This window comes from Streptomyces sp. NPDC002809 (assembly GCF_040295435.1).
Classification (GTDB): domain Bacteria; phylum Actinomycetota; class Actinomycetes; order Streptomycetales; family Streptomycetaceae; genus Streptomyces.
Genome location: NZ_JBEOVJ010000004.1, coordinates 55,465 through 113,135, shown reverse-complemented (window position 1 = coordinate 113,135; position 57,671 = coordinate 55,465). Strand labels below are relative to the sequence as shown.

The following is a 57,671-nucleotide window of genomic DNA, read 5'->3' as shown; positions in this document are numbered from 1 at the left end:
CTGGTTCACCCGGTATGCGCAGGAGCCCCAGTACATCGAGCTGGTGCCGCTGCCGCCGCTGCCCGGAGTGCGCGAGTCCCGCCGGACGCCGGCCGTGGTCACGGAGTTCCCCACGGCCGCCCCGGTCCGCACCGAGGCCCCCGCCCTCGTCTGAGGCGCAGCACGGACAAGCCCCACGCACCTTCCCGGCACACAGCCCTCTCCGGCGCGGATCGCATGCACACGCATGCATGGTCCGCGCCGGTCGGGTATGCGGATGGCGGGGCCCGCGTTGCGCAGCCGCGTGCGGCGCGGCACGGTCGAAGTACCGATGCAAGGAGGCCACAGCCATGCCCATCGCGACGGTCAACCCCGCGAACGGCGAGACGCTCAGGACGTTCGACGCACTGGGAGCGGACGAGATCGAGCGGCGGCTCGCCGCTGCGGACGCCGCCTTCCGGGAGTACCGCACCACCGGATTCGGTGAACGGTCGCGGCTGCTGAACCGGGCCGCCGACCTCCTCGACGAGGACCAGCAGGACATCGCCCGCACCATGACCCTGGAGATGGGCAAGCCCGTCAAGGCATCCCGTGCCGAGGCCGCGAAGTGCGCCAAGGCCATGCGCTGGTACGCGGCCCACGCCGAGGAGCTCCTCGGCGACGAGCACCCCTCACCCGCCGACGTGGAGGACTCCGGTGCGTCCCGCGCCTACGTCCACTACCGGCCGCTCGGCACCGTGCTCGCCGTGATGCCGTGGAACTTCCCGCTCTGGCAGGTCGTGCGGTTCGCGGCCCCCGCGCTCATGGCCGGCAACACCGGTCTGCTGAAACACGCATCGAACGTGCCGCAGACCGCGCTGTACCTGGGCGACCTGTTCCACCGGGCCGGCTTCCCGGCCGGCTGTTTCCAGACGCTGCTGGTGGGCTCCGGAGCCGTCGAGGCGATCCTGCGCGACCGCCGGGTGGCCGCGGCCACCCTGACCGGCAGCGAACCGGCCGGCCGCGCCGTCGCAGCCGTCGCGGGCGACGAGGTCAAGCACACCGTCCTGGAACTCGGCGGCAGTGACCCGTACCTCGTGCTGCCGTCGGCCGACGTCGCCAAGGCGGCGCGCACCGCAGTCACCGCCCGCGTCCAGAACAACGGGCAGTCCTGTATCGCCGCCAAACGGTTCATCGTGCACACGGAGGTGTACGAGGAGTTCGCCGAACGCTTCACCGTGGGCATGCGCGACCTGACCGTCGGCGATCCCCTGGAGGAGTCCACCGACATCGGCCCGCTCGCCAGCGAACAGGGGCGCACCGATCTGGAGGAGCTCGTCGACGACGCCGTGCGCCGGGGTGCGAACGCCCTGTGCGGCGGCAGCCGGCCGGAGGGCCTGACCGGTGGACTGGAGCGGGGCTGGTTCTACGCTCCCACCGTCCTCGCCGGGATCACTCCCGCCATGCGCATCCACCACGAGGAGACCTTCGGTCCCGTCGCCACGCTCTACCGGGCAGACAGCCTCGACGAGGCCGTGGAGCTGGCCAACGACACGCCCTTCGGGCTCAGTTCCAACGTATGGACCCGCGACGCCGAGGAAAGCCGCCGCTGCATCCGCGATCTGGAGGCGGGCGGCGTCTTCTTCAACGGCATGACGGCCTCGCACCCCGCGCTGCCGTTCGGCGGGGTGAAGCGCTCCGGATACGGACGTGAGCTCGCCGGTCACGGCATCCGCGAGTTCTGCAACGCCACCACCGTCTGGTACGGCCCCGAGCCGCGGTAGCCGGCCACCGGACAAGCCCCCCGGGAACGGACCACCGCACACGCCCGCCGGGAACGGCTCACCGCACACGCCCCCGGGAACGGATCACCGCACACGCCCGCCCGGAACGGACCACCGAACAAGCCCGCAGAGAGGTGACCATGAGCGACGCCCCGCCCTCCTCATCCACGACCGGCCCGACCGATGAGGAGATCGCCGCGCTCGACGCACACTGGCGGGCCGCCAACTACCTGGCCGTCGGACAGATCTACCTGATGTCCAATCCGCTGCTGACCCGCCCGCTCGTCCCCGAGGACATCAAGCCACGGCTCCTCGGCCACTGGGGCACATCGCCGGGGCTCAACCTCGTGTACACGCACCTCAACCGCGTCATCAAGTCGCGCGGCACCCCCGCGCTGTGCGTCTGGGGTCCCGGACACGGAGGCCCTGCCGTCCTCGCCAACTCCTGGCTGGAGGGCAGCTACTCGCAGACGTACCCCGACGTCAGCCGGGACGCAGCGGGCATGGGCCTGCTGTTCAAGCAGTTCTCCTTCCCCGGCGGCGTCCCCAGCCACGTCGCGCCGGAGACGCCCGGTTCCATCCACGAGGGCGGTGAACTGGGCTATGCCCTCGCCCATGCCTACGGCGCCGCACTCGACCACCCGGACCTGCTGGTCACCTGTGTCATCGGCGACGGCGAGGCGGAGACCGGGCCGCTCGCCGCCTCCTGGCACGCCAACAAGTTCCTCGATCCCGTCCACGACGGAGCCGTCCTTCCGGTCCTCCATCTCAACGGCTACAAGATCGCCAACCCGACCGTCCTCGACCGCATCCCGGAGACGGAGCTCGACGCCCTGCTGCGCGGCTACGGACACGAACCCCTGTACGTGGCGGGGAGCGACCCCCTCACGGTGCACCGGGCAATGGCCGCCGCGATGGACAGCGCCGTCGACCGCATCCGGGAGCTCCAGAACGCCGCCCGGACCGGTGGCGACACCGGACGCCCCCGCTGGCCGATGATCGTGCTGCGTACCCCGAAGGGGTGGACCGGACCCGCCGAGGTCGACGGAGTGCCCGTCGAGGGCACCTGGCGCGCCCACCAGGTCCCGCTGCCAGGAGTCCGCGAAAACCCCCAGCACCTGCGACAGCTGGAGCGCTGGCTGCGCTCCTACCGGCCGGAGGAGCTCTTCGACGCCACAGGAGGCCCCTCCGACCAGGTCCTCGCCTGCGTGCCCGAGGGAACGGCGCGGCTCGGCGCCACTCCGTACGCCAACGGCGGGCTGCTCCTGCGTGATCTGCCCATGCCGCGCCTCGACGATCACGCCGTCCGGGTGGACAGGCCCGGGACCGCTCTCCATGAACCGACCCGGGTCCTCGGCGGCCTGCTGGAGGCCGTCATGGCGGCCACCGCCGACCGGCGAGACTTCCGGGTCGTCGGGCCCGACGAGACGGCGTCCAACCGCCTCGACGCCCTGTACGAGGCCACCGGAAAGGCCTGGCAGGCGGGGACGCTTCCGACCGACGAGCATCTCGCCCGGGACGGCCGTGTCATGGAGGTCCTCTCCGAGCACCTGTGCCAGGGCTGGCTCGAGGGGTACCTCCTCACCGGCCGCCACGGCCTGTTCTCCTGCTACGAGGCGTTCGCCCATATCGTCGACTCGATGGTCAACCAGCACATCAAGTGGCTGCGGACCTCCAGGCGGCTGCCGTGGCGTCGCCCCATCGCCTCCCTCAACTACCTGCTCACCTCGCACGTGTGGCGCCAGGACCACAACGGCTTCTCGCATCAGGACCCGGGCTTCGTCGACCACATCCTGAACAAGAGCCCCGAGGTCGTACGCGTCTATCTGCCCCCGGACGCGAACACCCTGCTGTCCGTGGCCGACCATGCGCTGCGCAGCCGCGACTACGTGAACGTGATCGTGGCCGGCAAGCAGCCGAGCTTCGACTGGCTCACCCTCGACCAGGCCCGTGCGCACTGCGCGCGCGGAGCGGGCGTCTGGGAATGGGCGGGTACGGAGGACGGCAGCCGCGAACCCGACGTGGTGCTCGCATGCGCCGGGGACGTACCCACCCTGGAGACCCTGGCGGCCGCCGGGCTGCTGCGGCGTCACCTGCCGGAGCTGTCCGTGCGGGTGGTGAACGTGGTCGACATGGCCCGGCTCATGCCGCACGGGGAGCATCCGCACGGGATGCCGGACTCCGAGTACGACGCCCTCTTCACCCGCGACAAGCCGGTGATCTTCGCCTACCACGGCTATCCGTGGCTGATTCACCGGCTGGCCTACCGTCGAACCGGCCACGCCCAGTTGCACGTCAGGGGATACAAGGAGGAGGGCACGACCACCACGCCCTTCGACATGGTGGTCCGCAACGACCTCGACCGCTACCGCCTTGTGATGGACGTCATCGACCGCGTCCCGGGTCTGGGCGTCCGTGCGGTGGCGGTGCGTCAGGCGATGGCCGACACCCGGGCCCGCCACCACGACTGGATCCGCGAACACGGCACGGACCTGCCGGAGGTGGCCGACTGGACCTGGGAGGGGTGAGCACACGGCGGAGGCCCGGACGGATGAACCGTCCGGGCCTTCGCCGTCAGCGAGTCAGCGGCCGACCGCGCGGGCCAGCTCGGCCTTCGTCATCGACGAACGGCCCTTGACGTTCTTGTGCTTCGCCTCTTCGTAGAGCTGGTCGCGGGTGGGGCCCTGCGCCCCGCTGTGCGAGCGCAGCCCGCCGCGCCGCGAGGACGAGATGTCCTCGGTCGACGTACGGCCGGCGGTCCGCGACTCACCTGCGCGGGCGCGCGCCTTGTTGACCGTCCGGGCGGCGATCTCCTCGGCCCGGTCCTCGCCGACTCCGCGCTCCTGGGCGCTCTCCTTGATGTGCTCGTACTGCCGTTCCCGCTTCGGATTCGATCCGCGTGGCATGATGCGTTCTCCTCTCGGCGCTACGGGCCCGGGGACCTCTCCAGTGTGACAAAGGAGGCCGGTCCGCAGCCACCGCTCAGTAGCGCAGCGCCGCCGCGATCCGGCCGTGCTCCTTGAGCGAGTCGTCCGTGACGAAGACGACGTCGGCGCCGCTGTCCAGCGCCGCCTCGACCAACTCGTCGACGATGTCCTCACGCACCTTCTCGTCCGCCGGGTCCGCGGCGTCCCCGCTGACCGGCACCAGGTGCTCCTGGTCGACCCGCACCGTCTGCTGGTAGTGCTCCTCCACCGCCACCAGACCGGCGCGTCCCTCCCGTACGGCGGCCCATACCTCGTCGAGGCCGCCCGCGAAGGCGCGCCGCCCGCGGGCCTCGTCCAGCTTGCCGTCGATCTCCGCGGCGAACCGCTTCCGCCGGGCCTCCAGCGCGGGCCGCAGCTCGTTCAGTAGATCGCTGGGCGAGGTGTCGGCCGGAGCGCCCTTGGTGACCCGGCCGGCCGCACCCCTGGCGCTCTCGCCGACCTCGTCGAGCATGGCGAGCGCCGGAGCGAGGCCCACCAGGTAGAGCGGGCGCGGGTCGGTGGCGAGCACCCCGCGCAGCTTCTCGTCCACCGTGCGCAGGAACTGCCGCGTCTCCTCGTCGCTGAAGGTGCTCGGGGTGTCGCCGATCCGCTCCTCGCGCTGCGGGTTGGGTGCCTCGCGCGGAGCCGTCAGCGGGAAGCCGCCGATGTGCTCCTCGTGCGCGGCGTCGGACGTGCCGCTGAACAGGGTGGCGTGGTCCGCCGACACGGTGAGCGCCCAGAACGGCTGTGCCTGGGCCTTCGCGGCGACCAGGTTGCGGGTCAGGTAGGTGTCGCTGAGGATTACCCGTTCGGGTGCGGTACGCGGCAACTGCCAGATCTGGTATTCGTCCGCCGTCGCGAGGACCACCAGCGAGTCCAGGGCCCGGCGCGGATCGACTTCCGCGACCGCTCGGTCGAGCTGCTGCTTGACCGCGGCGCGCGCCTCGCGGGTGACCCTGGGGTCGGCGTCGAGCCGGTCGCCGGCCCTGGAGACCAGGTTGCGCAGCCGTACGGCGTCCTGGGCGTTGTCCGGGGCGCGCCGATGGGTCGGCATGGTCAGGGAAAGGGCCGGATAGGGCTTGGCCGCGCGGAGTTCTTGCAGCAGGCCGGCGGTCAGGGCATCCGTGTCCATCAGTTCGCTCCCGGGGGACTTGCTCCGCACTGCGCGTGCGGAGCGGGTGATTCAACGAGTCAATTCATACCTTTTGATCCTAATATGGGCGAATTGGTCATTCCTGGCTCGGGAGGTATGCGCGATGTCCACGCTCACCGTGTGGAAATTCCAGTCGGCCGAAGGCGCCGAGGAGGTGGAGACGACGCTGAAGTCCCTTCAGAAGGAGGGGCTGATCAAGATCCTGGACGCCGCCGTCGTGAGCTGGCCCGTGGACCGCGCCAAGCCGCGCACGAAGCAGCTGCTCAACCTGGTCGGCGCGGGCGCCCTGAGCGGCACCTTCTGGGGCATGCTCTTCGGGCTCATCTTCCTGATGCCGCTGCTGGGCGCCGCCATCGGCGCGGCCGCCGGAGCACTCGGCGGCAAGCTGGCCGACGTCGGCATCGACGACGACTTCATCGCCGAGGTCAAGGAGAAGATCACTCCCGGCACTTCGGCCCTGTTCCTGCTCACGATGAACGAGGTGCCCGACCGGATCAGCGAAGCGCTCCCGGGCGGCGGCGCCGAACTGCTCCACAGCAATCTGGACACCCGGAGCGAGGAACGGCTCCGCGACGTCTTCGGCGAGGACGCGGCATGACCTCCCGGGAACCGGCCCCGCGACCGGGCCCCACGTCACCGGCCCCCACCTCCTTTCGTACTTCCGAGCAGACGGAGCGTCCGTGAACCAGACCAGTCCCGTGCGGCGCGCCCTCGGCGGCCGCGCGGTCCGCAGCCTGACCCCTGCCGTGCTCGCCGCGGTGATCGTCGCCGGAACCGCGGCCTGCGACAGCTCCGACACCTCGTCACAGGGCGCGGCCAGGAGCACCCGCACGCTGTCCGCGGAGCCGGCCGCGTCCCCGACGGCCACCGAGAGCCAGCGCACCCAGGAGGAGTTCGCCGCCTCGGTCTCCGCCGATGTGGAACGCAACCGGCAGAAGGCTGTGGCGACCCTCAAGGGCGTCGAGGGTAAGGGCAACGCCGTCGAGGACGTCTCCGTCAACGGTCTCCCGGTCGAGGCGGCGGAACAGTTCCGCAGCGCCCTCGTACGGGTGACCAACCGCACCGACGAGACTGCCTTCTACGCTGTGCGCGTGGAGTTCGTGGACGCATCCGGGAAGGTGCTCGACTCCGTGGTGCTCGGCTTCGCCGACGTCCCGTCGAACCGGACGGTCAGTCAGCACGCCAACAGCCGCAAGGCCGCCGGCGTGAAGTCGTTCCCCCGGATCGCCCAGGCCGAGCGCAGCTGACGGCCGGGATCACGGTGAGCGCCGCCACCGGTGCGGTCACGGACGCACTGCGGGAACTGCACAGCAGGTACGTGGACGTCGACGACGGCGAACTCGCCGACTACATCCCGCAACTGGCGCTCGCCGACCCGGGAGCCTTCGGGCTGGCCCTGATCAGCATGGACGGTCACCGGTACAGCACCGGCGATACCGACGTGCCGTTCACCGTCCAGTCCGTGTCGAAGCCCTTCGTCTACGCCCTGGCCCTGTCGCTCCTCGGCCTCGACGAGGTGTCCCGCTGGGTGAACGCCGAGCCCAGCGGCGAGGCGTTCAACGCCATCAGCCTGGAACGCGGCACCGGTCGCCCGGCCAACGCCATGGTCAACGCGGGCGCCATCGTCACCACCGCCCTGGTCCCCGACACTCCCGACGCGCCGAGATTCGGACGCATCCTCGACTGCCTGAGCCGGTTCGCCGGCCGGCGGCTCGACGTGGACGAGGAGGCGTACGCGTCCGAGGCGGCCACCGGGGACCGCAACCGCGCCCTCGCCTACCTCATCCGCAGCACCGGGCCCCTGCCGGTGGACCCGGTGGCGGCGGTGGAGACGTACTTCCGCCAGTGCGCGGTACGGGTCACGGCCCTGGATCTCGCCGCCATGGCGGCGACCCTGGCGCACGGCGGCGTCAATCCGCTCACCGGGGACAGAGTGGTGCCCGAGCCCGTCGCCGCCCAGGTGCTCGCCGTGATGGCGACCTGCGGCATGTACGACGCCTCGGGCGACTGGCTGCTCAGAGTGGGACTGCCGGCCAAGAGCGGGGTGTCCGGCGGTGTGATCGCCGCAGGGCCCGCACGGTTCGGACTGGCGACGTACAGCCCGCTGCTCGACCCGACCGGCACCTCCGTGCGGGGACACCTGGCGATCGGGACGCTCTCGCAGCGGCTGGGCCTGCATCTGATGCACAACCCGGCACTGGCCGCCTCCACCGTCACACTGGTCACGACCGCCGACGATCTGCCGACCGCTCCTGCGGGCGAACGGGAGCGCGCCCGCCGTGAACGGGTGGCGGTCGTCGCGGCCCAGGGCGCTCTGGACTTCACCGCGGCGGAGCGCGTGCTGTACGCGCTCGACGAGGCGGAGCCCGGACGGTCCGTCGCCGTGGTGCTCGACCTGCTGAGGGTAACGGACATCGGCACCGTGGCCCGGGCGATGCTGCGCAGCGGACTGGCCCGGCTCGCCGCCGACGGCAGGCGCGCCGCCCTGGCCGACCCGGACGGCCGACTGCGGGAGCCGGGCGACGAGGCCGGGGCCCCGCGCTGCTTCGCCACCCGCGAGGAGGCCGTGGCCTGGTGCACGGGGACGGTCGCGGACTGAGCCGCCCTAAAGGGGCCAGACCAGCGGCACGACGAGCAGGGCCACCGCCATGAACCAGAGCAGCACGGGCAGCCCGAACTTCCAGTAGTCGCCGAAGCGGTAGCCGCCGGGGCCCATCACCATCAGGTTGGCGGGCGTCGCCACCGGAGTGAGCAGCGCGGCCGCCGAGGCGACGGCGACGCACATCAGCACCGGCCGGACGGAGATCCCGACATCGGCAGCCGCGGAGACGGCGATCGGGATCACGATCAGCGCGGTCGCCATGTTGCTGATCAGCTGACCGAGCACAGCGGTCACCAGGAAGAGTCCGGCGAGCAGCAGATAGCCGTTGCCGCCCGCGGCCGACACCACGAGGTCGGCGATGCGGTCGGCGGCGCCCGACTGCTGGATGGCCGCCGACATCGGGAACATGCCGCCCGCGATGACGAGCGTGGTCCAGGCGACGCCGTCGTACGCGTCGGCCATCGACAGCACCCGCATCAGGATCATGGCGCCACCCGCGAGCAGGGCCGCCACCGCGGGCGGCACCGCGCCGGACGCGAGCAGTCCCACCATCGCGACGAGCGAGAGGATGGCACGCCGTCCGTCCGTGCCCAGCGTCGGCACCTGGCGCCGCACCTCCGCGGGGGAGTCGACCACCAGGACGTCCGCGGACAGCTCGGTGCGGCGCTTCAACGCCTGCCACGGGCCGCGCAGCAGCAGGGTGTCCCCGGCGGCGAGCACGCAGGGTTCGGGCCCGAGGTCGTGTCCCTTGCGCTGGACGGCCAGGATGACGAGGTCGCCGCTGTCGGTCGCCATCCCGGGGAAGACCTCCGCGCCGATGAGCGCGGAGCGCGGGCTGATCACCGTCTCCGCCACCCCCAGTTCCTGGTCGACCAGGGCCCCGACCAGGTACGGGCGGACGGGGCCCGCCAGCGGTTGCAGCCCGAACCGGTCGCCGAACTCCGTTACGGCTTCCGGCGGACCGTGCGCGATCAGCACGTCGTCCGCCCGCAGCGGCACATTGCCGCGCGGTGAGCCGGACGCGGCGACCACACCGACGATGGTCAGCTTCGGCGGTGCGGCCGCCGCCAGCGCTTCGGCCGTGCTGCCGAGCGCTGTCGACCCCGGCGGTACGAGCAGCCGGACGGCGTCCTGTTCCAGACCGTAGTGACTGACCATCGTCCGCGCGTGCCTGCTGAGGTCCGGCGGCAGACTGCTGGGTGCACGGCGGGGCAGCAGCCGGTCGCCGAACAGGACGGCGACGGCCACCGTGCCCGCCACCAGTGGCACCCCGACGAGGGCGAAGGAGAAGAATCCGAAACCGTCGGCGCCGGCGTCGGCCGCCGCTTCCGAGACGAGCACGTTGATCGGGGTTCCCGTGAGCACCAGCAGTGATCCCGCGTGAGCGGCGAACGCCAGCGGCATCACCAGACGGGACGGCGGCAGCTTGCTGCGTACCGCGAGCATCACCACCATCGGCAACAGCGCCGCGACCGCACCGTTGACCGTGATCAGGGCGGAGACGGCGGCGGCCAGCACCATCGTGAGCACCAGCAGCCGCCGGGGCCCGCTCCCTGCCCGGGCCGCCAGCTGCTGCCCGGCCCAGGTGGTGACCCCGGCCGCCGTCAGCCCCGTACTGACGACGAACAGGCCGGCGATGAACAGGACGACGGGGTCACCGAATCCGGAGAAGACCTGTTCGGCGGAGATGGCCCCGGTCGCGTACAGCGCGATCGCCGAGCCGAGCGCGACGACCTCGACGGGCAGCGGGTTCCGGGTGCGGGACCTTGTTGCCGATGCGCTCGATGCGGTCGAGTACGCGCTGCGAGCGGGTCCGCTCGTCGGAGGCGGCCTCGTCGCCGGAGACAGTGCTCATGTCAGCTGGTCCTCACCGGACGGAAGTTGAGCGCCAGCTCGGTGAGCAGTCGCGCGCCGAAGCCTGTGCAGCCGCGGGGCCGCCAGGAGGCCGCCTTGTCGTTCTGCGCCGGACCGGCGATGTCGATGTGGGCCCAGGGGACACCGGCCACGAAGTCCTCCAGGAAGAGCGCCGCGTGGATGGCCGCGCCGTTGGGGCCGCCCATGTTCCTGATGTCGGCGACGTCCGATTCGAGTTCGGCGCGGTAGCGGCGGGCCAGCGGCAGCTGCCAGGCGGGTTCGCCGGTGTCGCGGGCGGCCGCGAGAACCTGGGTGACCAGCGGCTGGTCGTTGCCGAAGACCCCGGCGATCTCGGCGCCCAGGGCCCGCAGGCAGGCTCCCGTCAGGGTGGCGATGTCGACGATGGCGTCGGTGGGCTCCTCGCTGGCGAGCACCAGCGCGTCGGCCATCACGAGACGGCCCTCGGCATCGGTGTTGAGCACCTCCACCGTGGTGCCCCCACGGATGGACAGCACGTCCCCGAGCTTCGTCGCCGTGCCGGACGGCATGTTGTCCGTGCACATCAGGTACGCGGTGACCGCCGTCGGGCACTCCAGCGCGGGCAGGGCGGTCATCGCGGCGAGGATCGCGCCCGCACCCGACATGTCGTTCTTCATCGTCGCGTGGACCGCGTCGCCCGGCTTGAGGCTGATGCCGCCGGAGTCGTACATGATGCCCTTGCCGACCAGCGTCAGGCGCGGGGCACCGTGGTCCGCGGGGGTGTGGCTCAGCTTGATCATGCGGGGCGGCTCGGCGCTGCCCGCGTTGACGCCGAGGAGCCCGCCGCAGCCCAGTTCGGTGAGCGCCTCCTTGTCGAAGACCTCGATCCGGAACCCGGACTCGGCCGCCAGCCGGGCCGCGCACTCGGCCATCCCGACGGCGGTGAGCGTGTTGGGCGGGGCGTTGGCCAGATCCCGGGCCAGGGCGGTTGCCCGGGCAAGCACCAGGCCGCGCTGCGCCCCTCGCAGAGCCGCCTCGGCGGACGCGTCCTCCACCAGCAGGGTCAGTGAACTCACAGGCGTCACGGAGGGCGTGGCCTTGAGCGGCTCGTACCCGTACCGGGCGAGCAGGACACCCTCGACGGCAGCCTGCGCCGCCGCCTCGGGCGTCAGCAACGGCCCCTCGGGCAAAACCAGTTCAAGCCGCGCGGCATGCGCGGCATGGGCGAACGCGGCCACCGCGTCACGTAGCGCGGACGCGTCGAGCGCATCCGGGTCGCCGACTCCGTACAGGACGACGGGAGAGCCGGAGGTGTCGGCGCAGACCAGGGTCCGGCCCACCGCCCCGGTCATTCCCGCGGCCTGCGCCGTCTGCGCGCCGATGGCCACGTCGTCGGGCAGCTCGCCCGACGACGTGACGGGTACACCGGTCGGAGTCCCGTTCCCCGCCCGAGGAGCGGCCCCCCGCGAGGCCACCTCGATGTCAGGGTGTTGACTCCGGGACGGGACGGGACGGGTGACGGCAGGGCGGAAGGACTCATCTGAAACACGCTCCCCAACGCGGTAGGCAAGATGTTGCGCAGTAAATCACCCCATTTGGGGTAACTGTGCAGTTCATGCCGGAGTGTCGCTATTTTCGGGGAGGTGCGTCAGGGCGGTCCGTTCACCAGATGGATTCCACCCACTCGGGGTGGTCGATGAACGGGTTCCGGTTGTGCTGGTACTGGTCGAATATGACGTCGTTGCGACGCTGTTCGAAGGTGTCCGGCGGGTCCTGCTCGCTCCACGTCTTCAGTACGGAGAGCCTGCCGATGTTCGGTGCGGATCCGTTCGACACGCTGTCGTTGGGTTCGAGGTCGGCGAAGGAGTCGTCGCCCTCGTAGCGCACCGCCATGTAGAGGATCATGCGGGCCACGTCGCCCTTGACGGCGTCGCGCGGTTCGAAGGAGTCGCTGTCGGTGTAGTTGCCGGGCGCCGCGCTCAGTTCGGTGCCGCCGTTGTCGAAGTCCTTGTTGCCACGGGTGGAGTTGACCGAGACGTCCTCCGGGCGCAGATGGTGGATGTCGGTGCCGGGGCCCGTGGCCGTGCCGAAGTCGCCGTGGGACTTGGCCCAGACGTGCTCCCGGTTCCACTGGCCGACGTTGCCGCCGTTGTCGCTCTTGGGCTCGGAGCGTCCGGTGTACAGGAGGATCACGTTGGAGGAGTTGGCCGGGTCCTGGTCGGTGTTCTTCAGCGCGTCCCAGACCTGGCTGTAGGTGAGCTTGGACTGGTCGCTGATGATCGTGTGCAGCGCGCCCTTGAGTGCGGTGCCGGTCTTGCCGAGCGCGTCCTGGTAGTACGTGTCGTCCAGTGCGCCGAGCGGGGTGGCCGATGTCGTCGGGGCCGGCGGTGTCGCGGCCGGCGCGGCGGCCGCGGTGCCGGCGAGCACCGCGAAGGCGGCGAGCGTGGCCAGCAGCGGGCGCCGGCAGGAAAGGTGACGACGGGACATGTGGGGTGTCCTCTCCGGAAATACGGGCACCGCGACGCCGTCACGGGGTGGGTGGCGGCTCCGCGGTGGTCGTGTTACTAGGTGGTCAGCGGGAGCCTTCCACACGCACCGTGACCGAGGTGTGAACACTGCGTACCTATCATGTGCAGGTCAAGTGAGGGTCGGTGCCGGGCTGCCACGGGCGTCCCGCAGGCCTCGGATGCGCCGCCGTCGGTGCGGGGCGAGAATTGCCGCAAGGACGAGGAGGCGGCATGAGCGACGAGCCCGAATCCGTATCCGTACGGGGTGTGACCCCCGACAGCCTTCTGCACACCGGTGCCAGCGACAATCCCTCGGCGGAGGACGTGGTCCTTGCCTCCGGGCGGGACCTGACACCCCGGAATCTCGAGTGGGCGGAGCGCCGGCTGGCCAGGGAGGGGCGGGCGGCCATCGAGAAGCAGCTGCCGTAGTAACCGCGGCCGGGCGCCCCGCCGCGGCCGCCGGCCGACGCCGGTGGCCCTGTGCGCCCGGCCGCGGTGGCGGTGCGGTGCGCGGGGCCGCGGCGGCCACAGGTCGTGCGGGCGCGCGTCGGCGCGGGAGCAGCGGTCGTGGGTGGTGCGGGCGTGCGTCGGCGTGCGGCCGGAGCCCCCGGCGCCGCGGGTTGTGCGGGGGTGCGGCGCTGCTCGGTTAGCCTGAACGCAATATGAACCGTTTGACGACGTCAGGGGCTGGTTACGACCTCGCCCGATTCCCCGAGAACCCCCGCGACCCGTTCCAGGCCTGGGACGCGGCCGACGAATATCTGCTCCGGCACCTGGAGGGGGCCGACGGGGCCGAGCCGGTCGGCCTCGCCGGACGTGTCGTGATCGTCGGTGACCGCTGGGGTGCGCTGAGTACGGCGCTTGCCGCGCACCGCCCCGCGCAGATCACCGACTCCTACCTCGCGCAGCGGGCGACGGCGGCGAATCTGGCGCGCAACGGGGCCGACCCCGATGCCGTACACCTGCTGTCCGCCCGTGACGCACCGCCGGACCGAATCGACGTCCTGCTCGTCCGTGTGCCCAAGAGCCTGGCGTTCCTGGAGGACCAGCTGCACCGGCTCGCCCCCGCCGTCCATGCCGGTACCGTCGTCATCGGCACCGGCATGGTGAAGGAGATCCACACCTCCACCCTCAAACTGTTCGAGCGGATCATCGGCCCCACCCGCACCTCGCTCGCGGTCAAGAAGGCCCGGCTCATCCACTGCACGCCGGACCCCTCGCTCGCCCGCACCCCCAGCCCCTGGCCCTACCGCTACGACCTGCCCGACGACGTCGGGACGGTCGCCGGCCGCACCGTCGTCAACCACGCGGGGATCTTCTGCGCGGAGCGGCTCGACATCGGTACCCGCTTCTTCCTGAGGCACCTGCCGGTGCGCAGCGGCCCCGACCGGGTCGTCGACCTCGGCTGCGGCAATGGGGTCCTCGGCCTGGCCGCCGCGCTCGCCAACCCCGAGGCCGCACTCACCTTCGTCGACGAGTCCTACCAGGCACTCGCCTCGGCCGAGGCCACCTTCCGGGTCAACGCGGGGCCGGACGCCGAAGCCCGCTTCGTGGTCGGCGACGGGCTGACCGGTGCCGAGCCCGCCGGAGCGGACCTCGTCCTGTGCAACCCGCCGTTCCACTCGCACCAGGCCACCACGGACGCCACCGCCCGGAACATGTTCCACGGGGCCCGCACCGCGCTGCGCCAGGGCGGTGAACTGTGGGTGGTGGGCAACCGGCACCTCGCTTACCACACCCAGCTGCGCCGGATCTTCGGCAACTGCACCACAGTGGCCGGCGACCCCAAGTTCGTCGTGCTGCGCGCAGTCAAACGCTGAGCGGCGCGCCCTCGGGTGCACGCGCCCCTTCCGGATTCTTGCAACACGTTCTACTGTGTGCGCCGCCGCACACGGGCTACGCGAAGCGAGACTCCTGGAGGGGCCGTGCACCTCGAATACACGCCTGAACAGCAGCAGTTGCGCAATGAACTGCATACGTACTTCGCGGCCCTGGTCCCCGACAACGCCTACGCGCGCTACGCCGACCCCGCCGCGCAGAAGCGCTTCTACCGGGAGACGGTCAGACGTCTGGGCGCCGACGGCTGGCTCGGCGTGGGCTGGCCCACGGAGTACGGCGGACGCGGCCTGTCCCCGATGGAACAGTTCATCTTCTTCGACGAGGCGGCCCAGGCGGGCGTTCCGTTGCCGCTGATGGCCCTGAACACCGTCGGCCCGACGATCATGCAGTTCGGCACCGACGAGCAGAAGGCCTACTTCCTGCCGAAGGTCCTTGCCGGGGAGATCGACTTCGCGATCGGCTACAGCGAACCCGACGCGGGCACCGACCTTGCCGCCCTCAAGACCCGGGCGGTGCGCGACGGCGACACGTACGTCGTCAACGGGCAGAAGATCTGGACGACCAACGGCGACACCGCGGACTGGGTCTGGCTCGCCGCCCGCACCGATCCGGACGCCCCGCCCCACAAGGGCATCACCATGCTCCTCGTCCCGACGTCCGACCCCGGCTACTCCTGCACCCTCATCAACACCCTCGCCTCGCACGACACCACGGCCAGCTACTACGAGAACATCCGTGTACCCGTCTCCCGCCGGGTCGGCGAGGAGAACAAGGGCTGGCGGCTCATCACCAACCAGCTCAACCACGAGCGCGTCACCCTCGCCGCCCACGGCACCATGGCCATCCGCGCCCTGCACAACGTCCGGCGCTGGGCCGCCGACACCCGCCTCGCCGACGGCCGCCGCGTGATCGACCTCGGCTGGGTCCGGGCCCGCCTCGCCCGCACGCACACCCGGCTCGACGCGATGAAACTCCTGAACTGGCAGATGGTGTCGGCCGTCCAGCACGCCACCCTCACCCCGCAGGACGCCTCAGCCGTCAAGGTCTACGGCTCCGAGGCGCGTCGCGACGCCTACGCCTGGCTCATGGAGGTCGTCGGCTCGGCCGGACCGCTGAAGGAGGGCTCGGCGGGCGCCGTCCTGCACGGCGAGCTCGAACGCGGATACCGGTCCGCCGTCATCTTCACCTTCGGCGGCGGCAACAATGAGATCCAGCGGGAGATCATCTCGTGGATCGGCCTCGGGATGCCGCGGGTACGCCGCTGAGCACCGTGCGAGCGCCGGTACGCCGCCCAGCAGGAGGTACGAGCGCATGACGGACGCCGACCCCGGACTCTTCGGGCCCGCATCGGTCACCTGGCAGATGCACGGCGACCCGATGATGTGGGTCGCCGGCGTACGCGCCCTGTACCTCCAGGCGCTCCATCCGCGCGCGGTGCGCGGCGTCATGCAGAACTCGGACTTCCGCAAGGACGCCTGGGGCCGGCTGATGCGCACCGCGGGCTTCGTCGGGACGATCACCTACGGCACCACCGAAGCCGCCGAGAAGGCCGGAGCCCGGGTCCGTAGGATCCACCGGCTCCTCGAAGTCACCGACCCGCTGACCGGCGAGACCTACGGAGTCGGCGAACCGGACCTGCTGCTGTGGGTGCACTGTGCCGAGGTCGACTCCTACCTCCAGGTCGAGCGGCGCTCCGGCTACCCGCTCACCGACGCGCAGGCCGACCGGTACGTCGACGAACACCGCACCAGCGCCCGCCTTGTCGGCCTCGACCCGGCCGGCGTTCCTGCGACGGTCGCGCAACTGGCCGCCTACTTCGAGCGGGTCCGGCCCCAACTGGCTGCCTCGCCCGAGGCGTCGGACGTCGACGACTTCCTGCGCCGGCCACCGGTCCACCCGCTGCTGCTTCCGGCGCGTGCCGTGCTCTGGCGGCGCGTCGCGACACTCGCCTACCAGTCCCTGCCGCCGTACGCGCACGAGCTGTACGGCAGACCCGCACCGCAGGCGGCCACCGTCGACCGCCGCCTGCGCACCGCCGGAGCGGTCCTGCGCGCCATTCCGTCGAAGCTCCGCTGGCAACTTCCGCCCGGTCACATTGTGAACGCGATGGCGCGACTCGGACCAGGCAGCCGCCCCACCCCGTACAAACTGAAAAGGCAGGCAGCCATACTGGACGGGCCGGGGAGGGCGCAGCAACAGTAGGCGGAGCGACGGGGGCGACAGCAGGGATGGCGGAAACCAGGCTGATCCAGAGCCGGTACCGACTGCTCGATCTGATCGGGCGCGGCGGCATGGGCGAGGTGTGGCGTGCCCGCGACGAATCGCTCGGCCGGCAGGTCGCCGTCAAATGCCTCAAGCCGATGGGTCCGCAGCACGACCAGGACTTCACCCGCATTCTGCGTGAACGATTCCGCCGGGAGGCCCGGGTCGCCGCCGCCCTCCAGCACCGGGGCGTCACCGTCGTCCACGACTTCGGTGAGCACGAGGGCGTGCTCTATCTGGTGATGGAGCTCCTGGACGGCCGCAATCTCAGCCAGCTCCTGGAGGACAACAGGCAGCACCCGCTGCCCGTCGACGACGTCGTGGACATCGCCGACCAGGTGGCCGACGCCCTCGGCTACACCCACCAGCAGGGCATCATCCACCGCGACCTCAAGCCCGCCAACATCATGCGGCTGGCCGACGGGACGGTGAAGATCTGCGACTTCGGCATCGCCAGGCTCGGCCACGACATCTCGGTCACCTCCCGCCTCACCGGTGTCGGCGTCGCCATGGGCACCCCGCACTACATGTCGCCGGAGCAGATCAGCGGCGGCCAGGTCGACCACCGCAGCGACCTCTACTCGCTGGGCTGCGTGCTGTACGAGATCGCCACGGGCGCCCCGCCGTTCGACCTCGACGACGCCTGGGGTGTGCTCGTCGGGCACCGCGACACCCCACCCGAACCGCTGCGGACCCACCGGGCGGAACTGCCCGGGTTCCTCGACCGCGTCGTCCTGGAACTGCTGGCCAAGACCCCGGACCAGCGGCCGGCCGACGCGGGCGACCTGCGCCGCCGCATCGCCGCCGGCCGCACCGGCGAACAGCCGCACCCGGAACCGACCGGCCGGGTGCTGCTCGCACCGCCGGTCCCGGTCGAGCGGCCCGGCGGACCCGCATCCCGCCTGCCCGCCTGGACCCGTGGGATGACCACGGGGCACAAGGCGACGCACAGCCTGGCCGGTCCGCCGGATGCGGTCGACCATTCGGCGGGGCTGACCGGCGCGTGGACCACCGGCATCGGCGGGCCGGCCGGGGCCGAGCGGCCCACCCCGGACCCCGGGATCCTCTCGGCGCTGGACAACCGGCACAGTGCCGGCCTCAACCTCGGCCGGCTCGGCCACTGGGACGAGGCGCACGAGGTCCACCGAGCGGTCGCCGCCGAACGCGAGAGCGCCCTGGGCACCGACCACCCCGACACGCTCGCCAGCCGGTACGAGGTGGGGTTCACCCTCAGCAGGACCGGACACGCGGCGGACGCACTGCGGGAGTTCGACCGTGTGGCCCGGGGCCGCGAACGCACCCTGGGTCCCGACCACCCGGACACCCTCGCGGCCCGCCAGGAGATGGGCTACGTACTGGGCCAGCTCGGCCGTCACTTCGAGGCCCACCAGCTGTACGCCGCCGTCCTGGCGTCCAGGGAACGCTCCATGGGGCCCGACCACCCCGACACCCTGCGCTGCCGACACAACCTGGCGTTCAACCTCAGCAGGCTCGGCCGGCTGGAGGAGTCGTACGCCATGGCCCGGGACGTGGCGACAGCGCGCGCCCGGCTCCTCGGCGCCGACCACCCCGACACCCTCGTCACCCGCTACGAGGTCGGCTACACCCTGGGCCGGCTCGGCCACTGGACGGAGGCCCTGCAGACCTACACGGAGGTCGCCCAGGCCCGGTCGCGGGCCCTGGGAGCCGACCACCCGGACACTCTCGCGGCCCGCTACGAGGTGGGGATCAGCCTCGGCCGGCTGGGCCGCAGCGCCGAGGCCCTGGAGCTCTACCGCCGGCTCGTCGACGACCGGACCAGGGTCAGTGGCCCCGCCGACCCCGAGACCCTCCGCGCCCGCCACGGGCTGGGCGTCAACCTGGGCCGGCTGGCCCGCTGGGAGGAGGCGCTGTCCGAATCCCGCGAGGTGTGCGAGCACCGCGAGCGGGTTCTGGGCACCGACCACCCCGACACCCTGGTGAGCCGCCGCGAGGTCGCCGTCGGCCTGGGCTGGCTGGGGCGCTGGGCCGAGGCTCTCAAGGTGTACCGGCAGGTCGCCGAGGCCCGCACCCGGATTCTGGGGGCCGACCACCCCGACACGCTCTCCGGCCGCAACGACGAGGCGCACTGCCTGGAACAGCTCGGCAGGGGCCCGGAGGCCGTCGAGCTCTACCGGCAGGTGGCGGCGCTGCGACAGCGACGGGGCATCCCGCAGCACTGAGAGCGACCGGCACATGGGGGAGCTCTGGTCCGGGCCGCGTGTCCGTGTTACCAAGGGGCATGCCCGTACGAGACAGCTATGACGCAGTGATCGTGGGCGGCGGCCACAACGGCCTGGTCGCCGCCGCCTACCTCGCCCGCGCTGGACAGTCGGTCCTGGTCCTGGAACGACTGGCCACCACCGGCGGAGCGGCCGTCTCGACCCACCCCTTCGCCGGGGTCGACGCCCGGCTGTCGCGCTACTCCTATCTCGTGTCACTGCTCCCGCGGAAGATCGTCCGCGATCTCGGCCTGGACTTCGCCGTACGTAAACGGACCGTCTCCTCGTACACCCCGGCCGTCCGTGAGGGGCGTGCCACCGGGCTGCTCGTCGGCGGCGACCGCACCCGCGGCTCCTTCGCCGCGCTCACCGGATCGGACCGGGAGTACGAGGCGTGGCAGCGGTTCTACGGACTCACCGGGCAGGTCGCCGAGCGGATCTTCCCCACGCTCACCGAGCCGTTGCCCACCCGCGACGCGCTGCGGGAGCGGATCGGCGACGCGGACGCCTGGCGGATGCTGTTCGAGGAGCCCATCGGCGTCGTCGTCGAGGAGAACTTCGACGACGACCTCGTCCGGGGCGTCGTGCTCACCGACGCCCTGATCGGGACCTTCGCCGACGCGCACGATGCCTCACTGCTCCAGAACCGGTGCTTCCTCTACCACGTGATCGGCGGCGGCACCGGCGACTGGGACGTCCCGGTCGGCGGCATGGGCGCGCTCACCGACGCCCTCGCGGGGGCCGCGCTCGCCGCCGGTGCGCAGATCCGGACCGGGCACGAGGCGATCCGCGTCGACACCGACGGCGCGCACGCCGAGGTGACGGTGCGGACGGACAGCGGAGAGTCCACCGTCGGCGCGCGCCGTGTCCTGGTCAACGCCTCGCCGCAGGCGCTGGCCGCTCTCCTCGGCGAGGAGCCGCCGACGCCCGCCGAAGGCGCCCAGCTGAAGGTGAACATGCTGCTCACCCGGCTGCCCCGGCTGCGCGACCACTCCGTGGACCCGCGCGAGGCGTTCGCCGGAACCTTCCACGTCGCCGAGGGGTACGGGCAACTGGGCGACGCATACCGGGACGCGGCGGCGGGCCGGCTGCCCGCCGCCCCGCCCTCGGAGATCTACTGCCACTCGCTCACGGACCCCTCGATCCTCGGCGCGGATCTCGCCGCCCGTGGCTACCAGACCCTGACCCTGTTCGGCCTGCACACCCCTGCTCGGCTGTTCGCCGCGGACAACGACGCCACTCGCGCCACCCTGCTGGAGGCCACGCTCGCCGAGCTCGACGCCCATCTGGAGGAGCCGCTCGCGGAGGAATGCCGTGCATCGAGGCGAAGACACCGCTCGACCTCGAACAGGACCTGCGGCTGCCCGGCGGCCACATCTTCCACCGGGACCTCGCCTTCCCGTACGCCACCCCGGAGACCGGCCGCTGGGGCGTGGAGACCGCCCACGCCAACGTTCTGCTCTGCGGGGCGGGCGCGGTGCGCGGCGGAGGGGTGAGCGGGATCCCCGGCCACAACGCCGCGATGGCGGCGCTGGGCCGGTGACCGGTATCCCCTACTGACCGAACACGCCCCGCAGCGCGGCGATCTTGCGCGGCAGGTCGTACTCCGCGCCGCCCTCGTGCCCGTTGTACGTGAACACCTCGATCTGCGCCGGACCGGCGTAGCGGTGGTAGGCGGCGAACACGGTGGACGACGGGCAGATCTTGTCCATCAGCCCCACGGAGAACCACGCGGGAGCGGTCGCCCGCGCCGCGAAGTTGACCCCGTCGAAGTAGGAGAGCGTCTCCATCGCCTCGTCGATCCGGAAGCGGTGGCCGGACAGCCAGCGGGCGATCTCCGCGTACGGCCCCGCGTCCGTGATCTGCGAGGCACGCCGGTAGTGGCAGAGGAAGGGCACATCGGCGACGGCCGCCACGACGTCGTCCCGCAGCCCCGCCACGGCGAGCGCGAGGCCGCCGCCCTGGCTGCCGCCGAGCACCGCGATCCGCGAGGCGTCCACGGCGTCATGGGCCTTCGCCGCGTCGACGGCCCGCACCGCGTCCGTGATCAGCCGGCGGTAGTAGTGCCGGTACGGGTCCTCGATGCCCCGGGTGAGGAAACCGGGGGAGGAGGAGCCGTTTCCGTCCGGACCGATGTCCACGGTGTCGGCGGTGTTCTTGCCGCCGCCGCCCTGACCGCGGTTGTCCATCACCAGATGGGCGTAGCCCAGGGCGCTCCAGGTGAGCCAGGAGTAGGGGATGCCGCGGCCGCCGTTGTACCCGATGTACTGCACGACGGCCGGCAGCGGACCCGAGCGTTCCCGGGGGAGCATCAGCCACGCCTTCACCGGCTGGCCGCCCCAGCCGCGGAACGTCACGTCGAACACGTCGACGGTGGCGAATCCCGCGTCGTACGGGACGAACTCTGCGTCCAGGTCGTGGCGGGTGCCTTCGGCGAGGGTCTTCTCCCAGAAGGCGTCGAAGTCGGCCGGCTCCTCCGGCTCCGGCCGGTACTCGCGCAGCCGGTCCAGGGGCATGTCGAACAGCAAGGGTCTAGCTCCTCTTCAGGATGAGGTTGAGGGTTGCACCGTGGAGTTCAGCCGTGTCGGCGGTGATCCGGATCCCGGTGCCGGTCCGGGCCACGGCGATGCCCGGGTCTGCGGAGACGAGGTTCAGGTCGCGACGGGCCAGGTCCAGTACGACGGAGGACCGCAGCTGCGTCGGGTCGGACAGCGAGACGGTCACCGTCTTCCCCTCCGGCCGCACCAGGACCGATGCCGGTCCGTCCGCGGTGAGTTCCTGCGCGGTCCCCGCGGTCCAGAAGTTCGCGGCGAGCAGCCCGTCCGCGCAGCGGCGTACCGCGTGCACGGAGCCGGTGTCCGCGATCAGTTTCACCGGGGGCGCCGCCGACCACTGCTTCGTACGTTCGGCGGACGCCATCGGTGCCTGGAGCCAGAAGTATCCCGCCTGGTCGGGTGCCGTGCCGTGGTCCTGCCACAGCGTCAGATACGGGCGGGTGACGGGGGTGTCCGTGCCGTACTTGAGGTTGATCTCGCGCCAGGTCGCCGTCCGGTCCTCGCGCAGACCGCGCACCGTCACGGCCTTGGGGAAGACGTAGCCGCCGGTCCCGGCGACATGCAGCCACCGCACCTTGTCCAGCGTTGCCGACCACCCGGTGTCCGCAGGGGCGGCCTGTCCGTTGACGAGCAGCGCCGCCGCAGGGTCCCGCAGCTTCCGGTTCTCCACGATCGTCTCGGCCGTACCCGCGTCCGCGCTGATTCCGGAGCCGACGCACGCGATCACGTCGTCCAGGCAGAACCAGCTCTTGAAGCCGTGCAGCGAGCTGCCGAACGCCCGCAGCTCCATGCCGTACGCGCCGAGCGTCGTTCCCGGTTGCGCGGCGCCGCCAGCCCAGTCGGCGGTGCTGGTGGTGCGCTGCCCCGCCGCGTCGGCGGGCCGGCCCGCGAGAACGGTCGTCCCGGCCAGCCGGGCGGGGTCGACCGTGGGCCAGTAGTCCTCGCTGTAGTGGCCGAGGTCGTTCGTGTACAGGAGCACCATTCCGTCGGACAGGTGCCAGGCGTGCAGGTTCTCGTTCTGGATCGACTCGTAGTTGTAGATCCGGGACGAGTAGGCGGAGATGCCGAGGGCGAACGAGGGCCGGTGGTGGGCCGCCTTGTCCATCCGGGGGTGCTGCTTGTGCGCGACCAGCGGACCGCGGGCCGGCACCGGGGACGCGATGACGTTCCGGGCCGCGACGAGGGAGGCGAGGTCGGTGACGGCGAGGAAGTCGCGGTAGGTGTCCTCGGCGATCCACTGCTTGACCAGGGAGGTGAACCGGTCGGCGGTCTCACCCGGGAAGCTCGGGATCAGCCGCACCACCGCCTCGATGACCGTCTGCGCCGAGACGTGGCCCTGCTTGCTCGGGCGGGCGATCTCGCGTCCGCAGACCGACGCCATCACATCGCCGCGCGCCAGGAGCGGGTCGAAACCCTCGTCGACCCAGAGGCGGACGTTGTCGAGGTCGGGATCGGTCACCGTCCACGCCGTGCCCGCGAGGAGGTTCAGCAGCCGGGAGAGGTTGTTCAGCAGCTCCTTGCCGTAGCCGCCGTTGTACGGGTGCTTGTAGTGCTGGAGGAACGAACCGTCGGAGTAGAAGCCCTCGCCCGTGCCCTCGGCCGCCGCGCTCGCGTCGTTGAAGGCCAGGACGCTGTTGGCGCCCGAACCCTCGACGTCCGAAAGAGCGTCACGTACCCGGGCGAGATCGCCGCCGTTGTCGCGGAGCACCGCGTTCACGGCGACGACGGTGGAGATCCACACCCGGTTGGCACCGGTCGCGATCTGCCGGTCGGCCCGCCAGAGGTTCGGGTCGGGGGTGTAGCCGCGGACGGCGTCGGTGATCCGGGCGAGCCGCTCCGCACCGAGCGCGTCGTACAGGAGCACGGTCGCGTCGTTGAGCGCGAGCGCGGAGCCGATCTCCCAGTCCCAGTCGTTGTCGAACCGGGTGTGCCCGGGGCCGTACCGGTTCGTCAGCATCCAGTCGATGCCCGCCACCAGCAGGTCCCGGAGCGCGGTGTCGCCGTACTGGACGGTGCCGGGGACGGCCCACGCGGTCGCGACGGTCGCGAGGCGCTTGAACGACGTCGTGACGTGGTTGGAGAGCGTGGTGCTGGTCAGGTCGGGGAAGAGCCCGTCGGTACGGGACGGGTCCAGGCCCTTCGCGGATGTCGTCGCGGCCTTGCCGATCCGGGCCACGGCCGCGGCGATCTGCGGGTCCGTGAGGTCGAGGCCGGGGCCGCCGGTCAGCAGGGTGTGCCACCGGGCGCGCAGCGAGGCTGCGTCGTCGACCGGGTCCGCGGCGTGTGCGGTGCCCGCCGCGAGCGTGAACGGCAGGGCGGCGGCCGCGCCGAGCGCCGCCGCACCGGCGAGGACGGTGCGGCGGGTGGTGGTGCCGGTGGTGCCTCGGGTGGTGCCTGGGTTCATGGTGCGGCCCTCACAGAAGGTGTCGGCGGTCGACGGCCGCGGCGAGCGCCGCATGGCCGGAAGGATTGGGGTGGAGCCCGTCGCCGCTGTCGAGCGCGGGCAGCATCCGCTCCGGGTGGTCCGGATCGCGCAGGGCGGCGTCGAATTCGACGACGGCGTCGAAGAGCCGGCCGGTCCGCACGGCCGCGTTGATCCGCTGCCGTACCGTCTCCAGCTCGGGAGTCCAGCGTGTCCAGCCGCCGAACGGCGTGATGGTCGCGCCGACCACGCGCAGTCCGGCGTCACGGGCGCGCAGCACCAGTTGCCGGTAGCCGGCCAGGACGAGCGCCGGGTCGGTCTGGCTGGGCGGCTGCTGGAGGTCGTTGACCCCGAGGTGGACCAGAACGGTCCGCAGCCCGGGCAGGGACAGCACATCGCGGTCGAAGCGGGCCTGCCCGCCCGGCCCGAACCGGGCGTCGTCGAGCAGCACCCGGTTGCCGCTGATCCCGAGATCGGCGACCGCCGCGCCGGGAAGGCGCCTGGCCAGCTGGTCCGGCCAGCGCAGATCGGCGTCGTCGGGCGTGCCGACGCCCTCCGCGATGGAGTCGCCGAGCACCGCGATCACCGGTCCGTGTGCGCCGGTCACCTCGACACCCGTCAGCAGGAACACCGAAGTGGTGCGCACTCCGTCGACGTCGTGCGAGGCATGGGTGTTGCGATGGAATGACAACGGCCCCGTCGGGCCGGGCAGCTCGGTCCGGACCGTCAGCAGGGCGCCCTCGGCGGCCCGCAGCCCCCCGACCGCGTCACTGGTCAGCGAGGCGCCCGCGGCCAGCCAGGCCTGCCGCTTCCCGCCGAACGTCACGGGCATGCCGCCCGCGGTCACCGGGCCGATCAGCACCGGCACCGTCCCGAAGGCGTGCCCGTAGCGCAGCCGGACCCGGCCGCCGGCCGACAGGCGTACGTGAGCAGTGAACGTGCCCTGTGTCAGCCCTGCGCTCGCCACCGTGTCGGTGGCCGTCGGCGCGGTCTGCGCGGTCGCCCACGACGTCGCCCATCGTGAGCGGCGCGCACCGGTGGCCGGTGTGTCGGCTGCCTGCGCCCCCGGGGCCGTCGCCACGACGGCGGCCAGCCCGGCCGCCGCCGTCAGTACCCCGCGTCTCGCGGGTCCCCGGCTGCTCACTGGGGGCACGCACCGGTCGGGTCGTACGCGCTGCCGTAGGTGCCCACGGCGTCGCCGCCGGTGTTCCCGCTCATCGTGTTCGTGCAGACGGGGCCCTGGGGGGTCCGCATGAACTTGATGCCGCCACCGGCGTTCCCGGTGATCGTGTTGCCGTAGACGCTGGTGTCGGTGCCGTCGGTCGCGGTGTCACCGCCGAGCCGGATGCCCGCTCCGACGTTGTCGTGGATGGTGTTGTAGCGGAAGATGTTGCCGCTGCCGCGCGCGTCCAGACCGCCGGAGCTGGAGTCCTTCTGCTGGCTGCAGTCGTTGTACTCGACGTAGTTGTTCGTCGAGTTCTCCTTCACGTCGACGCATTCGTTGCCGCGCGTGGCGATCGTGTTGTGGTGGATGCGGTTGTTCCGGCTGATGTCGGCTGCCGCGTCCGGGGCGCCGTTCGCGCCCTGCTGCTCGGGGGCGGTGCCGAGGTAGATGCCCTCGCCGTTCTTGCCGCCGCCGCCGAACTTGAAGTCGGCGACGCCGCAGTCGGTGATGGTGTTGCCGGAGATGTCGGCGCCGGTCACCAGGTAGCGCACCCGCAGGCATTCGTCGGCAGCGTTCTTGAGGGTCATTCCGGTGATGCTCAGACCGCCCACCCCGTTCCCGGGGGTCGTGCTCATGACATATATGAGCTTGAGGCGGTACCCGGACACATCGGTGGACGACCCGTGCAGTCCGTCCACCGTGAAGCCGCTCAGAGTCGTCGAATCGTGCTGCACCTGAATGATCCGCGCGTCGCCGGCCCCCTTCACCACGGCGTTCGCCGGGCCGGTGATGGTGACGCCGGCGCGCTTGGTCACGACATCCTGCTTGTACGTACCGGCGGCGAGGTTCACCACCGCGCCCGTCGGTGCCAGATCGACCGCCTTCTGGATCGTGGCGAGCGGGGAGCCCGCCGACGTACCGGAGTTGGTGTCGCTTCCGGCCGGCGCCACGTAGTAGGCGGTCGCCGCCGCGGCGGCCACGGACGGCGGGGGGAAGGCGAGCGGGGCGCCGGCGGCGAGCGCGGCTACGAGGGTGGCGCGCAGTGCATGGCTCATGGGGTGTGCCTCCTGGGGTCAGCGAAGGACAGAGCGAGCAGTACGGGAATGCTCGGGCCGAGCAGCAGTGGCCCGAGCGGTACGACGAGAGAGAGCAGTACGGCGGAGATCACCGCACCGAGCAGGGCGGTGCCGCGGGCGGCCGAGCCGAAGCCGAGCGCCAGCGCGCCCCGGGTCCAGGTGCGGACGGTGCCGCCCGGCGCCCGGCCGGCCTCGGCCGCGAACGCCACATGATGGATGACCAGGGCGGCCGCGATGCCCACCTGGGCGGCGAGCAGCACGAAGGTCCACGGCTCCGAACGGCTCAGCAGATGAACGATGTTGGCGGCCAGAACGGCCCCGGCGGCCGTGGACGCGAGCGAGTGCCGCCACAGGCCGCGCCAGTACGCGGGGAAGTACCTGAACGTGTTGCCGAAACAGTGGCTGTCGCCCTCGGCCCGCCACCGCTGGAGCCCGTGCGCCATCGCGGCGAGGGCGGGAAGCCAGGTCACGACCCCCAGCGACAGCACGGCGAACGCGGCTCCGGCGGCGGCCGGATAGGCCACGAACTCCAGCCGCCGCAGCAGCGTCGGCCAGCCGGACGAGAGAGTTGCCTGCATGGTCAGCCGACCTTTCCTGTGTGCGGTTGCGCCACATCGAGCAGCGTGACGCCGTCCAGCTCCAGCCGGGTCGCGGCCACGACGTAGGGGGCGTCGCCCTCGCTGAGCAGCACGGCGGCCGCATCCGCGTGGACACCGGCGGTACGGATCCGCCGGGCAACGGGGGAGAGCAGCACGGTCTCCGCACCGAAGGTCACGCCCTGGCCCTCCGTGCACGCGACCCGGGCGGCATCCGGCTCCGTTCCCGGGGTGATCGTGGTGAGGAACAACCCCTCGGACGACCGCTCCGTGGTCGAGCGCAGGGTGTGCAGGGTTCGGGTGAGGCGCAGTTCGGGCGTGCTCGACGTCGGATTGGCCTCCACCTCGGTGACCTCCCCGACGACGCGGCCATCGGCGGGGGCGAACTGCCGCAGCCGGGCCGCGGCCGCCCCGGAACGGATCAGCCGGCTGCCGTCCGGCTGCGGCTCGGTCGGCCGGTCCGTCTGCAGCAGGAACGTCCACTCCCGCTCCGCGTCCGCCTCGGCGAGGTCCAGCAGCACCAGGCGCCCCGACGGGGTGAACACCAGCGTCCGGTCGAGCCGCCGCACCCCGAGCGCGGGGTCGTACATCGCGGCGATCTCCGCCGTGGAGTGGGCCCACCCGCAGTCGGGGGAGACGAGCACATCGCGCTGCCCGGCCTGCCGCTCGAAGGGGATGTCCCGGTACACGTGATACCGGTCCTCGTCCGCGTAGCCCTGCCCGTCCACCAGCAGCAGATTGTGGTGCGCGGCCTTCTTGCGGTTGCTGTAGCCCTCGTCCACGGCGAGGAACGCACCCTGCGAGACGAAGACGAACGAACCCGAATCGGGGTGGTGATGACCCTGGTCGAGCGTCTCCCAGCCCTTCTCCACCCGGTGCTTCTCCGCGGTCTCCCACGCCCGGTGACCCCCGCCCGGACTGGCCTTGAACGACACCAGCGTGGCGTCGTCGTCCCAGCCCGTGCGCGCGGCCAGCAGCCCCAGGTCCGGGAAGAACGCCCGTGTCTCGGTGGGCCGGGCCGCCGGCACGGACGGGTCGTACCAGAGGTACTCCAGATAGGCCTCCGGCAGGATTCCCGGCCGCACACCGCTCTCGGCCGCCTCCGCCCACAGCAGTTCACCCGATGCCAGGTCGCCCATCCACTGGGCCTCCGGGATCGCGTACTGGGCGGCCAGACGGTAGTAGAGACCGGCGCTGTGGCCGCTGCGCCGGTCATGGCAGTCGCCGTGGTCGACGTTGAACGCGAACCCGGGCGCCGTCTGGTGCAGCCGGTAGCGGAACGTCCGGGACATGAAGCCGCCCCTGTCCCACCAGTCGATGCCCTCCGCCTCCTTCAGGAGATCCAGATGGATGGCGAGGAACGGCACGCCGTAGCGCCAGTAGACGACGCCCTCGGCATGCGAGCCGTCCTCGGGCATCAGGTCCAGGACGGTCGCGAGATTGTCCCTGGCGCGCTCGGTCCACTCCTCCTTGCCGAGCACGTACCCGGCCGTCGCCAGACCCGCGTAGCAGATCCAGTTGTGGTTCTGCCAGTACGACGACGACCACCAGCGGCCCTCGCTCGCCACCGCGAACTCGTACATCCGCCGCCCCTGGAGCAGCAGTTTGTACCGCAGCAGCGCCTGCGCCCCGTCCGGCAGGTCGTCACCGAGCCACCGGTAGGCGAGCGACAGATGGTGCAGCAGCCAGCCGGCGTCCAGGTCGTGGTCCGGCATGTGCGCCCTGCCCCAGTGGGGCAGTCGCACCGCGGCCTCGATCCAGCGCAGGCTCTCCGCCAGATGCGCCCGGTCGCCGGAGACCCGGTAGGCGAGAGCCGGGTTGGAGGCGGCGGGGCCGAGCCAGGTGATGCTGGCCAGGGGGTGCGAACCGGGCGGAGTCAGCCCGCGGTGGCGGGCGGCCTCCTCGAACAGCCGCACTTCCTGCGCGGGGCGCGGGCCGGGTGGTGGGGTCGCCGAGAGCAACAAGGGTCAGTCCTCCGTGTGGAACCGCGCGGTACTGCCGTCGGCGAGGCGGACCGTCAGCCCGTCGTCGTCCAGGTGTACGTCCGTCACCGCGGGGCCGGCCGATGCGGCCTGGTAGACCGACGCGAACGTGACCCGGTCGGTGTCGGCGGTGAAGTCCACCCGGGTCCTCACGCGCTGCGGATCGTCGGCCGGGCCCGGGCCCGGCCGGCTGACCGGGCGTACCGGCACATCGGCCCGGTGGGTGTGCCAGCCGTGCAGCGTCTCGTCGCCGTACCAGGTGGTACGCGCCGCGCCCGCCGCCTGCACCTGCACGTCCAGCGCGGTGCCGGGGCGCAACTGCGCGGTGATGCGCCGGGAATCGTCGGCCGTCACGGTCAGCAGGTCCACCAGGTAGCCGTCGCCGGCCGCGATCCGCCGGACCCCGCGCACACCTTCGTACGCCGACGTCACCTCGGCGGTGACCGACCGGTCGTCCGAACCGAGCAGCGCTCCCGTGCACTCCGCCTGCTCGATGCCGTCCACCCGGAACGCGGGATGGGCTTCGGTCGACGCGTACAGATCGCGGAACTCGGCGTGGGCGTAGGGCACCTGGCCGGGATCGGGCTGCCACGGCGTGGTGTCCCCGTAGAGATAGAGCGACAGCTTGTCCCGGTGGCCGTGCGAACCGCCGTGCGGGCCGAAGTCCAGCAGGGCGTGGATGCCCGCGACCCGCAGCACCGCGTAGCCGGCCTCGGTGAACAACGTGAGCGCACCGGCCGCGGGGCGCTCCGGCAGTGGCGGGCCGGTGAACCATCCGCCCAGCTCCCGGTCCAGCCCGTCATCTGCCGGGCCCAGCTCGGCACGGGCCCGCCCGGCCACCGCGTCCAGCGCGGCAGACGGAACCAACTGCTGTGCCAGAGAGGCGAGTTCGAGCCACTCAAGAGCCAACGGGTCACGCAGATAGGGGCCGTCGTGCAGGGCGGGCAGAATGCCGCCCGGCGTGGCGATCGCCGCCAGCACGTCCGTCATCCCGGCCAGCACACCCACCACGTCCGAGGGGAGGGCAGCCGGATCGGTGCCCCGCAGCGCCAGCAGCGCCGCCCGCAGCACGAACCCGTGGTAGTAGGTGCTGCCCTCCCACTCCCAGCCGTCCTCGGCGACCGCGACGCGCAGATGCGCGTACAGCCCGCTGTCGCCCTCCAGCCACTCCTTGCCGCCGTCCCACTCCCGCCCGCGCACCGCCGCGGCACCTCGTCCGGCGGCGGCGCCCGCTGCGTTGAGCCAGGCGGTGTAGTTGGAGGCGAGCTGCCCCTTGCCGACCAGTACGGCACGGGCGTCGAGCGCGGCCCGCTCCAGAGCGTCGAGCAGCGGCAGCACCTCGGCCAGATCGTCCGTGCCGTTCTCGGCGAGCGTCAGGACCGTGTGCCCGATGTTCACCGCCCAGATCGCGTCGGTCAGCGCCTGGTGGAAGAGCCGGCCGCGCAGCATCCAGTCCTGCGCCTCACCGTGCTGCGCGGCGGCCAGTTCCTCGTACAGAGCGGTGTACTCGACGAGCCTTGCCACCGCCTCGCCGCGCTCCCCGCGGTGGGCGAGCACCCGCAGGTGCCGCGCCCACGCCTGGTGCGACAGCACCAGCCAGGCACCGCGCACCGCCTCGTTGTCCACCCGGCAGCCGTACGCGCAGCGCGCACCGCCCTCGGGAAACGCCCCGGCGAGTACGTCGCCGTGGTCCAGCTCCACACCGTGGGCCGGGCATACGTACGCGTGCCACCAGCCGCCGCGCTCCCGGGCGATCCGCCTCAACGCGGCCACACGCCACCGTCGATGTCGACCGTGGTGGCCGTGAGGAAGCCGGACGAGGGCGAGGCCAGGTGGACGACGGCCGCAGCCACGTCCTCCGGCGTGCCGGCCCGGCCGACCGGGATGCCCGCTTCCATCGCCTGCTGCGCCGCGGGCGCGGTGAACGTGTCGTGGAAGGCGGTGCCCTTGATGAAGCCGGGGGCGACGGTGTTGACCGTGATGCCGCTGCCGCCGAGTTCCTTGGCCAGACCCTTGGTGAAGCCGCGGATCCCGGCCTTGGCGGCCGCGTAGGCGACCGATCCGGGACCGCCGCCGTTGTGTGCGGCGAGCGACGACATCGTGATGATGCGCCCGGCGGAGGACTCCTTCAGATGCGGCAGCGCCGCCCGCACCGTACGGAACGTCGAGGTCAGGTTGGTGTCGATGACCTGGTCGAAATGGTCGTCGGACATCTCGGCGATGGTGGCCCGCCCGACGAGATGGCCCGCGTTGCAGACCAGGACGTCCAGCCCGCCGAGGAATCCGGTGGCCTCCTCGGCCAGGCGGTCGACCTCGGCCGTCACCGTCGCGTCGGCCTGGAACGCCTTGGCCCGGCGGCCGAGCGCCTCGATCGCGGAGACCGTCTTCGCGGCCTCGTCGGCGGAGGAGTGGTAGTGGACGGCGACATCGGCGCCGGCTTCGGCAAGGGCCACGGCGATGGCGCGGCCGATGCCGTGGCCCGCCCCGGTCACCAGTGCGCGGGAACCTTGGAGATCAGCAGACATGGGGGGTATCCCTTTCGATATCCGGCCGTTGAGGGCCGGGACCGGTCACTTGAGACCGGCGGTTGCGAAGCCCTGCACGAAATAGCGCTGGCCGATGAGGAAGAGCACGACCATGGGCAGGGTGGCGAGCGTGGTGCCCGCCATCAGGAAGTGCCACTGGAGGCCGTTCTCCGTCTTGAAGACGGAGAGCCCCACCTGGATGACCCGCAGACTGTCCGTCCGGGTCACCAGCAGCGGCCACAGGAAGTTGTTCCACGAGGATTCGAAGGTGAGCAGCGCCACCGTGACGAGCGCGGGCTTGACCTGCGGCGTCATGATCCTGGCGTAGATCCGGAACTCGCCCAGACCGTCCAGCCGGGCCGCTTCCTCCAGCTCCACCGGAAGGTCCAGATAGAACTGCCGGAAGAGGAAGACGGCGAACGGGGTGACCGCACCGGGCACGATGAGCGCCCACCACGTGTCCAGCCACCCGCTGCCGCCCTGACCGAACAGGTCGTTCCCGCCGGCCAGCGGCATGAAGCGGACGATCAGGAACTCGGGCAGCACCTTCGTGTACGTGGGGATCATCAGTGCCGCGATGAAGAGGTAGAAGATGACCTCGCTGCCCCGGAACCTGATCCGGGCCAGCGCGTATCCGGCCATCGAGGCGATCAGCACGTTGAGCACGGTGTGGCTGAACGCGATGATGAAGCTGTTGCGGGCGTACGTGGCGAAGGGCGCGGCCTTCAGTGCCTCGGCGTAGTTGCCGAAGTCCCAGTGTTCCGGCAGCAGTCCGGCGTCCTGCGACGCGATCTCCACCGGTGTCTTGAGGGAGGTCAGCACCATCCAGATGAACGGCACCACCATCAGCAGCGACACCAGGGACAGCGTCACGTAGAGCGCGATCCGTCCGAAGGTGAGCGGCTTCCCCTTCGCCGCGGGGCGGGGTGCGTGAGCGACCCCGGGCTTGTGCAGCTCAGTTGTGGCCACGGGTGCCTCCCATGATCCGCCGGTTGACCAGGGTGAAGCCCATCAGCAGGACGAACAGCACCAGTGACTGGGCGCAGGCGTAGCCGACGCGGAACTCCCGGAAGGCGGACTTGTAGATCTCGTACGTCATCATCGTGGTGCTGTTGGCCGGCCCACCCTCGGTGAGGATGTAGATCTGGTCGAACGACTGGAACGCGCTGATCATCGAGGTGATGAGCACGAAGAACGTCGCGGGCTTCAGCAGCGGCAGCGTGATCGAGAAGAACTGCCGCACCTTGGACGCGCCGTCCACCGACGCCGCTTCGTACAGCTCCTTCGGCATGGACTGGAGCGCGGCCAAGTAGATGAGCATCTTCATGCCGATGCCCTGCCAGATGCCGACCAGGATCACCGAGGGCAACGCCCAGGTGGTCGACGAGAGCCAGGCCGGACCCTCGATCCCGACGAACGAGAGCAGGGCGTTGAGCAGCCCGTTGCTCGGGTTGTAGATCCACAGCCAGACCAGGGCGATCGCCACCGTGGCGGTGACCTGCGGCAGGAAGATCGCGGTACGGAAGATCCCGCGCGCCTTCAGGCCCGTGTGCAGGGCGAGTGCCACCAGCAGCCCCAGCATCATGCCGAACGGCACGGTGAAGAAGGTGTAGATGACGGTGTTGACGATGGACTTGCGGAACACCGCGTCGTCCAGCATCTCCGTGAAGTTGTCGAGCCCCACGAACTGTGGCGGCGTCAGCACGTCGTACTTCGTGAAGGCCAGGACGACCGAGGCGACGACCGGCAGGCCGATCCAGAGCGCGGCGTGCAGCAGGGCGGGGGCCACCATCAGCATGCCGGCCCGTTGCCTGCGGCGCCCCGGACCCGTCGGGGTCCTGCCGGTCTGCCGCTTGGCGGGCCGGGTCTTCTCAGGCGGGGAAGGCGGCCGCGCGGGCCGTGCCTTCAATACGGATACAGCTCCCACAGCGGCGCCTCACATCCGGCCGATGGCGGCCTCGGCGAGACGGCCGAGTTCCGCGATGGCGTCCTTCGCGGACTGACCGCCCACGATCGCGGGCTCCAGCGTCGGCTTGATCTTCTCGCGGATCTCCATCCACGCAGCGGTGCCGCCCTCCGAGCAGGCGGCGCTCATGTTCTGCAGGGAGAGGTCGACGAACTTGTTCTCCTTGACATAGCCGGATTCGTTGAGGTCCTTGAGCCCCGGCACCGAACCGCGCTGCTTCGCGGCGCCCAGGATCGACTCCGGGGTCGCGAGGTACTCGACCAGCGCACGCGCGGCGGCCGGGTGCTTGGAGCTGGCCGACTGGGTGACGAGCGTGCCGCCCTGGAGCATCGCCGGCTTGCGGTTGGCCAGGATGAACGCACCGAGCTTGTCCTCCTTCAGCAGCTCGGGGTTCTGCTGGCGGACCTGCTCCCACAGGGCACTGGTCGTCATCATCATCGACGCCCGGCCCGTCTGGACGTTGGCCGGGGCACCGGCGTCCGTCTTCTTCGCGTAGTCGGCGGAGCCGTCCTTGATCAGGTCCTTGAAGAACTGCAGCGCCTCGACGCCCCGGCTGTCGGTGAACAGCACCTTCTTGCCGTCGGCGCTGAAGAGCTGACCGCCGTTGGCGAACAGGAACGTCTCCCAGCACTGGCGCAGGTCGATGGAGAACGGGTCGAACCCGATCTGCCCGCCCTTCGTCAGCTGCTTCGCCACGGCCCGCAGTTCCGCCCAGTTGGCCGGGGTCTTCTTGATGCCGGCCTCGGCGAAGTGGTCCTTGCGGTAGACGACGATGCGGGTGTCGAGCACCACCGGCAGCGCGTACAGCTTGCCGTCGTAGCGCGACGGCTCCAGCACCCGCTTCTCGTAGTCGTGCGCGGTGGCGAACTTCTCCGGCAGCTCCGCGATCGCCTTCTTGGCGGCGAACGGCGGGATCCAGCCGACGCCCATCATCAGCACATCGGGCAGCAGCCCGCCGGCCATACCCGTGGTGATCTTCTCGTTGAGCTGCGCGTACGTGGTGTAGTCCACGTTCACCTTGACGTCCGGATACTTCTTCCGGAAGCCGCCCAGGATCTCCTTCTCCAACAGCGTCTTGCCGTTGGCGTTCTCGTAGATCGGGGTGAGCAGCGTGATCTCGCCCTCGGCGGGACCGTCGGCGGAGCCGGCCGCAGTGGAGCCGGTGCCGCAGCCGGACAGTGCGGCCGCAGCCGTACCGGCACCGATGGCGGCGAGCAGCGACCGTCGTTTAAGTTCCATGGGGCACCCCTTGAGGCGAAGGCAGTGGATCGATCCAGCAATGACAACCCGGCCATGGCTGGGAAGTGCTGGTAAATCGATGCACTGAGACTAAGAACGCTCCGTGAGACTCGTCAACAGCTGATGCACAACAATTTTCCGGGAAGTTAACGGGTGTACCGGTGAAGCAAGTTCAGTAAATCGGTACACTAGTGTGGTTGAACGCGTTCCGAACCGGAGGTGGCATGAGCGGGGTAACGATCCATCAGGTCGCGGAGGCTGCGGGTGTCTCCGCCAGCACCGTGTCGAACGTCCTCAACGGACGTACGGACCGTATGCAGGCGACCACCCTGGCCCGCGTGGAGCAGGTGATCGAGCAGCTCAGCTACCGGCCCAACCGTGCGGCGCGCATGCTGCGCACCGGCCGGATCAAGGTCATCGGCCTGATCGTGCCGTCGGTCGCCAACCCCTTCTGGGGGGCGCTGGCCCGGGAGCTGGAGGCCATCGCGCTGGCCGAGGGGTATCACGTACTGCTCTGCAACAGCGAGCGTGATCCGGCCCGTGAGCTCAAGTACGGGGAAGAGCTGCTGGCCGACGGGGTGAGCGGGGTGGTGCTCTGTTCCTCGCTGCCCTCGCTCGAGCATGTCGCCCCGCTGCTCAGCCGCGGTCTGAGGATGGTCGCCTTCGACCGCACCGCCCAGGCGGGCGATCCGCCGTCGCTGGCCTCCATCAGTGTCGACAACGCGATGGGCGCCGAGCTCGCCACCCGCCATCTGCTCGAACTGGGACACCGCAGGCTGGCGTTCGTCTCAGGCTCGGTCAACAGCGTCAACCGTCGCGAGCGGCTGCGCGGATTCCGGGCGGCCCTGGAGTCGGCGGGCCTGGATCCGGCGGACGCGATCGTGTGGCCCGGCGCCGACACCGCGGAGTTCGGTGACAAGGACGCGGCCGAGCTGGGGCGCAAGGCCGCCCGGGAGCTGCTGTGCGGACCGCGTCCGCCCACCGCGTTCGTCGCGATCAACGACATGTGCGCGATCGGGATCTGCCGGGGCGCGAAGGACGCGGGCCGCAGCGCGGGGCAGGACGTCTCCGTGGTCGGCTTCGACGACATCCTGCTCGCCGACCTCTTCGAGCCGCCGCTGACCACTGTGCGCCAGCCTCTTCCGGAGATGGCCGCCGAGACGTTCCAGCAGCTGAAGGCCCGGATCGAATCCGCCCCGGTCGCCGGACGTTCGCTCCTGATCAGGCCGAGGCTGGTGGTCCGGGAGTCGACGGCGCCCGCCCCTGTCGAGGTGGAATCGCCGGGCGAGGTGCTTGCGCACCGGTGAACCGCCGGTGCGCGCCGGTGGCGCCGACCGGCCGGTACGCGGACAGCGCGAGGCCACCGCCCCGGAAGCGGTGCCCTCGCGCCGATGGTCCCCGGACGTCCGCGGACGTTGCCGTGCCTCGCGGGCGTTGCCGTGCCCCGCGCCCGCCCCTGGGTCAGGACGTGGTGCAGGCGCCGATGGATGGCGCCGAGGTGTTGCCGTTCGTCATGACGGTGAACCCGAAGGACGTCGAGGCTCCGGCGGCCAGACTGCCGTTGCCGTTGGGCTTCATGGTCATCACATTGCCGCTGCCGTCCCAGGACGGGGTGCCGTTCCAGGTGGTGGTGATCTTCTGGGGAGACGTCACCGTCACCGGGACCGTCCAGGTGCTGATCGCCGAACTGCCCGCCCTGACCGTCACCTGCCCGTTGAAGCGGTCGCCCCAGGTGTCGGTCTTCGTGTAGGTGACCGTGCACGAGCCGGTTCCGCCGCCGTTGTCCCCGCCACCGCCGCTGGTGCCGCCCAGTGCCGCGAGTACGGCGGTGTACGCCGGCTTCCTGCCGTAGTTGTCGTCGAACAGCAGCGGGGTGCCGCTGCTGCGCCACGAGTACTTGTCCGGGATGCCCCATACGGTGATGCCGGCGCAGCGTGACACGGCCAGACAGGCGTTCACGACCTTGGTGTAACTCGCGGCCTGCGCCGACCCCGAGCCCTCGATGTCCAGCTCGGTGATCTGCACGTCCACCCCGAGATCGGCGAAACGCTGCAGATTTGCCTGGTAGTCCGAGGGGACGGGGGAGTTGCTGTTGAAGTGCGACTGGAAGCCGACGCAGTCGATCGGGACACCGCGCTGCTTGAAGTCCTTCACCATGGCGTAGACCGCGTTACTCTTCGCGTTCTGACCGTCGGTGTTGTAGTCGTTGTAACAGAGCTTGGCCCCGGAGTCCGCGGCCCGTGCGGTACGGAAGGCCTCCTCGATGAAGCCGTTGCCGAGTCTGTCCTGGAAGGGTGAGCTGCGCCGGGCCCCGCTGCTGCCGTCCTGGAAGGCCTCGTTGACGACGTCCCAGGCGTAGATCTTGCCCTTGTAGTGCGCCATCACCTGGTTGATGTGGTTGGTCATCGCCGAACGCAGGTCATCGGCGCCGAGCCCGCCCACCCAGCCGGGGAGCTGGGAGTGCCACACCAGCGTGTGACCGCGGAGCTTCATGCCCTTGCCCTGGGCATGGCTGACGATCTGGTCCGCGGAGCCGAAGCTGAAGCTGTTGCGGGAGGCCTCGACGGCATCCCACTTCATCTCGTTCTCCGGCGTCACCATGGTGAACTCGGTGTCCAGGGTGGAGGCGTACGCGGACTCGCCGAGGTGGTTGGCGGCGACGGCGGTGCCGAAGTAGCGGCCCTTGGCGGCGGCGGACGCCCCGAGCGTCGTCGCGGCCTCGGCGGTGCCCGCGAGCGAGAGGACCCCCGCCGCGGCGAGCGCGCCGGCCATGGCGAGCACGCCGGCCCTGCGTGCCCGTGAGAGGGACTTCGAACGTGCGGCTTCGCCGTTGTGCGGTGGGTTGACGATCACTTTCCAACACCTTCTTCCGGTCGCCGGGCGGCATGAACGGGCCGCCCGGACGGGTGAGTGGACCGTGTGCTGAGCGGTCTCCGGCCACGGGGGACCCGCCGTCCGACGACGGTTCCGTGGCGCGAAGTTGATCGGTGATGCAGGGAGCGAGGGAGAGTATGCGCGCGCCCGGATCGCTCGTCAACGCCACATTTCCGAAATATTTCGAAGAGATTAACCGCCTCATTGCCCTCCCCTATGGCTTTGACCTGCTGATTTGCTCTCTGATTCGCGTCACGCGATGGGATGCGGGGGACGCATGCGTACATTCAACCCTCGTAGTTACGAAAGGATTCCGAATGCTGAGCGAGGATGGCAATGCATGTCGTCATGGCAAGTGCAAAAAGAGCAGCAGGGCTACCCCGGCTGATCTGGGACTTCTGCGCTCGCATCGGTGAATCGGGTGGCCGGTGAATCGATATCGACGCCGCAATCCATCGAAATATTTCGATCACCGAAAGAATCTTGAATCGAATCCCGGGGATTCCGGGGTCCTCCCATGACACGATCGGTTCCCGCGGCCGGCCGGGCAGCCGGATGCACCACCCGGAGGGATTCATGGCGACACGGTGGAGCCTGACGATCGACTGCGCGCACCCCGCGCAACTGGCGGAGTTCTGGGCGCTCGCCCTGAGCTACACGCGGAAGCCGCCGCCGAAGGGCTTCGGCAACTGGGAGGAGTGGTTCGTGCACCATGACGTCCCGGAGGAGGAGTGGGACGACGGCGCCTACCTGTCGGACCCGGAGGGTGAGGGGCCCGACCTGTCCTTCATGAAGGTGCCCGAGTCGAAGGCGGGGAAGAACCGCCTGCATCTGGATGTGCAGGCCGGCGGCGGCCGCGAGGTGCCGTGGGAGGTGCGTTGGCCGCGCGTGCTGGAGGCGCTGGATCGGCTGACTGCCGCGGGGGCGACGGTCCTTCATGAGTACGAGGCCAGGGGGCGGCCCGATCACGTGCTGGTGGCGGACCCGGAGGGCAACGAGTTCTGCCTGTTGTGACGGCCTGCGCGCCCGGAGACCCATGTCCCCGAAGGCAGGGCGAATCGACAAGCGGTTCTCCCGGAGCGACCGACCGGCAGAGCGGCACGGACCGACCGGCAGAGCGGCACGGACCGGCAGACCGGCATCGCCCGGCATCCTGCCCTCGGCTGCTCCCCGCCTCCGGCATGACCCGAACGAGAGGCCCTGAGGGCTGTCCCGTGATCCGTGGTGGATCAGCGCGCGGCGTCGGATGCGGTGCATCGCAAGGCGGAGGAGCGTCCGCATACTGGATGTATTCGGGCGTTCCGACAACGCGGTGAGGTGCCGTAGCTGTTTCGTGCGCCCGCCAGGGATTGCGGGACAGCCCTCAGGCCGGTTCGGCCGGCTGCTGGGCGGCCTCGGGTCCGCCTGCGCTGACCAGCCCTGTCTCGTAGGCGGCGATGACGGCCTGGACACGATCACGGAGACCGAGCTTGGCGAGGATGCGGGCGACATGGGTCTTGACGGTCGTCTCGGCGAGGTGGAGACGGGCGGCGAGTTCGGCGTTGCTCAGTCCTCTGGCAAGCAGGCCGAAGACCTCCAGTTCGCGAGGGGTGAGCGACGCGAGGTCACGGTGCAGGGCGACGGAGTCGCTGCCGCGCCGGGCGAACCGCTGAACGAGGCGGCGCGTGATGGCCGGCGCCAGGAGGGCGTCGCCGGTACGGACCGTACGGACGGCGACGGTCAGGTGCTCGGGTGTGACGTCCTTGAGGAGGAACCCGCTGGCGCCGGCGGACAGCGCCGCGTAGACGTACCGGTCGAGGTCGAACGTGGTCAGGATGATGACACGAGGTTCGCCGGGGGCGCCGGTGAGAATGCGGCGAGTGGCCTCCAGCCCGTCCATCTCGGGCATCCTGACGTCCATCAGGACCACGTCGGGCCGCGTGCGTCGCACCGCTTCGACGGCCTCGGCCCCGTTGGCCGCCTCGGCGACGACGTCCATGCCGTTGGCGCCCAGGATCATCCGGAATCCGGTACGGACCAGCGTCTGGTCGTCGGCGAGGAGCACGCGCAGCGGCTCGGTCACAGTGCCTCCAGTGGGATCAGCGCCTCGACACGATAACCGCCGGTCAGGCGTCGCCCGGTGGTCAGGGTTCCGTCATGGACGGCGAGGCGCTCGCGCAGCCCGATCAGACCCCGGCCGTTCCCGGTGGGCGCGCCGGCGCCCGGGTGCCCACCGGTGTCGGCGACTTCCACCCGGAGCCGGTCCGGGCCGTATTCGACGGTGACGGCGGCGGTGGCGCCGGACGCGTGCTTCACGGTGTTGGTCAGGGCTTCCTGGACCACGCGGTAGGCGGCGAGTTCGAGACCGGGCGGGAGGGGACGGGGCGGGCCGGTCACGGTGAGCTCCACAGGAAGTCCGGTGTTCCGGACCCGTCCGACCAGTGTTTCCACCTGGTCCAGTCCGGGTTGTGGGGCCAGTTCCGCCAACGTATCGGCCAGCTCCGCGTCCTGGTCCGCCCCCTCGACCTCGTCGGCCATCGTGAGGAGTCCCATGACATGGCGCAGCTCGGTCATGGCAGCCCGCCCACCCGCCTCGACGGCGAGCAGCGCCTCGCCGGCCTGTTCGGGGGACGACTCCATGACGGTGCGGGCAGCGCCCGCCTGGATGATCATCACGCTGACGTTGTGCGTGACGACGTCATGCAGTTCGCGGGCGATCCTGGCCCGTTCGTGCTCGACCGCCCGGCGCAGCGCCTCGGCCTGCTCGCGTTCCAGCGCGGAGAGGCGGGTGCGACCCTCACCGGTTCGGAGCTTCCAGGTGCGCAGGCCGATGGCGGCGACGGCCATCGGAACCAGGATCAGCAGGACGATGTACTCGTTGGGGACGATCGGCGTGACCGAGTTCCCCGAAGTGCCGACCAGGACGACGGACACCGGCAGCGCCGCCAGGGTCGCCACCCGGCGCGGGCTGTACACCGCCGCGCTGTAGACGGCGATGACGAACGCGTAGAAGGTCAGCCGCAGGACGCTCTGCGGTGTCGCCAGGGTCGCGGCCGTCACGATGCACAGCACGGCGAGCGGGTAGCGGCGGCGCAACGCCAGGGCGCCCGAGGCGATGGCGGCCAGGGCCACCATGAAGGCCAGGCCGTCGGCGCCGGACGGGCGCGCCACGACGTACTCCACGCCGGGTGCGATCTCACGCACCACGATGTTGTCGGCGTTGTCGACGCCGTAGTAGACGGTGGTGACTCCGAGTGCCAGCGCCACCAGGGCGTCGAACCGCCGGGCGCGCGGGGCCGGCCGCAGCGGCGGGCCGCTCAGCAGACCGGCATCGAGGACCGTCCGGCGTGCGGAGTCCCGCAGCTGCTCCAGTGTCGTACGTACGTCCCTCACCGGTTCATTGTCGCCGCCGCGCGATCTCGCGGCGTCCGTCCCGATGGGCATTCCCACCGCACGGGATACATCACCCGCCTACATCGCAGGGATGACGTTTTCCGGGGCTCGTCCCGGCGCGGGACGGCAATGGGCCCGGGCGGACGATGCGGTCGGGCCGGACCCGCTCCTAGCGTTCACGCAGCCAACTGCCCGTACCCAAGGAGCGTCCTCATGACCACACCGGTGATCGAACTGCGCGGGGTGAGCCGCCGATACGACGACGGCCCGCCCGCCCTGGACGCGGTGTCGCTGACCGTTCGGCCGGGCGAGGCGGTCGCGATCCTCGGCCCTTCCGGTAGCGGCAAGTCCACGCTGCTCAATCTCGTCGCGGGCCTGGACCGGCCCGACACGGGGACCGTCACCGTGGACGGGGTGAGGGTGGATCAGCTGGGCGAGACCGGCTCGGCGCTGTACCGCAGGTCGAAGATCGGCATGGTCTTCCAGTTCTTCAACCTGCTCGACGACCTGACCGTCACCGACAATGTCGTCCTGCCCGCGCGCCTCGCGGGGATGGCGCGTGGCGAGGCGGACCGCCGGATGGCGGAACTCCTGGAGCTTCTGGGCATCGACCGGCACGCCCGGAGCTACCCGGGGCGGCTGTCCGGCGGCGAGCGGCAGCGCGTCGCTGTGGCCCGGGCGTTGATGAACCGGCCGGCGCTTCTCCTGGCCGACGAGCCGACCGGGGCCCTGGACACCGCCGCAGGACAGGACGTCAGCAGGCTGCTCACCGGCCTCAACGCCGAGGGCCAGACCATCGTGGTGGTCACCCACGACCTCGCTCTTGCCCGGTCCTGCACGAACCGCACGGTCGAGATCGCCGACGGACGGATCACCGAGGACGTCCCGACCCGGTCCGCCGCCTCGGCGGCCGCTGACGCGCGGGCCGCCCGATGAGCGCGCTCGGCAAGGTGGTGCGCTCGGGGGTGGGACGACGTCGGGTTCAGACCCTGGTGACCGCTCTCGCCACGATGATGGCAGTGGCCGCCTCCGTCCTCGGGGGAACGCTGCTCGTGGTGTCCGGCGCGCCCTTCGACGACGCCTTCGACAGGCAGCACGGGGCACATCTGTCCGTGCAGTTCGACGCGGGCAGGGCGAGCTCCGGACAGCTGACGGCGTCCGGGCAGGCCGAAGGAGTGAGCAGCGCGGCCGGGCCGTTCCGTACGGCAACAGTCATCCCGAAGTCGGACGCGGCGGGCCCCGGTTGGCCGATGACCGTGGTCGGCCGGAGCGGTCCCGGCCGGGACGTGGATGCGGTGGCGCTGCTCGAAGGGCGGTGGCCCACGCGCACCGGGGAGGTCGTGCTGTCCGCCGACTCCTGGCTCTTCCCGGCCATGGGCATGAAGCTCACCTTCCCCGCTCTGGCCGATGGTCCGGCCCTGACGGTGGTCGGTGTGGGCCGCTCGGTCACGCGGACCGCCGACGCCTGGGTGGTTCCCTCCCAGATGCCGGCGCTCACCGCGCCCGGCAGTGGCGGCCACCAGATGCTCTACCGCTTCACCGACGCGGGCACTGCCGCTCGGATCACCGCGGGCGGCAAGGCCGTGACGGGATCCCTGCCCCCGGGAGCGGCCGTCGGCGAACAGTCATGGCTCACCGTGAAGAAGTCCGCAGAGCGAGACACCGCCCTCTACGTACCGTTTCTCATCGCGTTCGGCGCCCTGGGCCTGGTCATGTCCGTGCTCGTCGTCGGCAACGTCGTCGCATCGGCCGTCGGTACGGGAACGCGTCGCATCGGCATCCTCAAAGCCATCGGCTTCACCCCTGCCCAGGTCGTGCGGGCCTACGCGGGACAGGCACTGATCCCGGCCGCCGTCGGCACGGCCCTCGGTGTCCTCGCCGGCCACCTGCTCGCCGTCCCCGTACTGGCCGAGACGGAGGAGGTCTACGGCACGTCGTCACTGACCGTCGCCCCCTGGGTCGACCTGTCGGTGATCGCCGGGGTGCTCGGCCTGGTGGCGGCGACGGCGTGGGCGAGTGCCGGGCGGGCCGGCCGGCTGCGTACGGTCGATGCCCTTGCCGTCGGGCGCAACGCTTCGCAGCGGCGCGGCCGTTGGGCCGTCCGCCTGGCCGGCCGGCTGCCGTTGCCGCAGCCGGTGTCGCTGGGCCTGGCCCGGCCCTTCGCGCGACCCGCCCGTGCACTGGCCATGGGCGCGGCGATCCTGTTCGGTGCGGTCGCCGTCACGTTCGCCGTGGGGATGGGCGCCTCGCTCGGTCAGGTGATGAAGGCCAAGGCACACGACGTCGCCGATGTCGTCGTGCCCGCGCCCCTGCCGGACTTCGGGCCCCAGGACCCCGGTGCGGCGAAGCGGCCGAAGGCGGATCCGGCCGCAGTCGCCGCGGCCGTCGAGGCCGCCGCCGGAACCGGGAAGCACTACGGCGCCGCGACGGTGCGGGCGACCGTGTCCGGCCTGACCGGCACCGTCGACGTGGTCGCCTTCACCGGCGACGCCTCCTGGGGCGGCTACACGATGGTCTCGGGCCGCTGGATCGACCGGCCGGGCGAGGCCGTCGTCCCGACGCCCTTCCTGGCCGCGACCGGCACCCGCATCGGCGACGCCATCACCCTGAACGGCCTGGCCCGGGCGGTCACCGTCCGGATCGTCGGCGAGGTACTCGACCCCCGCAACGACGGCATGCAGGTCTTCACCGACGCCACGACCCTCACCGCCGCACATCCGGATCTGACGGAATCGAGCCACCACATCGCGGTCACGTCAGGCACCGACGTCCCCGGGTACGTCGACGCGCTGAACAAGGAGCTGGCACCCCTGGGGGCAACAGCCCGGGCCGGTGGCCTCGACGCCGGCGGCGACATGGTCGTCACCCTCAACGCCCTGTCCGCGTTCCTCACGCTGATGCTCGTCGCCGTGGCCGCCCTCGGTGTGCTCAACGGTGTACTGCTCGACACCCGCGAGCGCATCCGGGAACTCGGTGTCCACAAAGCGCTCGGCATGACCCCCCGCCAGACCATCGCGATGGTCCTCACCTCGGTCGTCGTGACCGGACTTGCCGCGGGCGCCCTCGGCGTGCCGCTCGGCGTGGCCCTGCACGGCTGGGTGATGCCCGCGATGGGGGACAGCGTGGGGCTCCGCCTGCCCGATTCCGTCCTCGCCGTCTACCACGGGGCTCAGCTGTTCCCGCTCGTACTCGGCGGCCTGTTCATCGCCACCCTGGGTGCGCTCCTGCCCGCCGGCTGGGCAGCCAGGACCCGGACGGCCACGGCTCTGCGCACCGAATAGGCGGACCGGTCTCCACCGTCGGCGTTGAACGCGGAGCCGGGCCGGCTACGCCTCATCGGCCTCCTGGCCGGCGGCATCGTCGGCGCGGTCGATCTCGGCCGGGTGCTCCTCCGCCCGGGTCCGGCAGACCTGGGAGCGCGGATTCCAGGGACAGCCCGAGTCCGGGGAGCCGCCGGCACGGCGGAGCCCGGCCGCATACGGTCGCGGCCGGGCCGGAGCCGACGGCTGATCAGGATTCGGGACAGAGGGTCTTGCGCAGCCCGAAGTTGACGTGACTTCCGTCGTCATCGGTCAGCGTGATGCCGTCGTAGGAGAACCGCTGTGCGGCACTGTGGTCCGGGTCCGTCGCGCCGCCGTCAAGGGCCGCGCACTGGTTGCGGGCCGCGCTGATGGCTTTGTCCTCGTCATGAGTGAGGCTGCCGTTGACGTCATGGATGGCCTGGAGGACGGCGGAGCGCGCCGCGCCCGTGGGCTCGGGCGGAATGCCGGTGTTCCCGGCGCCGCTGCCGTCCGCCGCCTTCGACGCCTGGGGCGCGGTGCTCCTGACGGTGTCGGCCTTGCTGTCGCTGCCCTTGTCACTGCTGCAGCCAACGACGCCGACGGCGAGTATCGCGGCGATGGCCGCGGTCGTGGTGCGGATGCGCATGATTCCCCCTGGTGAGACACGAGTAGGGGCAATGGTGCGTCCGGCGGGGCGGCAGGGCCGCAGCGGTGACAGGGTTGTGACCCGCTGCGTACAGGTTGGTGCAGTGGCCCGGCCGCCCCGGCCCCTTCGCGTGGGGCGCCGGTCAGTCCGCCGAGGCGGCCCAGCCGTCCGCCACGATGCGCCGGGCGTCGCCCGGACGCCCCTCGTCGAAGACCGTACGTCGGCCGTCCTCGACCTTGATGGCGTCCACGTACACCCCCCGGCCGACGTACAGCTGATCCGTGGCGTACCGCCAGCGCAGTCGCGACTCCCCGCCGCTCCACTGCGCGAGGTCCGCGTCCAGCTGGTGCCAGACGCGGCCCGACCAGCCGGACACCGAGCCCTCGGGGTGCGGTTCGGGCCGCTCCCGGCCATGCTGTGAGGCCGGTTCGGTGGTGAACGGAACCGGCTGCCAGGTGGCTCCGGCGTCCCGCGAGGCCTCCAGGAACAGGAAGTCGGAGCCTGGCTCGGTGTCCCACCACAGCGCGCAACTCAACCGGGCACGCGAGGACGTGAGGGTGAGCGGCGGGAGCGCCAAGGTGGCCGACGACGCGCTTGCCAGACCGGAGAACCATGCCGTACGGCCCCGCGCAGGCCGGACCGCGACCGCCCGGGCCATCTGGTTGGCGGTGGCGACCCGCGGCGCGCTGCCCGAGCGCCAGCTGCGCACCGGGTGGACCGAGTTGCCCAGCACGATCAGGAACGAGTCCGTGGTCGGGTCGAGGACCAGACTGGTGCCCGTGAAACCGGTGTGGCCCGCCGTGCGCGGGGTGGCCATCGCGCCCATGTACCAGTGCTGGTAGAGCTCGAAGCCGAGGCCGTGCGCGTCACCGGGGAACGCGGTGTTGAAATCGGTGAAGAGCAGGTCCACCGATGCGGCCGAGAGGATTCTCGCGCGGCCGTAGGCGCCGCCGTTGAGCAGCGTCCGGGCGAGGATCGCCAGGTCCCAGGCGCAGGAGAAGACCCCGGCGTGGCCGGCGACACCGTCCAGGCTGTACGCGTTCTCGTCGTGCACCTCGCCCCAGACCAGCCCGCGTTCCAGCCCGGACCAGGGGAGCCGGGCGTCCTCGGTCGCGGCGATCTTCGGCTTCCAGGAGGCAGGTGGGTTGTACCGGGTGCGCTGCATCCCGAGCGGAGCGGTGATCTGTTCGCGGAGCAGTACGTCCTCGGTGCGGCCGGTGATCTTCTCCAGGATCAGTTGGAGCGAGATCAGATTGAGGTCGGAGTAGAGGTACACCGTGCCGGGCGGGTTCGCCGGCACCTCGTTCCAGAGCAGCTCCAGCTTTCCCTCCCGTGTCGGCGCCTTGTAGAGCGGGATCCAGGCCCGGAATCCCGAGGTGTGCGTGAGCAGCTGACGAACGGTGATGTCCTGCTTGCCGCCGCCGGCGAAGTCGGGGAGATACGAGGCGACGGTCGCCTCCAGCTCCAGCGTGCCGCGCTCGATCTGCTGCACGGCCAGGATCGAGGTGAACAGTTTCGACACCGACGCCAGGTCGAAGACCGTGTCCTCGGCCATGGGGATCTGCTGGTCCGCCGGGAACTCCACACCGGTGTCGGTCTTCTCGTCGTACGCCGCATAGCGGACGGCCTTGCCGATCGGCCGGTGCAGTGCCACCGTCCCGCCCCGTCCCGCGAGCAGCACGGCGCCCGCGTACCAGGGGTGTTTGGGCGAGTCGGCGAGGTATCTCTCCGCCTCGGTGACGAGCCGGTCGAGCGGCTCCTGCAACAGCCCCGCACGGGCGGCCGATCCGCGCCGCAGCGTCGGCCTGTGCCCATCCGCCGGCGTCCCCGCCGCGGTCCCTGCGCTCATCTCCGACGACCCCGCCCCCGACTCCGTGGCAGACGCCGCCGCCGCGAACGGAATGGGCGCCAGGGCGAGTGCTCCGCCCAGGGCCAGCATCCCACCGCCCAGCCTCCGCCGGCTGATGCCCCCGCCCATCGTGTCCTCGGTCATCCGGAACCCCTTCCCCATGCCTGAAAGTAACTTTCGAAATATCTTCCGAGCGTGAAACTTCCTGCCGAACCAGAGGGTACTGTCACCCCCCGCCGTCCCGTAGGCCCCGGAGTCACAAAGAATCTGACACTGCATCAGAAAATCTCTTCCCTCGTCCGTCGGACTGCGGCATCCTGCCGCCCATGGAGACGGAGCTGAGTCAAAAACTGGGGATCGAGCACGCCATCTTCGGCTTCACGCCGTTCCCGGCGGTGGCCGCGGCCATCACCCGGGCCGGTGGATTCGGCGTACTCGGCGCGGTCCGCTACACCGCCCCCGACGACCTCGCACGCGACCTCGACTGGATGCAGGAACACACGGACGGCAAGCCCTACGGCCTCGACGTCGTCATGCCCGCCAAGAAGGTGGAGGGCGTGAGCGAGGCCGATGTGGAGGCGATGATCCCGCCAGGCCACCGGCAGTTCGTCCAGGAGACCCTCGCCAAACACGGCGTCCCCGAACTCGCCGAGGGCGAGGCGTCGGGCTGGCGCATCACGGGCTGGATGGAGGAAGTCGCCCGTAACCAGCTCGACGTGGCGTTCGGCTACCCCATCAAGCTCCTCGCCAACGCGCTGGGCTCACCGCCCGCCGACGTCATCGCCCGCGCCCACGACCAGGACGTCCTCGTCGCCGCCCTCGCCGGAAGCGCCCGGCACGCCCGGCACCACGCGGACGCGGGCATCGACGTCGTCGTCGCCCAGGGATACGAGGCGGGCGGCCACACCGGGGAGATCGCCTCCATGGTGCTGGTCCCGGACGTCGTCGACGCCGTCGGCCCGCTGCCCGTCCTCGCGGCGGGCGGCATCGGCAGCGGCGAACAGATCGCCGCGGGACTCGCCCTGGGCGCCCAAGGCGTCTGGCTCGGCTCCCTCTGGCTCACCACCGAGGAGGCGGACATGCACTCCCGGGCGCTGACCGCCAAACTCCTCGCTGCGGGCTCGGGCGACACGGTTCGCTCCCGCGCCCTCACGGGCAAACCCGCGCGGCAGCTCCGTACCGAATGGACCGACGCCTGGGACGACCCGTCGGGACCCGGCACCCTGCCCATGCCCCTCCAGGGACTCCTGGTCGCCGAGGCCGTCTCCCGTATCCAGAAGTACGAGACGGGCGCCCTGCTCGGCACCCCCGTCGGCCAGATCGTCGGCCGGATGAACACCGAACGCAGTGTGCAGGCCGTCTTCGACGACCTGACCCGCGGCTTCGAACGAGCCGTCGACCGCATCAACCGCATCGCCGGACGGAGCGCCTCATGAACCAGCCGCCCAACGGCTTCTGGGCCCAGGCCACCGCCGACCCCGACCGTACGGTCCTGGTCGCACCCGACGGCGAGACGTGGGCGGCGGGACGGCTGCACGCCGAGGCCAACCGCATGGTCCACGGCCTTCGCGCGGCCGGCCTCGAAGAGGGCGACGCCTTCGCCGTCGTCCTGCCCAACGGTGTCGAGTTCCTCACCGCCTACCTCGCAGCCTCCCAGGCCGGGTTCTACCTCGTCCCCGTCAACCACCACCTCGTCGGGCCCGAGATCGCCTGGATCGTCTCCGACTCGGGCGCCAAGGTGCTCATCGCCCACGAGCGCTTCACCGAGGCGGCGACCGCCGCCGCCGACGAGGCGAAACTGCCTGCGAGCCATCGCTACGGGGTCGGTGCCGTCGACGGCTTCCGCCCGTACGCCGAACTGCTGGAGAACCGGCCGGTCTCGCCTCCGGAAGGGCGCACCCTCGGCTGGGTCATGAACTACACCTCCGGCACCACCGGCCGCCCACGCGGCATCCGCCGGCCGCTGCCCGGAAAGCTCCCCGAGGAGAGCTACCTCGGCGGGTTCCTCGGCATCTTCGGCATCAAACCGTTCGACGGCAACGTCCATCTGGTCTGCTCACCGCTCTACCACACCGCCGTACTGCAGTTCGCGGGCGCGGCCCTGCACATCGGCCACCCGCTCGTCCTGATGGACAAGTGGTCGCCCGAGGACATGCTGCGGGCGATGGACACGCACCGCTGCACCCACACGCACATGGTCCCGACCCAGTTCCACCGTCTCCTCGCCCTCCCCGACGAGGTCCGGCAGCGGTACGACGTCTCGGCGATGCGCCACGCCATCCACGGTGCGGCCCCCTGCCCCGACCACGTCAAACGGGCCATGATCGACTGGTGGGGGCGCTGCGTGGAGGAGTACTACGCGGCCAGCGAGGGCGGCGGCGCCTTCGCCACCGCCGACGACTGGCTGAAGAAGCCGGGCACCGTCGGCCGGGCCTGGCCCATCAGCGAACTCGCGGTCTTCGACGACGACGGCAACCGGCTCGGACCGGGCGAGCTGGGCACCGTCTACATGAAGATGAGCACCGGCGGCTTCAGCTACCACAAGGACGAGGGCAAGACGAGGAAGAACCGCATCGGCGACTTCTTCACCGTCGGAGACCTCGGCATCCTCGACGAGGACGGCTACCTCTTCCTCCGCGACCGCAAGATCGACATGATCATCTCCGGCGGGGTGAACATCTACCCCGCCGAGATCGAGAGCGCACTGCTCACCCACCCCGCCGTCGCCGACGCCGCCGTCTTCGGCATCCCGCACGCCGACTGGGGCGAGGAGGTCAGAGCCGTCGTCGAAGCCGCCGAGGGGCATGAGGCGGGCGACGAGCTCGCCGCGGAGATCCTCGGCCACTGCGCCGGGCTGCTCGCCGGGTACAAACGACCCAAGACTCTCGGCTTCATCACGACGATGCCCCGCGACCCCAACGGCAAGCTGTACAAACGGCGGTTGCGCGAACCGTACTGGGAGGGGCACCGGTAGGAGGGTCCGGCCCACCGCGCGGGCCCCGGCCGGTTCTGGCAGCGTATGGCCCATGAACACGAGCGCGACGATCCGGGCACTGGCGACCCGGTGGACCGTGGTCGTGCCGCTGGTCGCCGCGCTCGCGCTGGTGTTCAGCCGGGGGCGCGAGCTGCCGCCGTTCGCCGTCGCGGTGGTCGCGCTCTGCCTCGCCGGCGCCGTTCTGGCCGCCGTGCATCACGCAGAGGTGATCGCCCACCGTGTCGGTGAGCCGTTCGGCTCGCTCGTGCTGGCCGTCGCGGTGACCGTGATCGAGGTGGCGCTCATCGTCACCCTCATGGTGGACGGCGGTCCCAAGACGTCGGCGCTGGCGCGGGACACCGTCTTCGCAGCGGTGATGATCACCTGCAACGGCATCGTCGGCCTCTCGCTGCTGGTGGGGGCGGTCCGCACCCGCGTGGTCGTCTTCAACGCGGAGGGCTCCGGCGCCGCCCTCGCGACCGTGGCGACGCTCGCCACGCTCAGCCTGGTACTGCCCACCTTCACCATCGGCAAGGCAGGGCCCGAGTTCTCCTCCGCCCAGCTCACCTTCGCGGCCGTCGCCTCCCTGTTCCTGTACGGCCTGTTCGTCGCCATGCAGACCGTCAGGCACCGCGAGTACTTCCTCCCGCTCACCCAGGACGGAAAGCTCAAACAGGAGGACCACCGCGCGACGCTGCCCGGAAGGGGAGCCACCGCGCTCAGCCTCACCATGCTGCTCGTGGCCCTGGTCGCCGTGGTCGGCGACGCGAAGGCCGTCTCGCCTGCCATCGAGTCCGGGGTGGAGGCCGCCGGTATGCCGCAGGCCGTCGTGGGTGTCGTCATCGCGCTGCTGGTGCTGCTGCCGGAGACCCTGGCCGCCGTACGGGCGGCACGCCGCGAGCGCATCCAGACCAGCCTCAACCTGGCGCTCGGCTCGGCGATGGCCAGCATCGGCCTGACGATCCCCGCCATCGCGCTGGCCTCGATCTGGCTGTCCGGACCGCTGCACCTCGGGCTGAGCGCCACCCACATGGTGCTGCTCGCGCTGACCGTGGTGGTCGGCGCGCTCACCGTCGTACCGGGGCGCGCCACCCTGCTCCAGGGCGGCGTGCACCTGTCGATCTTCGCCGCGTTCGTCTTCCTCGCGATCAGCCCCTGACCGCGGAGGCGCAGGGGCTGACCTCGGGCCGGAAGCCGTTACCGGTGCTCGTGCACCCGCACCACCTCCAGCGCGGGCGAACGCGCGATGTCCTTCTCGCAGAACCGGGACGTCACCCAGCGCTCACCCGAGAACAGCTCGGTCTGATCGCTGGAGTGGGCGGATGCCGGATTCGACGACTGCGCGTACGTGAGCAGGGTGCGCGCCACCGGACACGGACCGCCGTCCCAGCCGACCGCCTGGATGTAGCTGGAGCCGGTCGAGACGTCCGTGTACCCGCCCGCTGACGCGTCCCACACGCCCTCGGTCTTGTTCCAGATGCCCAGGGACTCCGTGCCGCCGCCGATCGGAATGCGCCGCTCGCCCCGCAGCACCGACTGGTGCTCGCCCAGCGGCGCGTCCAGTGCGATGCCCAGACCTCTCAGCTCGGCCACCGTGTCGGCGAGTGCCGCGAGGACGCGCGGCGCCGAGGTGTCGAGCGTGTTCGGCGTACCCACCGGGTCGGCGGGGGAGAACGGCACCTTCCACAGCTCGGCCGCCGGCACGGCCACCGCCCTGCGCCAGAACCGGTCGAAGAGCAGCGCCCCCCGGCTGCCCGTGTCGACCTTCCGGTCCCAGTCGCGCAGCACCGGGCAGGCCGCCGACACGTCGACCGGCGTGCCGGTGCTCCCGGGTGTCGTGCCACCGGGCAGCGCCGCACAGGCGCGTGCCAGACCGGACGCCGCCAGGTCACCGGCCGGCGCCCGGTTCGCGAACTGCTGACGCTGCAGATCGGCGACGGTCAGCCGGCCGCGGGCCGCCATCGCGGACACGTCCTCGACGGCGCCGCGGGTCCGCATGGAGCGCGGTGCGGCGACCGTCCCGAAGACGCGTTCGTAACCGGTCAGCGGAGCATCGGCGTTCGTCAGCCAGGCACTGTCGTTGGAGTTCTCGACGTACGGCGCGTTCTCCACGGTCGGCATCCGGCCCGGGCCGAAGATCCCGGGCTGTACCGCGTCCGGGTCCGACCCCGGTGCGCAGTCGCTCCGCGAGCCGTCCAGCACGGCGAGTCCTGACGTGGGGTACGTGGCCCTGCCCAGAGGTGTCGAGCACCGCTGCGCGAGGTCGTCCGTGATCCTCGGCAGCACCTGCGACTGCGAGAACAGCGTGTGCCCGGAGGAGTCCGCGGCGATCGTGTTGACCCACGGCAGCCCTTGCGTACGGCGCAGCGACTCCTTGATCCCGGCCGTGCTGCGAGCCTTGCTGAAGCCGAGCGCGGTGTCGCCCGAGCGCAGGTTCACCGCATTGGGATCGCCCAGCGCGTACGCGGCCGTCCGCGTCCACGGCAGTGGGAGCCCCGCACCGAGCGAGGTGACGACCGGTCCGTAGCGGGTCCACCACTGGGTCCGCGTCACCTCCCCGCCGCCCTCGACCGCGACGGAGACCGTGCGCTTCGTCATGCGGTGCGGACTTCCGTCCACGAGATACACGGTCGGGTCGGCCGGATCGAGGGTCAGCTGACGCAGGTCGAGGGTGACGCCCGTGGCCACCGTATGGCTCCACGCGACGTCGGCGTTGTGTCCGATCGACATGGTCGCCGAGCCCAGCAGCGAACCGCCCGCCACATTCAGCTCACCGGGGATCGTCTGCTGCGACTGCCAGAACCGGCGCCCGCCCTGCCAGGGATAGTGCGGATTGCCCAGCAGCAGCCCGCGGCCGCCCGCCGTCGTACTGCCGCGGAACGCCACGGCGTTGGACCCCATGTCCGCGTTCTGCGTCGACAGCAGCCGTGCCGCCGCGTCCGCCGCCTCGCCGGGGGACGGCGAAAGTGCCGGGGGAGCGGGTGCCGGTGCGGCGGGCGGCTGCGCGGCCGTGATGCCGTCGATGCCGCGCCCCTGACCACCGAGCACGGAGAGGGCGAAGGCGCGCTCCGCGACATCGAGCATGGTCACCGGGCGTACCCAGCGGGCGCCCCGGCAGGCCGGGTCGGTGATCCGGTTCTGTGTCAGCCAGGCGTTGTAACCCGCCGCCCAGCCGCGCTGGAGTTCCTTCACCGCCCGGCCAGGCCCGGCCGGGGCCGGAACCTTCAGCAGCTTCTCCACGGTGTGGCTGTCGCGAATCCCGCGGAAGTACAGATCGCTGGAGAGATTCTTCGTCGCCGAGGACAGCGAACCGTCCGGCGCCGCGTCCGGTCCGAAGTACCGGGACCGCTCCCCGCGCAGCGTGACGAAGCCGTCGGCGAGCGTGCACACCTGGTCTGCGGCCTGCGCCCAGCCGTTGCCGAAGCCCAGGCCGGCGTAGTCCTTCGCCACGATGTGCGGAATGCCGTACTCGGTGTAGCGGATCACGGCGGAGAGCCCGCCGCCCGACGGATGGTGGGTGCGGATGGTGAGCGCCGAGGCCGGCGGCAGTGACGCCGACACGGTGAACAGCGCGAGACCGGATACGGCGAGAATCCTCAGACGGTTCCGGAGGGGCAACGGTCCTCCCAACTCTGCTGGTGCGAAAGACGGTTACTCAGGAGTTCGAGATGTCATGGGCAACTCAGCCAGCAGTCCTGTACGTGTGTCAACATCCCGGCCGGTATCCAGACCCTTGACCGCTGGGCCCCGGCCGCACAGGATCACGCCATGACCGGTGTACGCAGCAGCACAGTCGACGGTGTCGTGACCCGCAGCGCACGGCGCACCCCCGAGCGCACCGCCCTGCGGTACGCCGACCGGGCCTGGACCTACCGCGGGCTCGACGAGGCGGTCAGCACCGCGGCCGCCGTCCTCATGGACGGCCACGGACTGCGCCCGGGGGACCGGGTCGCCTCCTACGCCCACAACTCCGACGCGTACCTGATCGCGTATCTCGCCTGCGCCCGCGCCGGACTGGTCCATGTGCCGGTCAACCAGAACCTGACCGGTGAGGACCTCGCGTACATCCTGAGCCAGTCCGGCAGCGCACTGGTCCTCACCGACCCGGACCTCGCCGGCCGCGTCCCGCAGGGGTACGCCGTACGGCCGCTCCGCGACGCCGACGGCTCCCTCCTGGCCGAACTCGGCACCCCGCGGCCCTTCACGCCGGTGCACGAACCGGCCGCGGACGACCTCGTCCAGCTGCTCTACACCTCCGGCACCACCGCCCTGCCCAAGGGCGCGATGATGACGCACAGCGCCCTCGTCCACGAATACGTCAGCGCCGTCACCGCCCTCGATCTGCGCGCCACCGACCGTCCCGTGCACGCACTGCCGCTCTACCACTCCGCGCAGATGCACGTGTTCCTGCTGCCCTACCTCGCGGTCGGCGCCGAGAACACGGTGCTGGACGCCCCCGACGCCGCCCGGATCTTCGACCTCGTCGAGTCGGGACAGGCCGACACCCTCTTCGCCCCGCCCACCGTCTGGATCGGCCTCGCCAACCACCCCGACTTCGCGGTCCGCGACCTCGGGGGGCTGCGGAAGGCGTACTACGGGGCGTCGATCATGCCCGTCCCGGTGCTGGAACGTCTCCGTGAACGCCTTCCGGCACTCGCCTTCTACAACTGCTTCGGCCAGAGCGAGATCGGCCCCCTCGCCACCGTCCTGGGACCGGACGAGCACGAGGGCCGGATGGACTCCTGCGGCCGGCCCGTCCTCTTCGTCGAGGCCAAGGTCGTCGACGAGAACGGCAAGGACGTCCCCGACGGCACGGCCGGCGAGGTGGTCTACCGCTCGCCCCAGCTGTGCAGCGGATACTGGGAGAAGCCGCAGGAGAGCGCCGAGGCGTTCCGTGACGGCTGGTTCCACTCCGGCGACCTCGCGGTACGCGACCCGGAGGGGTACTTCACGGTCGTCGACCGGGTGAAGGACGTCATCAACTCCGGCGGAGTCCTCGTCGCCTCCCGGCAGGTCGAGGACGCCCTCTACACCCACCCCGCCGTCGCCGAGGCGGCGGTCATCGGACTGCCCGACGAGCGCTGGATCGAGGCCGTCACCGCCGTCGTCGTCCTGCGCGGGGAGGCGACCGAGGCCGAACTGATCGGCCACGCCCGCGACAGGATCGCCCACTTCAAGGCCCCGAAGAGGGTCGTGTTCGTGGACGGGCTCCCGCGCAACGCCAGCGGAAAGATCCTCAAGAGGGAGCTCCGCGACCGCTTCGCCTGAGTTCGCGGGTCAGCCGAGGGACTTCCCTGCGACAGGGGACGGGCCGCACACCCTGTCGCAGGGAAGTCCCTCACCCACGGACGCGCGCGACGCCGGCGTGGAAGCTCCCGCCGGCACCCCTGCTCCCCGGGACAGCTGCGCCCTGATGCAGGCGAGGCCTTCGGGCGACGGTCAACTGCCCGGCCGTTCCCGCTCGTCCACGATCCGCCGGAACTTTCCGACCGACCTCTCGAGCGTCTCCGGATCGAGGATCTCCACCCCGACCGAGACCCCGATCCCGTCCTTGACCGCCGCCGCGACCGACGCGGCCGCCGCCGCGCGCTGCTCCGGAGTCGCCCCGGTCCGCGCCTCCGCCCGAACCGTCAGGACGTCCAGCCTGCCCTCGCGGGTCAACCGGAGCTGGAAGTGCGGCGACACCCCGGGCGTACGGAGCACGATCTCCTCGATCTGGGTGGGGAAGAGGTTCACCCCGCGCAGGATCACCAGATCGTCACTGCGTCCGGTGACCTTCTCCATACGCCGGAAGACGCGGGCCGTGCCCGGCAGCAGCCGGGTCAGATCCCGGGTCCGGTAGCGGATCACCGGCATGGCCTCCTTGGTGAGCGAGGTGAACACGAGCTCACCCTCCGCACCCTCGGGCAGCACCTCACCGGTGAACGGGTCGACCACCTCGGGATAGAAGTGGTCCTCCCAGATGTGCAGGCCGTCCTTGGTCTCCACGCACTCCTGCGCGACGCCCGGGCCCATCACCTCGGACAGCCCGTAGATGTCGACCGCGTCGATCGAGAAACGCTCCTCGATCTCGCGGCGCATCTCCTCCGTCCACGGCTCGGCCCCGAAGATCCCCACCTTCAGTGACGTCGACCGCGGATCGACGCCCTGCCGCTCGAACTCGTCGAGGAGCGTCAGCATGTACGACGGCGTCACCATGATGATCTCGGGCCGGAAGTCCTGGATCAGCTGGACCTGTCGGGCCGTCATGCCGCCCGAGGCCGGAACGACTGTGCAGCCGAGCCGCTCCGCCCCGTAGTGAGCGCCCAGCCCGCCGGTGAAGAGGCCGTACCCGTAAGCGACATGGACCTTCTGCCCGGGGCGTCCGCCGGCCGCCCTGATCGAGCGGGCCACGACGTCCGCCCAGGTGTCCAGATCCCCCTGGGTGTAGCCGACGACCGTCGGGCGGCCGGTCGTCCCGCTGGAGGCGTGAATCCGCCGCACCTGCTCCTCGGGCACCGCGAACATCCCGAACGGATAGTTGTCACGCAGATCTGCCTTGGTGGTGAACGGAAACCCGGCCAGGTCGGCAAGGGAACGGCAGTCGTCCGGATGCAGCCCCGCCCGGTCGAACGCCTCCCGGTAGTGGCCGACCCGGTCGTACGCATGGCGCAGAGTGGCCCGCAGCCGCTCCAGCTGGAGCGCCTCCAGCTCCTCGCGGCCCATCCGTTCCGCCGCGTCCAGCAGAGCCGTCATGAGGATCTCCCTTTTCCTGTGCGCACCGTACAGTCGACCGATCATTCGGTCGTTCCTTCCGGGAGCAGTAATTCAGGATCTTCCACCAGGTGGCAAGAGGGGCGACGCATCTCGTGCGCGCCGCCCCGCCGGGAGTAAGGCTCGCCACGCCCCGCAGCCTCGTGCCGTACGGCCACCGAGGCCGTACGCCCGGCTCGAAGACCGTCACGGCCACCCGCGGCCGGGGCGTCAGCGAACCCCGCACCTCGTCCGGGAGCACGTCCCCGTCCCGCGCCCCCGCGTGCGCGTCGACGTAGGGGCACCCGCCTCGATGCGTCCCCCGTCGGACCGGTATGCAGTGATCCACCCCTGCGCACGGCACTCGCCGGACGCCGTCCCGCATCGCAAATACGCCCGTACCGAACACGGCTGCGTCACCTGGTCGGCCCTGTTTGGATGGGTGCATGCCGACTTTCCGTACGTACGACGGGACCGAGCTCGCCTATCACGTCATGGGGGAGGGCACACCGCTGATCTGCCTGCCCGGTGGCGCGATGAGAGCCGGCGCCTACCTCGGCGACCTCGGCGGACTCTCCGCCGTACGTCAGCTGGTCGTCCTCGATCTGCGCGGGACGGGCGACTCCGCCGTACCGGACGACGTCTCCACCTACCGTTGCGACCGGATTGTCGAGGACGTCGAGGCACTGCGCCGGCACCTCGGCCTCGAACGCATCGATCTGCTCGCCCATTCGGCGGCCGGGAACCTTGCCGCCCTCTATGCCGCGCGCCACCCACGGGCCCTGCGCAGTCTCGTCCTTGTCGCCCCCGGCACCCAAGCCACCGGTTTCGCCTTCGTGGAACGCGAGGCCCGGGAGGCCGCCGCCCTGCGCAGCTCGGAACCCTGGTACGCGCAGGCGCTCCCGGCTCTGGAGGAGATCTGGGCGGGACACCTCACGGACGAACTACGCGCTGCCGCAAGGCCGTTCCTCTACGGCCGCTGGGACGCGGCCGCACAGGCGCACGCCGCCCTCTCCGCGGAGCAGATCAACGCCGACGCGGCACGGCGCCATTACGGGCCGGGAGCATTCGATCCGCCCGCGACGGTCGAGGCCCTGCGCGGGTTCCCGGCCCCGGTGCTCGTCCTCGCCGGCGAGTACGACGGCGTGACCACGCCCGACCGTGCCGCCGAACTGGCGGCGCTCTTCCCGGAGTCGGAGTTCGCCGTGCAACGCGGCGCCGGCCACTTCCCCTGGCTGGACGACCCCGGGGCGTTCGTCCGTACCGTCACCGC

General features: G+C 71.1%; 43 protein-coding genes and 1 pseudogene (2 of these 44 only partly in view). 21 read left to right on the top strand and 23 right to left on the bottom strand.

The window, feature by feature from the left end; translation table 11 throughout:
- From ABT025_RS04170 to ABT025_RS04160, 3 genes are all read left to right on the top strand, one after another.
- Window positions 1-154: the 3' end of an ATP-binding protein gene (locus ABT025_RS04170; protein ID WP_350989618.1), read on the top strand. It extends 350 nt beyond the left edge of the window; the window shows 154 of its 504 coding nt (coding positions 351-504); the start codon falls outside the window, past its left edge; it ends in the stop codon at window positions 152-154.
- Window positions 155-329: 175 nt separating this feature from the next.
- Window positions 330-1,742 (top strand): NADP-dependent succinic semialdehyde dehydrogenase, encoded by a 1,413-nt coding sequence (locus ABT025_RS04165; protein WP_350989616.1) that lies wholly within the window; start codon window positions 330-332, stop codon window positions 1,740-1,742.
- A 140-nt stretch (window positions 1,743-1,882) separates the two neighbouring features.
- Window positions 1,883-4,270, top strand: a complete 2,388-nt coding sequence (locus tag ABT025_RS04160; RefSeq protein WP_350989614.1) for a phosphoketolase family protein — start codon at window positions 1,883-1,885, stop codon at window positions 4,268-4,270.
- 54 nt (window positions 4,271-4,324) lie between these two features.
- On the opposite strand, the gene ABT025_RS04155 is transcribed toward ABT025_RS04160, so the two are convergent.
- Complete coding sequence (locus ABT025_RS04155) at window positions 4,325-4,648, bottom strand: plasmid stabilization protein (protein ID WP_350989612.1); 324 nt, start codon at window positions 4,646-4,648, stop codon at window positions 4,325-4,327.
- Window positions 4,649-4,724: 76 nt separating this feature from the next.
- Window positions 4,725-5,840 carry a baeRF3 domain-containing protein gene (locus ABT025_RS04150; RefSeq protein ID WP_350989610.1) on the bottom strand — a complete coding sequence of 372 codons (1,116 nt, stop codon included), beginning with the start codon at window positions 5,838-5,840 and terminating at the stop codon, window positions 4,725-4,727.
- A 124-nt stretch (window positions 5,841-5,964) separates the two neighbouring features.
- Here ABT025_RS04150 and ABT025_RS04145 point away from each other — a divergent pair, with 124 nt between their 5' ends.
- The 3 genes from ABT025_RS04145 to glsA all read left to right on the top strand — a co-directional run bounded on the left by ABT025_RS04145 (window position 5,965) and on the right by glsA (window position 8,460).
- Window positions 5,965-6,459 (top strand): DUF1269 domain-containing protein, encoded by a 495-nt coding sequence (locus ABT025_RS04145; RefSeq protein WP_350989608.1) that lies wholly within the window; start codon window positions 5,965-5,967, stop codon window positions 6,457-6,459.
- An 82-nt stretch (window positions 6,460-6,541) separates the two neighbouring features.
- On the top strand, window positions 6,542-7,108 hold the full coding sequence (locus ABT025_RS04140; RefSeq protein ID WP_350989606.1) for a hypothetical protein: 567 nt from the start codon (window positions 6,542-6,544) through the stop codon (window positions 7,106-7,108).
- 14 nt (window positions 7,109-7,122) lie between these two features.
- Window positions 7,123-8,460: a glutaminase A gene (glsA, locus tag ABT025_RS04135; protein WP_350989604.1), complete on the top strand. Its 1,338-nt coding sequence runs from the start codon at window positions 7,123-7,125 to the stop codon at window positions 8,458-8,460.
- 6 nt (window positions 8,461-8,466) lie between these two features.
- Here glsA and ABT025_RS04130 read toward each other — a convergent pair whose 3' ends face one another.
- The 3 genes from ABT025_RS04130 to ABT025_RS04120 form a co-directional block, all read right to left on the bottom strand.
- Window positions 8,467-10,152, bottom strand: coding sequence for an SLC13 family permease (locus tag ABT025_RS04130; protein WP_350989815.1), 1,686 nt, complete (start codon window positions 10,150-10,152; stop codon window positions 8,467-8,469).
- Between the two features lie 167 nt (window positions 10,153-10,319).
- Window positions 10,320-11,771 (bottom strand): leucyl aminopeptidase, encoded by a 1,452-nt coding sequence (locus tag ABT025_RS04125; RefSeq protein ID WP_350989601.1) that lies wholly within the window; start codon window positions 11,769-11,771, stop codon window positions 10,320-10,322.
- Window positions 11,772-11,958: 187 nt separating this feature from the next.
- Window positions 11,959-12,783: an endonuclease I family protein gene (locus ABT025_RS04120; protein ID WP_350989599.1), complete on the bottom strand. Its 825-nt coding sequence runs from the start codon at window positions 12,781-12,783 to the stop codon at window positions 11,959-11,961.
- Between the two features lie 251 nt (window positions 12,784-13,034).
- On the opposite strand from ABT025_RS04120, the gene ABT025_RS04115 reads away from it, so the two are divergent.
- The 6 genes and pseudogenes from ABT025_RS04115 to ABT025_RS04090 all read left to right on the top strand — a co-directional run bounded on the left by ABT025_RS04115 (window position 13,035) and on the right by ABT025_RS04090 (window position 20,687).
- The gene (locus ABT025_RS04115; protein ID WP_350989597.1) at window positions 13,035-13,232 is read left to right on the top strand and encodes a hypothetical protein; all 198 of its coding nucleotides are present in this window, start codon (window positions 13,035-13,037) and stop codon (window positions 13,230-13,232) included.
- A 233-nt stretch (window positions 13,233-13,465) separates the two neighbouring features.
- Window positions 13,466-14,623, top strand: a complete 1,158-nt coding sequence (locus tag ABT025_RS04110; protein WP_350989595.1) for a methyltransferase — start codon at window positions 13,466-13,468, stop codon at window positions 14,621-14,623.
- Window positions 14,624-14,728: 105 nt separating this feature from the next.
- Entirely contained in the window at window positions 14,729-15,907 is a 1,179-nt protein-coding gene (locus ABT025_RS04105) for an acyl-CoA dehydrogenase family protein (protein ID WP_350989593.1), read from the top strand.
- A gap of 46 nt (window positions 15,908-15,953) precedes the next feature.
- On the top strand, window positions 15,954-16,844 hold the full coding sequence (locus tag ABT025_RS04100; protein WP_350989591.1) for an oxygenase MpaB family protein: 891 nt from the start codon (window positions 15,954-15,956) through the stop codon (window positions 16,842-16,844).
- 26 nt (window positions 16,845-16,870) lie between these two features.
- Window positions 16,871-19,105 (top strand): serine/threonine-protein kinase, encoded by a 2,235-nt coding sequence (locus ABT025_RS04095; RefSeq protein WP_350989589.1) that lies wholly within the window; start codon window positions 16,871-16,873, stop codon window positions 19,103-19,105.
- 59 nt (window positions 19,106-19,164) lie between these two features.
- A pseudogene (locus ABT025_RS04090) lies at window positions 19,165-20,687 on the top strand (phytoene desaturase family protein).
- Between the two features lie 10 nt (window positions 20,688-20,697).
- Here ABT025_RS04090 and ABT025_RS04085 read toward each other — a convergent pair.
- The 11 genes from ABT025_RS04085 to ABT025_RS04035 all read right to left on the bottom strand — a co-directional run bounded on the left by ABT025_RS04085 (window position 20,698) and on the right by ABT025_RS04035 (window position 34,670).
- Window positions 20,698-21,672, bottom strand: coding sequence for an acetylxylan esterase (locus tag ABT025_RS04085; RefSeq protein WP_350989587.1), 975 nt, complete (start codon window positions 21,670-21,672; stop codon window positions 20,698-20,700).
- Window positions 21,673-21,676: 4 nt separating this feature from the next.
- Window positions 21,677-24,157 (bottom strand): polysaccharide lyase 8 family protein, encoded by a 2,481-nt coding sequence (locus tag ABT025_RS04080; protein ID WP_350989585.1) that lies wholly within the window; start codon window positions 24,155-24,157, stop codon window positions 21,677-21,679.
- Complete coding sequence (locus ABT025_RS04075) at window positions 24,114-25,265, bottom strand: SGNH/GDSL hydrolase family protein (RefSeq protein WP_350989583.1); 1,152 nt, start codon at window positions 25,263-25,265, stop codon at window positions 24,114-24,116. Before ABT025_RS04075 ends, ABT025_RS04080 begins: the two co-directional genes overlap by 44 nt.
- Window positions 25,262-26,341 (bottom strand): DUF1565 domain-containing protein, encoded by a 1,080-nt coding sequence (locus ABT025_RS04070; protein ID WP_350989581.1) that lies wholly within the window; start codon window positions 26,339-26,341, stop codon window positions 25,262-25,264. The genes ABT025_RS04075 and ABT025_RS04070 overlap by 4 nt, the downstream gene beginning before the upstream one ends.
- Window positions 26,338-26,940, bottom strand: coding sequence for a hypothetical protein (locus ABT025_RS04065; RefSeq protein WP_350989579.1), 603 nt, complete (start codon window positions 26,938-26,940; stop codon window positions 26,338-26,340). Before ABT025_RS04065 ends, ABT025_RS04070 begins: the two co-directional genes overlap by 4 nt.
- Window positions 26,941-26,942: 2 nt before the next feature.
- Entirely contained in the window at window positions 26,943-28,922 is a 1,980-nt protein-coding gene (locus tag ABT025_RS04060) for a DUF4962 domain-containing protein (protein ID WP_350989577.1), read from the bottom strand.
- Window positions 28,923-28,925: 3 nt separating this feature from the next.
- Complete coding sequence (locus ABT025_RS04055; RefSeq protein ID WP_350989575.1) at window positions 28,926-30,713, bottom strand: heparinase II/III domain-containing protein; 1,788 nt, start codon at window positions 30,711-30,713, stop codon at window positions 28,926-28,928.
- Window positions 30,701-31,465 (bottom strand): SDR family NAD(P)-dependent oxidoreductase, encoded by a 765-nt coding sequence (locus ABT025_RS04050; RefSeq protein ID WP_350989573.1) that lies wholly within the window; start codon window positions 31,463-31,465, stop codon window positions 30,701-30,703. The genes ABT025_RS04055 and ABT025_RS04050 overlap by 13 nt, the downstream gene beginning before the upstream one ends.
- A 45-nt stretch (window positions 31,466-31,510) precedes the next feature.
- Complete coding sequence (locus ABT025_RS04045; protein ID WP_350989571.1) at window positions 31,511-32,434, bottom strand: carbohydrate ABC transporter permease; 924 nt, start codon at window positions 32,432-32,434, stop codon at window positions 31,511-31,513.
- Window positions 32,421-33,263, bottom strand: a complete 843-nt coding sequence (locus ABT025_RS04040; RefSeq protein WP_350989569.1) for a carbohydrate ABC transporter permease — start codon at window positions 33,261-33,263, stop codon at window positions 32,421-32,423. Before ABT025_RS04040 ends, ABT025_RS04045 begins: the two co-directional genes overlap by 14 nt.
- A 138-nt stretch (window positions 33,264-33,401) precedes the next feature.
- Window positions 33,402-34,670 (bottom strand): ABC transporter substrate-binding protein, encoded by a 1,269-nt coding sequence (locus ABT025_RS04035; protein ID WP_350989567.1) that lies wholly within the window; start codon window positions 34,668-34,670, stop codon window positions 33,402-33,404.
- 224 nt (window positions 34,671-34,894) lie between these two features.
- Between ABT025_RS04035 and ABT025_RS04030 the strand changes: the two genes are divergently transcribed.
- The gene (locus ABT025_RS04030) at window positions 34,895-35,977 is read left to right on the top strand and encodes a LacI family DNA-binding transcriptional regulator (RefSeq protein ID WP_350989564.1); all 1,083 of its coding nucleotides are present in this window, start codon (window positions 34,895-34,897) and stop codon (window positions 35,975-35,977) included.
- Window positions 35,978-36,131: 154 nt separating this feature from the next.
- Here the strand turns inward: ABT025_RS04030 and ABT025_RS04025 are convergent, their stop codons facing one another.
- On the bottom strand, window positions 36,132-37,442 hold the full coding sequence (locus ABT025_RS04025) for a glycoside hydrolase family 10 protein (protein ID WP_350989813.1): 1,311 nt from the start codon (window positions 37,440-37,442) through the stop codon (window positions 36,132-36,134).
- A 678-nt stretch (window positions 37,443-38,120) separates the two neighbouring features.
- On the opposite strand from ABT025_RS04025, the gene ABT025_RS04020 reads away from it, so the two are divergent.
- Window positions 38,121-38,558: a VOC family protein gene (locus ABT025_RS04020; RefSeq protein WP_350989562.1), complete on the top strand. Its 438-nt coding sequence runs from the start codon at window positions 38,121-38,123 to the stop codon at window positions 38,556-38,558.
- 349 nt (window positions 38,559-38,907) lie between these two features.
- Here the strand turns inward: ABT025_RS04020 and ABT025_RS04015 are convergent, their stop codons facing one another.
- Window positions 38,908-39,606, bottom strand: a complete 699-nt coding sequence (locus tag ABT025_RS04015) for a response regulator (RefSeq protein ID WP_350989560.1) — start codon at window positions 39,604-39,606, stop codon at window positions 38,908-38,910.
- On the bottom strand, window positions 39,603-40,967 hold the full coding sequence (locus ABT025_RS04010; RefSeq protein WP_350989558.1) for a sensor histidine kinase: 1,365 nt from the start codon (window positions 40,965-40,967) through the stop codon (window positions 39,603-39,605). The genes ABT025_RS04015 and ABT025_RS04010 overlap by 4 nt, the downstream gene beginning before the upstream one ends.
- Window positions 40,968-41,129: 162 nt before the next feature.
- Here ABT025_RS04010 and ABT025_RS04005 point away from each other — a divergent pair, with 162 nt between their 5' ends.
- Window positions 41,130-41,852, top strand: a complete 723-nt coding sequence (locus ABT025_RS04005; RefSeq protein ID WP_350989556.1) for an ABC transporter ATP-binding protein — start codon at window positions 41,130-41,132, stop codon at window positions 41,850-41,852.
- A complete protein-coding gene (locus ABT025_RS04000) occupies window positions 41,849-44,197 on the top strand; it encodes an ABC transporter permease (RefSeq protein WP_350989554.1) in 2,349 nt (782 codons plus the stop codon). The genes ABT025_RS04005 and ABT025_RS04000 overlap by 4 nt, the downstream gene beginning before the upstream one ends.
- Before the next feature lie 229 nt (window positions 44,198-44,426).
- Here the strand turns inward: ABT025_RS04000 and ABT025_RS03995 are convergent, their stop codons facing one another.
- Together ABT025_RS03995 and ABT025_RS03990 are read right to left on the bottom strand one after the other, a co-directional pair.
- Window positions 44,427-44,843 (bottom strand): hypothetical protein, encoded by a 417-nt coding sequence (locus ABT025_RS03995; protein ID WP_350989552.1) that lies wholly within the window; start codon window positions 44,841-44,843, stop codon window positions 44,427-44,429.
- Between the two features lie 142 nt (window positions 44,844-44,985).
- On the bottom strand, window positions 44,986-46,836 hold the full coding sequence (locus tag ABT025_RS03990) for a serine hydrolase domain-containing protein (RefSeq protein WP_350989549.1): 1,851 nt from the start codon (window positions 46,834-46,836) through the stop codon (window positions 44,986-44,988).
- Between the two features lie 182 nt (window positions 46,837-47,018).
- Between ABT025_RS03990 and ABT025_RS03985 the strand changes: the two genes are divergently transcribed.
- Genes ABT025_RS03985 through ABT025_RS03975 form a run of 3 tightly spaced genes read left to right on the top strand, consistent with a single transcriptional unit; the run spans window position 47,019 to window position 50,825 of the window.
- Window positions 47,019-48,128 carry an NAD(P)H-dependent flavin oxidoreductase gene (locus tag ABT025_RS03985; RefSeq protein ID WP_350989547.1) on the top strand — a complete coding sequence of 370 codons (1,110 nt, stop codon included), beginning with the start codon at window positions 47,019-47,021 and terminating at the stop codon, window positions 48,126-48,128.
- On the top strand, window positions 48,125-49,666 hold the full coding sequence (locus tag ABT025_RS03980) for an acyl-CoA synthetase (RefSeq protein ID WP_350989544.1): 1,542 nt from the start codon (window positions 48,125-48,127) through the stop codon (window positions 49,664-49,666). The genes ABT025_RS03985 and ABT025_RS03980 overlap by 4 nt, the downstream gene beginning before the upstream one ends.
- A 52-nt stretch (window positions 49,667-49,718) precedes the next feature.
- Window positions 49,719-50,825: a calcium:cation antiporter gene (locus ABT025_RS03975; RefSeq protein WP_350989542.1), complete on the top strand. Its 1,107-nt coding sequence runs from the start codon at window positions 49,719-49,721 to the stop codon at window positions 50,823-50,825.
- A gap of 38 nt (window positions 50,826-50,863) precedes the next feature.
- On the opposite strand, the gene ABT025_RS03970 is transcribed toward ABT025_RS03975, so the two are convergent.
- Window positions 50,864-53,284, bottom strand: a complete 2,421-nt coding sequence (locus ABT025_RS03970; RefSeq protein WP_350989540.1) for a penicillin acylase family protein — start codon at window positions 53,282-53,284, stop codon at window positions 50,864-50,866.
- 150 nt (window positions 53,285-53,434) lie between these two features.
- Between ABT025_RS03970 and ABT025_RS03965 the strand changes: the two genes are divergently transcribed.
- On the top strand, window positions 53,435-54,934 hold the full coding sequence (locus ABT025_RS03965) for an acyl-CoA synthetase (RefSeq protein WP_350989538.1): 1,500 nt from the start codon (window positions 53,435-53,437) through the stop codon (window positions 54,932-54,934).
- 171 nt (window positions 54,935-55,105) lie between these two features.
- On the opposite strand, the gene paaK is transcribed toward ABT025_RS03965, so the two are convergent.
- On the bottom strand, window positions 55,106-56,401 hold the full coding sequence (paaK, locus tag ABT025_RS03960) for a phenylacetate--CoA ligase PaaK (protein WP_350989536.1): 1,296 nt from the start codon (window positions 56,399-56,401) through the stop codon (window positions 55,106-55,108).
- Between the two features lie 443 nt (window positions 56,402-56,844).
- Between paaK and ABT025_RS03955 the strand changes: the two genes are divergently transcribed.
- Window positions 56,845-57,671, top strand: partial view of an alpha/beta fold hydrolase gene (locus ABT025_RS03955; RefSeq protein WP_350989534.1) — the 5' portion only. It continues 697 nt past the right edge of the window; only the first 827 of its 1,524 coding nucleotides appear in the window; the start codon lies at window positions 56,845-56,847; its stop codon lies beyond the right edge, outside the window.

Excerpts from the sequence above, each read along its gene's own strand:
- ABT025_RS04050 (WP_350989573.1), bottom strand. The coding sequence starts at position 31,465 with ATGTCTGCTGATCTCCAAGGTTCCCGCGCACTGGTGACCGGGGCGGGC.
- ABT025_RS04040 (WP_350989569.1), bottom strand. The coding sequence starts at position 33,263 with ATGCTGATGGTGGCCCCCGCCCTGCTGCACGCCGCGCTCTGGATCGGC.
- ABT025_RS04160 (WP_350989614.1), top strand. The coding sequence starts at position 1,883 with ATGAGCGACGCCCCGCCCTCCTCATCCACGACCGGCCCGACCGATGAG.
- ABT025_RS04035 (WP_350989567.1), bottom strand. The coding sequence starts at position 34,670 with ATGGAACTTAAACGACGGTCGCTGCTCGCCGCCATCGGTGCCGGTACG.
- ABT025_RS03995 (WP_350989552.1), bottom strand. The coding sequence starts at position 44,843 with ATGCGCATCCGCACCACGACCGCGGCCATCGCCGCGATACTCGCCGTC.
- ABT025_RS03985 (WP_350989547.1), top strand. The coding sequence starts at position 47,019 with ATGGAGACGGAGCTGAGTCAAAAACTGGGGATCGAGCACGCCATCTTC.
- ABT025_RS04000 (WP_350989554.1), top strand. The coding sequence starts at position 41,849 with ATGAGCGCGCTCGGCAAGGTGGTGCGCTCGGGGGTGGGACGACGTCGG.
- ABT025_RS04145 (WP_350989608.1), top strand. The coding sequence starts at position 5,965 with ATGTCCACGCTCACCGTGTGGAAATTCCAGTCGGCCGAAGGCGCCGAG.
- ABT025_RS03965 (WP_350989538.1), top strand. The coding sequence starts at position 53,435 with ATGACCGGTGTACGCAGCAGCACAGTCGACGGTGTCGTGACCCGCAGC.
- ABT025_RS04165 (WP_350989616.1), top strand. The coding sequence starts at position 330 with ATGCCCATCGCGACGGTCAACCCCGCGAACGGCGAGACGCTCAGGACG.
- ABT025_RS04120 (WP_350989599.1), bottom strand. The coding sequence starts at position 12,783 with ATGTCCCGTCGTCACCTTTCCTGCCGGCGCCCGCTGCTGGCCACGCTC.
- ABT025_RS04070 (WP_350989581.1), bottom strand. The coding sequence starts at position 26,341 with ATGAGCCATGCACTGCGCGCCACCCTCGTAGCCGCGCTCGCCGCCGGC.
- ABT025_RS04095 (WP_350989589.1), top strand. The coding sequence starts at position 16,871 with ATGGCGGAAACCAGGCTGATCCAGAGCCGGTACCGACTGCTCGATCTG.
- ABT025_RS04065 (WP_350989579.1), bottom strand. The coding sequence starts at position 26,940 with ATGCAGGCAACTCTCTCGTCCGGCTGGCCGACGCTGCTGCGGCGGCTG.
- ABT025_RS04005 (WP_350989556.1), top strand. The coding sequence starts at position 41,130 with ATGACCACACCGGTGATCGAACTGCGCGGGGTGAGCCGCCGATACGAC.
- ABT025_RS04030 (WP_350989564.1), top strand. The coding sequence starts at position 34,895 with ATGAGCGGGGTAACGATCCATCAGGTCGCGGAGGCTGCGGGTGTCTCC.
- ABT025_RS03975 (WP_350989542.1), top strand. The coding sequence starts at position 49,719 with ATGAACACGAGCGCGACGATCCGGGCACTGGCGACCCGGTGGACCGTG.
- ABT025_RS04080 (WP_350989585.1), bottom strand. The coding sequence starts at position 24,157 with ATGCGGCGCTCGCCGCGGCCGTCGACCGCCGACACCTTCTGTGAGGGC.
- ABT025_RS04150 (WP_350989610.1), bottom strand. The coding sequence starts at position 5,840 with ATGGACACGGATGCCCTGACCGCCGGCCTGCTGCAAGAACTCCGCGCG.
- ABT025_RS04155 (WP_350989612.1), bottom strand. The coding sequence starts at position 4,648 with ATGCCACGCGGATCGAATCCGAAGCGGGAACGGCAGTACGAGCACATC.
- ABT025_RS04010 (WP_350989558.1), bottom strand. The coding sequence starts at position 40,967 with ATGCCCATCGGGACGGACGCCGCGAGATCGCGCGGCGGCGACAATGAA.
- ABT025_RS04115 (WP_350989597.1), top strand. The coding sequence starts at position 13,035 with ATGAGCGACGAGCCCGAATCCGTATCCGTACGGGGTGTGACCCCCGAC.
- ABT025_RS04025 (WP_350989813.1), bottom strand. The coding sequence starts at position 37,442 with ATGGCCGGCGCGCTCGCCGCGGCGGGGGTCCTCTCGCTCGCGGGCACC.
- ABT025_RS04110 (WP_350989595.1), top strand. The coding sequence starts at position 13,466 with ATGAACCGTTTGACGACGTCAGGGGCTGGTTACGACCTCGCCCGATTC.
- ABT025_RS04100 (WP_350989591.1), top strand. The coding sequence starts at position 15,954 with ATGACGGACGCCGACCCCGGACTCTTCGGGCCCGCATCGGTCACCTGG.
- ABT025_RS04020 (WP_350989562.1), top strand. The coding sequence starts at position 38,121 with ATGGCGACACGGTGGAGCCTGACGATCGACTGCGCGCACCCCGCGCAA.
- ABT025_RS03990 (WP_350989549.1), bottom strand. The coding sequence starts at position 46,836 with ATGACCGAGGACACGATGGGCGGGGGCATCAGCCGGCGGAGGCTGGGC.
- paaK (WP_350989536.1), bottom strand. The coding sequence starts at position 56,401 with ATGACGGCTCTGCTGGACGCGGCGGAACGGATGGGCCGCGAGGAGCTG.
- ABT025_RS03980 (WP_350989544.1), top strand. The coding sequence starts at position 48,125 with ATGAACCAGCCGCCCAACGGCTTCTGGGCCCAGGCCACCGCCGACCCC.